Annotated in this window: 60 protein-coding genes (2 of these 60 cut by a window edge); 6 read left to right on the top strand and 54 right to left on the bottom strand. The window is 47.6% G+C overall.

The features are described 5' to 3' along the window. Positions 1 to 593: the 3' portion of a transcriptional repressor LexA gene (gene lexA, locus DXD12_RS02750; protein ID WP_022359416.1), read on the top strand. It extends 25 nt beyond the left edge of the window; the window shows 593 of its 618 coding nt (coding positions 26–618); its start codon lies beyond the left edge, outside the window; the stop codon is at positions 591 to 593. Positions 594 to 779: 186 nt separating this feature from the next. Here lexA and fliB read toward each other — a convergent pair whose 3' ends face one another. From fliB to DXD12_RS02585, 32 genes are all read right to left on the bottom strand, one after another. Next, on the bottom strand, positions 780 to 1,934 hold the full coding sequence (fliB, locus tag DXD12_RS02745) for a flagellin lysine-N-methylase (protein WP_118637290.1): 1,155 nt from the start codon (positions 1,932 to 1,934) through the stop codon (positions 780 to 782). Then, positions 1,922 to 2,617: a TMEM165/GDT1 family protein gene (locus DXD12_RS02740; RefSeq protein ID WP_117795407.1), complete on the bottom strand. Its 696-nt coding sequence runs from the start codon at positions 2,615 to 2,617 to the stop codon at positions 1,922 to 1,924. Before DXD12_RS02740 ends, fliB begins: the two co-directional genes overlap by 13 nt. Before the next feature lie 314 nt (positions 2,618 to 2,931). Continuing rightward, a complete protein-coding gene (locus tag DXD12_RS02735; protein WP_118522476.1) occupies positions 2,932 to 4,206 on the bottom strand; it encodes an amidohydrolase in 1,275 nt (424 codons plus the stop codon). Positions 4,207 to 4,209: 3 nt separating this feature from the next. Continuing rightward, positions 4,210 to 5,169 carry an ABC transporter permease gene (locus tag DXD12_RS02730; RefSeq protein WP_106999892.1) on the bottom strand — a complete coding sequence of 320 codons (960 nt, stop codon included), beginning with the start codon at positions 5,167 to 5,169 and terminating at the stop codon, positions 4,210 to 4,212. Continuing rightward, entirely contained in the window at positions 5,169 to 6,317 is a 1,149-nt protein-coding gene (locus DXD12_RS02725; protein WP_118637288.1) for an ABC transporter permease, read from the bottom strand. Before DXD12_RS02725 ends, DXD12_RS02730 begins: the two co-directional genes overlap by 1 nt. After that, the gene (locus DXD12_RS02720) at positions 6,304 to 7,845 is read right to left on the bottom strand and encodes an ABC transporter ATP-binding protein (protein ID WP_117795413.1); all 1,542 of its coding nucleotides are present in this window, start codon (positions 7,843 to 7,845) and stop codon (positions 6,304 to 6,306) included. Before DXD12_RS02720 ends, DXD12_RS02725 begins: the two co-directional genes overlap by 14 nt. Before the next feature lie 32 nt (positions 7,846 to 7,877). After that, a complete protein-coding gene (locus tag DXD12_RS02715) occupies positions 7,878 to 9,050 on the bottom strand; it encodes a BMP family ABC transporter substrate-binding protein (RefSeq protein ID WP_118637286.1) in 1,173 nt (390 codons plus the stop codon). 13 nt (positions 9,051 to 9,063) lie between these two features. After that, positions 9,064 to 10,137 carry an S-methyl-5-thioribose-1-phosphate isomerase gene (mtnA, locus tag DXD12_RS02710; protein WP_233430147.1) on the bottom strand — a complete coding sequence of 358 codons (1,074 nt, stop codon included), beginning with the start codon at positions 10,135 to 10,137 and terminating at the stop codon, positions 9,064 to 9,066. A gap of 31 nt (positions 10,138 to 10,168) precedes the next feature. After that, positions 10,169 to 11,002 carry a purine-nucleoside phosphorylase gene (locus tag DXD12_RS02705; protein WP_106999896.1) on the bottom strand — a complete coding sequence of 278 codons (834 nt, stop codon included), beginning with the start codon at positions 11,000 to 11,002 and terminating at the stop codon, positions 10,169 to 10,171. 1 nt (position 11,003) lies between these two features. Further along, positions 11,004 to 11,615: a class II aldolase/adducin family protein gene (locus tag DXD12_RS02700; RefSeq protein WP_118637284.1), complete on the bottom strand. Its 612-nt coding sequence runs from the start codon at positions 11,613 to 11,615 to the stop codon at positions 11,004 to 11,006. Positions 11,616 to 11,619: 4 nt separating this feature from the next. Further along, positions 11,620 to 12,432 (bottom strand): DeoR/GlpR family DNA-binding transcription regulator, encoded by an 813-nt coding sequence (locus tag DXD12_RS02695; RefSeq protein ID WP_118637282.1) that lies wholly within the window; start codon positions 12,430 to 12,432, stop codon positions 11,620 to 11,622. A 1-nt stretch (position 12,433) separates the two neighbouring features. After that, entirely contained in the window at positions 12,434 to 13,747 is a 1,314-nt protein-coding gene (locus DXD12_RS02690) for a hypothetical protein (RefSeq protein ID WP_117795417.1), read from the bottom strand. Between the two features lie 381 nt (positions 13,748 to 14,128). Continuing rightward, positions 14,129 to 14,380 carry a hypothetical protein gene (locus DXD12_RS02685; RefSeq protein WP_118472353.1) on the bottom strand — a complete coding sequence of 84 codons (252 nt, stop codon included), beginning with the start codon at positions 14,378 to 14,380 and terminating at the stop codon, positions 14,129 to 14,131. A 531-nt stretch (positions 14,381 to 14,911) separates the two neighbouring features. Next, entirely contained in the window at positions 14,912 to 15,427 is a 516-nt protein-coding gene (locus tag DXD12_RS02680) for a hypothetical protein (RefSeq protein ID WP_106999899.1), read from the bottom strand. Between the two features lie 47 nt (positions 15,428 to 15,474). Further along, positions 15,475 to 16,128: a hypothetical protein gene (locus DXD12_RS02675; protein WP_118293498.1), complete on the bottom strand. Its 654-nt coding sequence runs from the start codon at positions 16,126 to 16,128 to the stop codon at positions 15,475 to 15,477. Positions 16,129 to 16,149: 21 nt separating this feature from the next. Beyond that, complete coding sequence (locus tag DXD12_RS02670; protein WP_106999901.1) at positions 16,150 to 16,467, bottom strand: helix-turn-helix transcriptional regulator; 318 nt, start codon at positions 16,465 to 16,467, stop codon at positions 16,150 to 16,152. A gap of 449 nt (positions 16,468 to 16,916) precedes the next feature. Next, entirely contained in the window at positions 16,917 to 17,285 is a 369-nt protein-coding gene (gene rsfS / locus DXD12_RS02660) for a ribosome silencing factor (protein WP_106999903.1), read from the bottom strand. A 27-nt stretch (positions 17,286 to 17,312) separates the two neighbouring features. Next, complete coding sequence (gene yqeK / locus DXD12_RS02655; protein WP_022359429.1) at positions 17,313 to 17,894, bottom strand: bis(5'-nucleosyl)-tetraphosphatase (symmetrical) YqeK; 582 nt, start codon at positions 17,892 to 17,894, stop codon at positions 17,313 to 17,315. Next, complete coding sequence (nadD, locus tag DXD12_RS02650) at positions 17,894 to 18,520, bottom strand: nicotinate-nucleotide adenylyltransferase (RefSeq protein WP_117795776.1); 627 nt, start codon at positions 18,518 to 18,520, stop codon at positions 17,894 to 17,896. The genes yqeK and nadD overlap by 1 nt, the downstream gene beginning before the upstream one ends. Positions 18,521 to 18,570: 50 nt before the next feature. Then, positions 18,571 to 18,867, bottom strand: coding sequence for a ribosome assembly RNA-binding protein YhbY (yhbY, locus tag DXD12_RS02645; protein WP_022359431.1), 297 nt, complete (start codon positions 18,865 to 18,867; stop codon positions 18,571 to 18,573). 215 nt (positions 18,868 to 19,082) lie between these two features. Further along, positions 19,083 to 20,375, bottom strand: coding sequence for a GTPase ObgE (gene obgE / locus DXD12_RS02640; protein ID WP_106999904.1), 1,293 nt, complete (start codon positions 20,373 to 20,375; stop codon positions 19,083 to 19,085). Positions 20,376 to 20,434: 59 nt separating this feature from the next. After that, a complete protein-coding gene (gene rpmA, locus DXD12_RS02635; protein ID WP_022359433.1) occupies positions 20,435 to 20,725 on the bottom strand; it encodes a 50S ribosomal protein L27 in 291 nt (96 codons plus the stop codon). 3 nt (positions 20,726 to 20,728) lie between these two features. Next, positions 20,729 to 21,058 carry a ribosomal-processing cysteine protease Prp gene (locus DXD12_RS02630; protein ID WP_022359434.1) on the bottom strand — a complete coding sequence of 110 codons (330 nt, stop codon included), beginning with the start codon at positions 21,056 to 21,058 and terminating at the stop codon, positions 20,729 to 20,731. Between the two features lie 5 nt (positions 21,059 to 21,063). Next, a complete protein-coding gene (gene rplU, locus DXD12_RS02625) occupies positions 21,064 to 21,372 on the bottom strand; it encodes a 50S ribosomal protein L21 (protein ID WP_106999905.1) in 309 nt (102 codons plus the stop codon). Positions 21,373 to 21,684: 312 nt separating this feature from the next. Further along, positions 21,685 to 22,995 carry a peptidase T gene (pepT, locus tag DXD12_RS02620; RefSeq protein ID WP_106999906.1) on the bottom strand — a complete coding sequence of 437 codons (1,311 nt, stop codon included), beginning with the start codon at positions 22,993 to 22,995 and terminating at the stop codon, positions 21,685 to 21,687. After that, positions 22,992 to 23,537 (bottom strand): Holliday junction resolvase RecU, encoded by a 546-nt coding sequence (locus DXD12_RS02615; protein ID WP_022358599.1) that lies wholly within the window; start codon positions 23,535 to 23,537, stop codon positions 22,992 to 22,994. Before DXD12_RS02615 ends, pepT begins: the two co-directional genes overlap by 4 nt. A gap of 48 nt (positions 23,538 to 23,585) precedes the next feature. Continuing rightward, on the bottom strand, positions 23,586 to 24,584 hold the full coding sequence (locus DXD12_RS02610) for an RluA family pseudouridine synthase (protein WP_118637278.1): 999 nt from the start codon (positions 24,582 to 24,584) through the stop codon (positions 23,586 to 23,588). 18 nt (positions 24,585 to 24,602) lie between these two features. Continuing rightward, positions 24,603 to 25,172 (bottom strand): O-linked GlcNAc transferase-like protein, encoded by a 570-nt coding sequence (locus tag DXD12_RS02605; protein WP_118472363.1) that lies wholly within the window; start codon positions 25,170 to 25,172, stop codon positions 24,603 to 24,605. Positions 25,173 to 25,230: 58 nt separating this feature from the next. Then, complete coding sequence (locus DXD12_RS02600) at positions 25,231 to 25,995, bottom strand: SDR family NAD(P)-dependent oxidoreductase (protein WP_118637276.1); 765 nt, start codon at positions 25,993 to 25,995, stop codon at positions 25,231 to 25,233. A gap of 67 nt (positions 25,996 to 26,062) precedes the next feature. Beyond that, positions 26,063 to 28,105, bottom strand: a complete 2,043-nt coding sequence (locus DXD12_RS02595; RefSeq protein WP_118637274.1) for a YgiQ family radical SAM protein — start codon at positions 28,103 to 28,105, stop codon at positions 26,063 to 26,065. A gap of 1 nt (position 28,106) precedes the next feature. After that, the gene (locus tag DXD12_RS15825) at positions 28,107 to 29,576 is read right to left on the bottom strand and encodes a pseudouridine synthase (RefSeq protein ID WP_347561356.1); all 1,470 of its coding nucleotides are present in this window, start codon (positions 29,574 to 29,576) and stop codon (positions 28,107 to 28,109) included. Next, positions 29,576 to 31,102: an RsmB/NOP family class I SAM-dependent RNA methyltransferase gene (locus DXD12_RS02585; protein ID WP_118637270.1), complete on the bottom strand. Its 1,527-nt coding sequence runs from the start codon at positions 31,100 to 31,102 to the stop codon at positions 29,576 to 29,578. The genes DXD12_RS15825 and DXD12_RS02585 overlap by 1 nt, the downstream gene beginning before the upstream one ends. A 198-nt stretch (positions 31,103 to 31,300) precedes the next feature. Between DXD12_RS02585 and DXD12_RS02580 the strand changes: the two genes are divergently transcribed. Next, positions 31,301 to 32,305 (top strand): nucleoside recognition protein, encoded by a 1,005-nt coding sequence (locus DXD12_RS02580; RefSeq protein WP_243105333.1) that lies wholly within the window; start codon positions 31,301 to 31,303, stop codon positions 32,303 to 32,305. Here the strand turns inward: DXD12_RS02580 and DXD12_RS02575 are convergent. Genes DXD12_RS02575 through rsmD form a run of 3 tightly spaced genes read right to left on the bottom strand, consistent with a single transcriptional unit; the run spans position 32,271 to position 33,978 of the window. Further along, positions 32,271 to 32,888, bottom strand: a complete 618-nt coding sequence (locus tag DXD12_RS02575) for a hypothetical protein (protein ID WP_022358776.1) — start codon at positions 32,886 to 32,888, stop codon at positions 32,271 to 32,273. The genes DXD12_RS02580 and DXD12_RS02575 overlap by 35 nt on opposite strands. An 11-nt stretch (positions 32,889 to 32,899) precedes the next feature. Continuing rightward, positions 32,900 to 33,403, bottom strand: coding sequence for a pantetheine-phosphate adenylyltransferase (gene coaD / locus DXD12_RS02570; RefSeq protein WP_022358775.1), 504 nt, complete (start codon positions 33,401 to 33,403; stop codon positions 32,900 to 32,902). Positions 33,404 to 33,423: 20 nt separating this feature from the next. Further along, positions 33,424 to 33,978 (bottom strand): 16S rRNA (guanine(966)-N(2))-methyltransferase RsmD, encoded by a 555-nt coding sequence (gene rsmD, locus DXD12_RS02565; RefSeq protein ID WP_022358774.1) that lies wholly within the window; start codon positions 33,976 to 33,978, stop codon positions 33,424 to 33,426. 314 nt (positions 33,979 to 34,292) lie between these two features. On the opposite strand from rsmD, the gene DXD12_RS02560 reads away from it, so the two are divergent. Then, positions 34,293 to 34,502, top strand: coding sequence for an alpha/beta-type small acid-soluble spore protein (locus DXD12_RS02560; protein WP_022358773.1), 210 nt, complete (start codon positions 34,293 to 34,295; stop codon positions 34,500 to 34,502). A 155-nt stretch (positions 34,503 to 34,657) separates the two neighbouring features. On the opposite strand, the gene pgeF is transcribed toward DXD12_RS02560, so the two are convergent. From pgeF to DXD12_RS02495, 13 genes are all read right to left on the bottom strand, one after another. After that, positions 34,658 to 35,548, bottom strand: coding sequence for a peptidoglycan editing factor PgeF (pgeF, locus tag DXD12_RS02555; RefSeq protein ID WP_118637268.1), 891 nt, complete (start codon positions 35,546 to 35,548; stop codon positions 34,658 to 34,660). Between the two features lie 70 nt (positions 35,549 to 35,618). Then, complete coding sequence (locus tag DXD12_RS02550) at positions 35,619 to 36,005, bottom strand: YraN family protein (protein ID WP_118637266.1); 387 nt, start codon at positions 36,003 to 36,005, stop codon at positions 35,619 to 35,621. A 15-nt stretch (positions 36,006 to 36,020) separates the two neighbouring features. Further along, positions 36,021 to 36,692, bottom strand: a complete 672-nt coding sequence (locus tag DXD12_RS02545; RefSeq protein WP_118637264.1) for a ribonuclease HII — start codon at positions 36,690 to 36,692, stop codon at positions 36,021 to 36,023. 6 nt (positions 36,693 to 36,698) lie between these two features. Next, a complete protein-coding gene (gene ylqF / locus DXD12_RS02540) occupies positions 36,699 to 37,574 on the bottom strand; it encodes a ribosome biogenesis GTPase YlqF (protein ID WP_022358769.1) in 876 nt (291 codons plus the stop codon). Between the two features lie 24 nt (positions 37,575 to 37,598). Continuing rightward, positions 37,599 to 38,144, bottom strand: coding sequence for a signal peptidase I (gene lepB, locus DXD12_RS02535; RefSeq protein WP_106999916.1), 546 nt, complete (start codon positions 38,142 to 38,144; stop codon positions 37,599 to 37,601). A 235-nt stretch (positions 38,145 to 38,379) separates the two neighbouring features. Next, positions 38,380 to 38,727 carry a 50S ribosomal protein L19 gene (gene rplS / locus DXD12_RS02530; RefSeq protein ID WP_022360232.1) on the bottom strand — a complete coding sequence of 116 codons (348 nt, stop codon included), beginning with the start codon at positions 38,725 to 38,727 and terminating at the stop codon, positions 38,380 to 38,382. 154 nt (positions 38,728 to 38,881) lie between these two features. Beyond that, positions 38,882 to 39,640, bottom strand: coding sequence for a tRNA (guanosine(37)-N1)-methyltransferase TrmD (trmD, locus tag DXD12_RS02525; protein ID WP_106999917.1), 759 nt, complete (start codon positions 39,638 to 39,640; stop codon positions 38,882 to 38,884). A 65-nt stretch (positions 39,641 to 39,705) separates the two neighbouring features. Beyond that, the gene (gene rimM, locus DXD12_RS02520) at positions 39,706 to 40,218 is read right to left on the bottom strand and encodes a ribosome maturation factor RimM (RefSeq protein ID WP_106999918.1); all 513 of its coding nucleotides are present in this window, start codon (positions 40,216 to 40,218) and stop codon (positions 39,706 to 39,708) included. Between the two features lie 141 nt (positions 40,219 to 40,359). Next, positions 40,360 to 40,587: a KH domain-containing protein gene (locus tag DXD12_RS02515; RefSeq protein ID WP_022360235.1), complete on the bottom strand. Its 228-nt coding sequence runs from the start codon at positions 40,585 to 40,587 to the stop codon at positions 40,360 to 40,362. A 32-nt stretch (positions 40,588 to 40,619) separates the two neighbouring features. Next, a complete protein-coding gene (gene rpsP / locus DXD12_RS02510; protein WP_106999919.1) occupies positions 40,620 to 40,859 on the bottom strand; it encodes a 30S ribosomal protein S16 in 240 nt (79 codons plus the stop codon). Positions 40,860 to 40,940: 81 nt separating this feature from the next. Next, complete coding sequence (ffh, locus tag DXD12_RS02505) at positions 40,941 to 42,308, bottom strand: signal recognition particle protein (RefSeq protein WP_118637262.1); 1,368 nt, start codon at positions 42,306 to 42,308, stop codon at positions 40,941 to 40,943. A 15-nt stretch (positions 42,309 to 42,323) separates the two neighbouring features. Further along, positions 42,324 to 42,665, bottom strand: a complete 342-nt coding sequence (gene ylxM / locus DXD12_RS02500; RefSeq protein WP_106999921.1) for a YlxM family DNA-binding protein — start codon at positions 42,663 to 42,665, stop codon at positions 42,324 to 42,326. A gap of 121 nt (positions 42,666 to 42,786) precedes the next feature. Continuing rightward, positions 42,787 to 44,151 (bottom strand): MATE family efflux transporter, encoded by a 1,365-nt coding sequence (locus DXD12_RS02495; protein WP_118637260.1) that lies wholly within the window; start codon positions 44,149 to 44,151, stop codon positions 42,787 to 42,789. Positions 44,152 to 44,369: 218 nt separating this feature from the next. Here DXD12_RS02495 and DXD12_RS02490 point away from each other — a divergent pair, with 218 nt between their 5' ends. Beyond that, positions 44,370 to 45,449, top strand: coding sequence for a Xaa-Pro peptidase family protein (locus DXD12_RS02490; protein ID WP_118637258.1), 1,080 nt, complete (start codon positions 44,370 to 44,372; stop codon positions 45,447 to 45,449). Between the two features lie 170 nt (positions 45,450 to 45,619). Here the strand turns inward: DXD12_RS02490 and gatB are convergent, their stop codons facing one another. The 4 genes from gatB to aspS all read right to left on the bottom strand — a co-directional run bounded on the left by gatB (position 45,620) and on the right by aspS (position 50,275). Then, positions 45,620 to 47,056 (bottom strand): Asp-tRNA(Asn)/Glu-tRNA(Gln) amidotransferase subunit GatB, encoded by a 1,437-nt coding sequence (gatB, locus tag DXD12_RS02485; RefSeq protein ID WP_118637256.1) that lies wholly within the window; start codon positions 47,054 to 47,056, stop codon positions 45,620 to 45,622. A 1-nt stretch (position 47,057) separates the two neighbouring features. Beyond that, a complete protein-coding gene (gatA, locus tag DXD12_RS02480; RefSeq protein WP_118637254.1) occupies positions 47,058 to 48,533 on the bottom strand; it encodes an Asp-tRNA(Asn)/Glu-tRNA(Gln) amidotransferase subunit GatA in 1,476 nt (491 codons plus the stop codon). 41 nt (positions 48,534 to 48,574) lie between these two features. Then, on the bottom strand, positions 48,575 to 48,868 hold the full coding sequence (gatC, locus tag DXD12_RS02475; protein ID WP_106999925.1) for an Asp-tRNA(Asn)/Glu-tRNA(Gln) amidotransferase subunit GatC: 294 nt from the start codon (positions 48,866 to 48,868) through the stop codon (positions 48,575 to 48,577). 75 nt (positions 48,869 to 48,943) lie between these two features. After that, the gene (aspS, locus tag DXD12_RS02470; protein ID WP_022360244.1) at positions 48,944 to 50,275 is read right to left on the bottom strand and encodes an aspartate--tRNA(Asn) ligase; all 1,332 of its coding nucleotides are present in this window, start codon (positions 50,273 to 50,275) and stop codon (positions 48,944 to 48,946) included. A gap of 909 nt (positions 50,276 to 51,184) precedes the next feature. Here aspS and DXD12_RS02465 point away from each other — a divergent pair. Next, entirely contained in the window at positions 51,185 to 53,284 is a 2,100-nt protein-coding gene (locus DXD12_RS02465; RefSeq protein WP_118637252.1) for a glutamine synthetase III, read from the top strand. A gap of 174 nt (positions 53,285 to 53,458) precedes the next feature. Then, positions 53,459 to 54,883: an amidophosphoribosyltransferase gene (gene purF / locus DXD12_RS02460; protein WP_118637250.1), complete on the top strand. Its 1,425-nt coding sequence runs from the start codon at positions 53,459 to 53,461 to the stop codon at positions 54,881 to 54,883. Between the two features lie 244 nt (positions 54,884 to 55,127). Here purF and codY read toward each other — a convergent pair whose 3' ends face one another. Together codY and topA are read right to left on the bottom strand one after the other, a co-directional pair. Then, positions 55,128 to 55,925, bottom strand: coding sequence for a GTP-sensing pleiotropic transcriptional regulator CodY (gene codY, locus DXD12_RS02455; RefSeq protein WP_022360247.1), 798 nt, complete (start codon positions 55,923 to 55,925; stop codon positions 55,128 to 55,130). A 143-nt stretch (positions 55,926 to 56,068) separates the two neighbouring features. Next, positions 56,069 to 57,671, bottom strand: the 3' portion of a protein-coding gene (gene topA / locus DXD12_RS02450) for a type I DNA topoisomerase (RefSeq protein WP_106999929.1). The gene runs 467 nt beyond the window's last position; only the last 1,603 of its 2,070 coding nucleotides appear in the window; its start codon lies beyond the right edge, outside the window; its stop codon occupies positions 56,069 to 56,071.

Here is a 57,671-nt window from a genome sequence, read left to right as displayed (position 1 = left end):
AACAGAAAGAGATATTGGAATTTATTAAAGCATGCATTTTAAAGAAAGGTTATCCGCCGACGGTACGTGAAATTTGTGAAAAGGTACAGCTTAAATCTACCTCTTCTGTCCACTCTCATCTGGAACAGCTTGAGAAGAACGGATATATTCACCGGGATCCGACGAAACCGAGAGCCATCGAGATCGTTGATGACACCTTTAACCTGTCCCGCCGTGAACTGGTGAATGTACCCCTTATCGGTACTGTAGCAGCCGGTGCGCCGATTCTGGCTGATGAGAATGTGGAGAACTATTTCCCGATTCCGGCAGAACTGCTTCCGAACAGCGAAACTTTTATGCTGAAGGTCCGCGGCAATAGTATGATCGATGTGGGCATCTATGACGGAGATCGTGTTATCGTGGAACAGACCAGTGTCGCAGAGAATGGCGAGATCGTGGTTGCACTCATCGATGATTCAGCTACTGTTAAGCGTTTCTTCAAGGAGAACGGTCACTATCGTCTCCAGCCAGAGAATGCAACCATGGATCCGATTATTGTGGATAAAGTACAGATTCTTGGCAAAGTAATCGGTCTGTTGCGCCTTATGCGGTAACCTCTTGGTTTACTGACGCTTACCTTTTGCTTATTATCATGAAAATGACAGAAGCATTATGTGGCAAAATTTAACTCAAAAGCTCTATGCTATTCGTTGACGTCCGGAGATACGGTACGCTCAATTTTATAGAATAGAGCTTTTTTGTTCGTATGATTCATTTTTGCAATATGCTTCTTTCAGTGATTAAACTGGTGCATACCGATCAAAAAGCCAGTCTTCCAGTGCATTTAAGTTATCATCGGAATGTTCTACTTCCCGGGCATATCTCCAGGAGATTTCTTCCACATCCTTCATGGAAAGTTTCTTTCCATTTTCCAGCCATCGGACCATCAGAAATTCCTGTATCCAGCGAACAGAGAACAATGCCAGTTCCATCTTGGAACAGACCATATCGTCGTAGACAGCCCCGCAAAAATAGGTATAGACAAAAAACATTAAAAGCTGCTCGCCCAGATTTTCCCATTCTTCTTTGTGACTTCCTAAGCTTCCATATGCCTTATGAAATTCTTCGCAAATTTTATGATAGGTTTCCTCACTTCCCTGATACAGCCACTTTTCAGCACCATCCAGCACATCATCCCATTCCGGACGCAGGCGTTCCAGACCGCGTAGTACCTGCAATTCTTCTATCTGGCGTGCCCACCGATGGAGAGATGCTGCATCAATGCCTTTTTCAGCAAGACTTTCTGATACAAATTCCTGAAGTTTTTTTCTCTGATGATGAGCTTCACAGTTTCGCAGAAGTTCATCAATTTCATATTCCTTCTGCTCTTCCACCCGGATCTGATATTGTTCTGTTAGCTGTTCGGATGCCGACATTCGGAGTGTCAGAGGAAGGGATCGATCCTGTAAAATCGAAAACAGAACATCTCTTGTATCTTCCAACTGGGAAAACATCATAAAATCGAATTCTTCAAAATCGTCCTCCAAATCGTCCTCTTCTTCCAGAAAACGGACCGGTTCTTTACAGGAAAGAATGATTCTAGCCGCCTCCGGACAGGACAGGGAAAGAGATAATTCCCGAAGTCCCTCGTATTCTTCCGTATGTCTCGGGTACATCCGGCAGGTATCACAAAGAGAATCTGGTCCCAGTGCTTTATAAAGATCGCAGAGATTTTCTTCATTTAAAAATGCACAGCGCCGATTGTTCTGGTAAAAACATTCTTCATCCCAGTCAATAGAATTGCGTAATCGCGTTCCGAACTCGCTCTTTTCATTTCCATATCGCTCCAGAGAGGCTTCATCAATCACGATCTGCCATCCGGCACAGCAGCTATCTGGACAATCTCCTGCTGTACAGACAAATTTATCATAATAATGTGGTTTTAAATATCGCATTTATTTTCCTTCTTTCTTTTTATATAGATCCAGGCACATAAGGCCGTAAAAATAACAGCCGCAGCAATCCATACCGACCATACCGGAATCGGACAGACTCTTGCGTTCATCATGTTCAGTCCCTGATGAAGTGTGAAAGCACCAAATATGGAAAAAATAACAAATGCCAGTGTATTCAGCAGCCCATCGGGAGTTTTGCTCTTTAAAAGATATCCAACCAGCATTCCGAGAATATCCGCTGCAAAAAGTCCCAGAGAGCATCCAATCCATACAACAAAGGCTGATTTCATGCCTTCATTGGCTCCGAACGTGATGGCTGTAAGCTGAGTCTTATCTCCCAGTTCTGCCACAAAAAATGTACAAAAAACAGCTAAGGGTGCGAACTGAATCTTTGATTTACCGCCCTCCTCCTCTTCTTCTTCATCATCACCGGCAAGAGTCGATGCGGCGAAATACAGAAATGCAAGTGCTGCAATCATCTTAATAAGCCAGTCAGGAATAAATTCACTGACAAGTCCGCCCGCCAGAACCGCAAGACCATTCAGAACAAGAATCGCCGCCGCAGTTCCTAGTATAATATCTCTCAACTTATATTTTGAAGTCAGAGCAATCAGCATAAGCTGGGTTTTATCGCCCATCTCTGCGATAAATTCTGTAAAAAACACTTTAAAAAACAGCATCATTTTTCATTTCCTCCTAGATGTAATGCATGTTCCTTCACCGCTCACTGTCGATTATGATGTCCTCCCTTTTTTGCATCAATGCACAAAAGAAAAACTCATGTATATCAACTGACAGCTATGCATGATACAAAAACTGTCGTCCATCGATATACATGAGTCTCATTATTTAAGATTTGCCAGATTATACAGTTGCTATAATCAGAATGTTGACAAACCACACTTTCGCGCTAACTACTCCCTCATGGAATATTGAATTTACTTGATAAATAGTATCAAATAAAGAATGTGTTGTCAACGGAATTTAACGCTTTTACCTACGATTGTTTCATTCGGGTTATGATCTCATTTGCCCTTTTGTAAACTTCCTTTGGCTCCACCCCAATGAAGAATTTCTGGTCTTCATAGAGGATCTTGCCGTTGATCATGGTCATCTTCACATTCTGTTTGCTTCCGCTGTATACCAGGTTTTTCATCGGGTTGTTGATAGGTTGCATATTCGGCTGGTTCAGATCGATCATAATCAGATCCGCCTTTTTGCCTTCTGCAAGGCAGTCGCAGTCTGTCAGTCCCATTGCTTTTGCACCGCCGGTTACTGCCATTTTCAGAACTTCTTCTGCTGGTACTGCAGATGCATCCCGATCATGAAGTTTTCCCAGTCCCGTCACTAAAAACATTTCCCGGAACATATCCAGGCAGTTGTTGCTGGCTGGTCCATCTGTGCCGATGGCCATATTGACTCCGTGTTTCAAAAATGCCGTAGTGTTGGCGATGCCGCTTGCAAGTTTTGTGTTGGATCCAGGATTGGTTACCGCTGTCAGTCCTTTCCTGCGGAAGAGTTCTATTTCCTCATCGGTAAACCAAATGCAATGATATCCACCGCCCCCATGTTCAAATAAGCCCAGGGAATCCAGATAAGCTGCAGGTGTAGTTCCATGGCGCTGTACACACTCTGCCACTTCCCGTTCTGTTTCTGACATATGAGCAAATACAGGAGCCTTGTAGCGCTGTGACAGCTCGGCAATCTTTTTTAAGAGTTCTTCGGAACAAGTGTATTCTGCATGAAATCCCAGACAATACCTGATCAGCTCATCATATTGGTTGTAGGTATTAAAATCTGCCTCCACTTCCTCCAATGAAGAGGAAAAATCATTGATTCCGCTGACGAGTACACTCCGGAATCCACATTCTACCGATGCTTTAGCCATCATTTCTGTATTCAGATACATATCAAAGCAGGAGGTAATTCCGCTGGTCAGGTATTCCATGATTCCCAGTTTGGAGAGCCAGTAGATATCATCCGGCTGTAATTTTGCTTCCATCGGGAAGATCTGCTTTGTCAGCCAGTCCTGCAGCGGCATATCATCCGCATAGGATCGAAGAAACGTCATGGCTGTGTGCGTATGTGCATTTTTAAAGCCCGGCATGATGAGATTTTTTTCTGCATCGATCTCACGGTCCCACACATTGCCGCATTCCTTATGAGGACCTACATATGTAATAGTGTTCCCTTCGACCCATACCTCTCCGTGGATGATATCCATATTTCCATTCATCGGAAGAATCTGGGCATTATAAAAACGAATATTCATGTTCTACCTCTTTCCTTTGTCGTAAATCTCTCCAAGTGCACGAGGAGCACGATTGTATTTTGAGAAGAAAATCAAAAGCAGCATTGTAACGATATAAGGCAGCGTCATGGCAAGATCCGAGTAACTGCTGGGCATCTGCATCTTCTGGACAAGATAATAGCCTCCGGATCGGGCAAAACCAAATAGCAGGCAGGATCCAAGTGTAGGAAGGATCTTCCAGTTTCCGAATATCATGGCTGCAATCGCCAGATATCCGTATCCCACATAGATGTTGGAAGAAAAGTTCGCTGAAATGGAATAAGCAAAGCTGATTCCAGCCAGACCGGACAGAGCACCGGATACAAGGACTGCAATCAGACGGATCCGGGTAACATTCTCTCCTGCTGCGTCTACTGCGTGAGGATTATCTCCACAGGCACGAAGATTCATGCCATAACGCGTTTTATACAGCACATACCAGGCAACAACTGCGATCAGAAGGATCAGGATCTCAAATGGATAGACATCTTTAAATGCGGCTCCAATTACTGGGATGCCGGAGAGCAGCGGAATTGTAAACCGTGCAGACACACCCAGAACAAATTTTTCCGAAGCTGCACCGAACACAAGGCGGTTTAAAAGTTTTGTAAAAAATGCAGTCAGTGACATAGCCAGGATATTGATCACGACTCCGCCAATGATCTGATTTGCCTTCAGACGGATACATAACAGTCCATATAAGAGCGAATACAGCATTCCACCTGCCATGGCACATACAATTGCGAGATAATAAGGAACCTGGGAATTGCTTCCAAAATAGCCTGCAGCCAGAACGGCTACAAAGGCGCCTATAAATGCCCCCATTCCCTGCAATCCCTCCAAAGCCAGATTCGTCACACCGCTCTTTTCGCTGTAGATCCCTCCGATTGCCATTACGAACAGCGGGATCGCAAAGGATAAACCATCAATCAGGATTCGTTCCATCAGCTGATCCCCCTTTCTGTCTCTTCATTTAACTCTTGTTTCATTCGATTCACTTTGTAACGGATATATACACCGCAGGCGGAAAACAGCAGGATCAATCCGGTGATAACGGATGCGATCTCTGATTCCAGACCGGATGCTGAATTCATGTAGGTACTGCCCTTGCTGATCACTGTGATCAGAAGAGATGAAAATATGATGCCGATGGGATGGTTTCCTGCAAGAAGTGCCACTGCGATGGCATCAAAACCGGTGCTTGGAAGGACGCGGGGCTGAATCGAACCAAAATACCCCAGGTAGTACGTCACTCCTGCCAGGCCTCCTAATGCACCGGAGAACATCATCGCCATGATCATGCTTTTGCCAACATTGACACCTGCATACATGGCCGCTTTTCTTCCAAGTCCCACGCATTTGAGTTCATAGCCAAATACGGTGCGATCTAACACGAACTTCACCAGGACTGCAGTCAGAACTGCAAGAAGGATTCCTAAGGGAATATCCATTTTCAAGTTTCCGACGGGTGTGTCCATCAGAGTCAGGCGGGATGCTTTCGAGACGGCCTGGGACTGCCTGGAAACCGGATTGATATAGTACGTGTTGATGAAAAAGCTGATCACATACTGGGCCGTATAGTTTATCATGATCGAAGATACGACTTCATTGATATTAAATTTGTATTTTAACCAGCCAATAAGTGTACCGATGAGTGCACCAACGACTGCTCCGACAATCAGTACGCATGGCTTAGCCACCGCTGCCGGAAGGGAACTATATCCGATCACCAGAGTTGTGATAAAACCAGAGGTAAGCATCTGACCGGAGACACCGATATTAAAGAGTCCGGCATACATACCGACTGCTACTGCCAGAGACGCAAAAAGCATCGGAGTCCAGGCATTCATATAACTGGTGAAGTCGGTCAGCATATTCTTATATCCGGCATAACTCGGTTTCGGGAGGAATCCAGCCCCCTGAAGAAGGTTACCATAGGCCGACAGAGGATTCTTGCCAAGCGAAAGAATGATCACAGCTCCAGCCAGAAGGCTTAAGAAAATGGCCGACATGGGAATGGTGATACCCTGGTATTTTTCATTTCCCAGGAGTCTGACAAGCATCTTTTTCAATCTGTGTTTAATTTTCAGCATTTTGGTGCACCCCCATCATAAATTCTCCCACTTCATTTGATGTAAGCGTTTTTGCAGCTGCTATTTTCTGGATTTCTCCATTATATATTACTCCGATGGTATCTGCACAATTCATGATCTCATCCAGCTCTAACGAAATCAGCAGGATTGCCTTTCCTGCATCTCTCTGTCGGATAATCTGCTTATGGATATTTTCGATGGCTCCGATATCCAGACCTCTGGTTGGCTGCACAAAGATCATCAGAGGAGACTGAAGTTCAATCTCTCTTCCGATGATGGCCTTCTGCTGATTACCGCCGCTCATGGAGCGGACAATGGTCTTGTTTCCCTGACTGCTCCGGATGTCATACCGGTCAATCAGTTCATTTCCGTACTGGGAAAATTCTGCTTTATCCAGTACACCTTTATGGGAAAATGGTTCTCGGAAGTAGTTTTTCAGTCCCAGATTTTCCTCCAGGGTAAAATCCATGACCAGGCCGCAGCTCTGCCGATCCTCCGGAATATAAGAGATTCCTTCCAGGGTTCGTTTGCGGATGGAGTAATTGGTGATATCGACTCCATTCAGAAGAATACTACCTGAAGCTGCCTTCTCAACTCCTGCAATCGCATCTGCAATCTCAATTTGACCATTGCCGGATACTCCGGCAATGGCAAATACTTCTCCGCCGTGGACAGAAAAGGATACATTTTTTACTACTTCAAAATGATCCTGATTTTTTACAGTGAGATTCTTTACCTCTAACACAGTCTCCCGGTAATGAGGCTCTGATTTCTCTACTTCAAAAGAAACTTCCCGTCCAACCATCAAATTGGCCATCTGCTTTGTAGAGGTCGTGGCGACATCTAGAACATCGATGAGCTTTCCTCTGTTTAAAATCGCACATCTATCTGCAATTTTTTTGATTTCCTCCAGCTTATGGGTGATCAGGATGATGGTTTTTCCATCATCTCTGAGGTTGCGGATGATCGTCAGCAGGGATTCAATCTCCTGAGGCGTCAGCACTGCTGTCGGCTCATCAAAGATCAGAATTTCAGCTTCCCGGTACAGCATTTTCAGGATCTCGACACGCTGCTGTGTCGATACACTTGTATTTTCGATCACATCGATCGGATTGACTTCCAGACCGTACTTCTTAGAAAGCGCCTCGATCTCCTGATCTGCTTTTTTTAAATCAACATAGGGAAGGATTCCAAACAGTTTGTCTTTCTTCTTTAAACCCAGAATAATGTTTTCTGTAATCGTGTAATTCTGTACCAGCTTAAAATGCTGATGGACCATACCAATATTGAGTTTTGTTGCGTAGCTTGGAGAATGAATCTGTTCTTTCTTACCCCGGATGAAGATCTCACCTTCATCCGGTTCATACATACCAAATATCATGCTCATCAAAGTTGATTTTCCGGCACCGTTTTCGCCAAGCAGTGCGAAGATCTCACCTTTTTTAATTTGAAGCGTCACATCATCGTTTGCTACGATACCTGGAAAACGTTTTGTGATGTGCTTCATTTCAATGATATATTCCGACATTTAAGCCTCCTCATTTTCTGGTACAGAACGTATTATTTCAATCCTGGGAAATCTTCCGGCTCAATTCCGTTAAAGTTTGCTGCCGGAACGATAGTTCCATCTTTTACAAGTTCATATGCTTCGTCCATCTTCTTCACGGTATCCTCAGACATGCTTTGACGTCCTTCCTCTGTTACATAACCAACAGAATCAGAATCTGCACCTAACAGAGCGTTTGCTCCCTGGAAACCTCCGTCTGCGATAGCATTTAATTGTTTCTCTACGTTCATGCTCATAACTTTCAGTACAGAAGTCAGAGTAATGTTATCAGAACCGTTAGCACCATCATCATACTGGTCTACGTCACAGCCTACTACTTTTACATTGCCAGCTTCTTTAGCAGCAGTAAATACACCGTTTCCAGAACCGCCTGCAGCTACAAACAGAATATCACAGCCCACATCGATGAGAGCTTTTCCAACAACTTTACCGGTTGCTTCATCTGCAAAGCTTCCAACATAGTTTCCACCTACATTTTTATTGGTAACGTCAACGCCTGCGTAAGATGGGATCTCTACGATCTCAACACCGGTATCATATTTCTCATTTGCGTAATTGACACCACTCTCAAAACCGTACTGATAGTTTACATTGCTTGGGTATGCAATACCGGTTACTACAGCTACCTTTTTGCTTTCAGACTCCAGTGCAGCTGCCATTCCCGCGAAGAAACCTCCTTCCTGCTCCTTGAAAGTCATTGCATAAATATTATCACATTCGATGTCATTACCCTCAGAATCGGTCGGATTCGTATCTACAAGGATAAAATCTACATCTGGGTTATCGGTTGCGATGGTTCCGATTCCGGAGAATTGGAAGCCCGGGCATACGATCACATTGTAGTCTGCAACGATATCAGCAACTGCCTGAATAACTGCAGCCGGATCACCGGTTTCCTCGCGAACCGGAGTTACGGTTGCTCCCGGATGAGACTCGATAAATTTCAGGATACCGTTGTAGTTATCCTGGTTAAAGGAGCCGTCATCTACACCGGATGGACTGGTCACGATGGCGATCTTTAAATCTCCATCAGCGTTCTCAGCAGAAGCTGCTGCTGTTTCAGCCGTATTTTCCTTTGTCTCGGCTGTATTATTGTTTCCACCGCATCCTGTCATTAACGCTGCGGATACTGCTACACCTGCTACAATACCAAATAATTTTTTCATCAATCTTTTCCTCCTATTTTTTGTTTTTGCCAAACATATTTGCAAGACTCTCCGTATACGGTGGTCTGCAGATTCCTTTTTCCGTTACAATTCCGGCGATCAGCGTGTGATCGGTTACATCAAATGCCGGATTATAACATTTGACACCCTCCGGTGCCATCGGTTTTTCATAAAATTTGCTTTTGATCTCTTCCGGACTTCGAAGTTCGATCTGGATATCATCGCCAGTTGCACAGTCAAGATCGATGGTTGAACTCGGTCCTAATACATAGAACGGAATTCCGTAATGTTTTGCAAGGATTGCAACACCACTGGTTCCAATCTTATTGGCCGCATCACCGTTGGCAGCGATACGATCACAGCCTACGAAGCAGGCCTGGATCCAGCCGTTTTTCATTACAATGCTGGCCATGTTATCACAAATCAATGTTACATCGATTCCTGCCTGATCTAACTCATATGAGGTAAGTCTTGCTCCCTGAAGAAGCGGCCTTGTCTCATCTGCAAATACATGGAAATTCATGCCCTGCTCTTTTCCAAGGAAGAGAGGTCCTAAGGCAGTTCCATAGCGGGAGGTGGCTAAGGGTCCGGCATTGCAATGTGTCAGAATTCCGTCTCCGTCCTTAATAAGGCTTAAACCATATTCAGAAATCGCTCTGCACATCTGGCTGTCCTCTTCCTGAATATCCATGCACTCTTTCTTCAGATATCCAAGAATCTCTGGTACAGAAGCATCGCTGTGGCTTGTCACTACCTGCTCCATGCGGTTTAATGCCCAGCTCAGGTTCACTGCCGTTGGACGGGAAGAGTTCAGATAATCCTTATACTCTCTGAATTTCTTTAAAAACTCATCGTAATCCCCGGTTTCAATCGTTCCGGCCAGAACATACATTCCAAATGCCGCACAAATTCCGATTGCCGGTGCTCCCCGGACTTTCAATTCAAAAATGGCATCATACAGATCCTTCGCCGTTCCAAGGGTCAGGTATTCGGTAACCGTTGGAAGCTTAGTCTGATCAATGATGGTCACAGCTTTGCCGTCTTCATGCAAGTACACATTTTTGATTGCTTCTGACTGATTGTCCACTTTATCATCTCCTTTGTTTTTTATTCATCACTCAGATCATTTTACCGATTCGAACTATGGATTCCGTAATCAGCTGTTTAAATAACGGTGCAACACGGTCAGCTGTTTCCTTCACTTCCTCCGCACTCAAAGGCTGATCAGTCATTCCGCATCCCAGATTGGAAATGCAGGAAATACCGCAGACCTTCATGCCCATATGATTGGCAGCTATGGCCTCGCATGCGGTGCTCATTCCTACTGCATCTCCTCCAAGTATCCGGCACATTTTTACTTCATGGGGAGTTTCAAAATTCGGACCGGACAGCTGGATATAGGTTCCCTCCTGAAGCGGAATCTGAAGGTCTGCAGCAGCACCCCGGATGATCTCACAAAGGTCCTTACGGTAAATCTCAGACATATCGCTGAAACGCTCTCCCAGCATCTCCTCATTGGGTCCGATGAGAGGAGACGGTACAAAATTACTGATCTGGTCGGTGATCATCATAAAATCACCGGCTTTGTAATCATAATTCACACTGCCGGAAGCATTGGTCAGAAACAAGACCCGGGCCCCCATCATCTTCATGAGACGGGTGGGAAGAACTACATCCTCCATGGAATATCCTTCATAGTAGTGGACACGTCCCTGCATGATTACGACCGGGACATCTCCTACGTATCCAAAGACAAATCTGCCCTTATGTCCGCTGACTGTGGACACAGGAAAACCCTCAATATCATGATAATCCAAAACAGCTTCTACCCGAATGGTATCTGCATAATCACCGAGTCCGGATCCCAGCACCAGTGCCACCTCCGGCTTAAAATTAATTTTGTCTTTAAAGCACTGATAGCATTTTAATAATCGTTCATACGCCTTTGTCATATCAGACCTCCTCGTATTCTTTGATCACAACCGGATGTCCTGAACAGAGTGCAAGATGATAGATCTTTGCAGCATCCTCCACATAAACACTGTTTGTATATGCTTCCGGTAATGTTCCGCCGATAGCCACGACACCGTGATTGGCCATCAGACAGGCATTTTTCCGTTCCAGGATTGGAACTGCATTCAGACCAACCTCTGCACTTCCCTGCTGTGCATAAGGACTTACCTCCAGTTTCCCTTTTAAGAAAGGAATCATTTCAATCAGTACAACTGGAATTTCCTGATGGTTTACCGCAAAACTGCTTGCATAAGGAGAATGTGTATGCACCACCGCATTAGCATGGGACAGGTGACGGTAAATCTCAGCATGCATTTTCCACTCGGAAGATGGCTTGTGTCTTCCTTCGACCAGATTGCCATCCAGATTAATCACTACGATATCCTCTTCCGCCATCAAACTGTAATCATAGGAGCTGGGAGTAATTACGATCCACTGCTTCTCACGAAAGTAAGCACTGATATTGCCGCTTGTTCCGGCCATCAGCTTTTCATCATAGGCCTTTTTCGCTGTCATCAGCACATTTTGTTTCAGTTCCTTCAAATCTGTCATAATCTTATCGCTCATCTCCTTTGGTTTTTGATTTTCTTTCCGCTTTCCCTTCCAGGACAGAGATCTGATGTGCCTGGAACCATTCCCATAGGTCCGGATTGGTTTTTCGGATGGAATGATCCACAACCACCTGACTGAGCTGCTCCAACTCTCCGATCACATACACCTCGTTGCGTCCGATCTTCGTATTGTCCACCACCAGGATCTTATGTTTCGCCTGCTTTAATACCTGACGACGGATATCTGCTTCTTCACGGGTGGAATCTGTAATACCTGCCTCCAGACTGCAGCCGGCACTGCTGACAAATGCATAATTGATAAAGCAGGTTTTCATCTGTTCCAGTACGGTCTGTCCTTCAAACGCTTCCCGATCGCGATTCAGCTCACCGCCAAATAAAATAAGACGAATCTGCGGATTCGCATCAATCTCCTTTGCCACTGCCAGAGAATTGGTCATGACGGTCAGCTTGCCGGGAAAATCCGCTAATTGCTTTGCAATATGAAGAGCCGTGGTACTGCAATCCAGAAAAATGGAACTCTTTTCGTGGATCCATTGCATGCAGAGAGATGCAAGAAGCTTTTTCTCTTCCTGCATCACCTTGCTGCGAACCGAGATGGGAGTTTCATTGCCAAAACCTTCGTTTAAGTAGGCACCTCCGTGAACACGGTTTAATTTCTCCTGTTTTTCCAGTTTTTCCAGATCCTTTCGAACCGTTTCTTCCGTAACTCCCATTTCACGGCTCAGATCCGTCACCATGACTACTTTATTCTTCTCCAGCATGGACAAGATGTATTCTGCACGTTCGATTGCATGCATATTATTGATAGTCCTCACCTTCCAGGTAATTATAGAAAGCGGTATTGCAGAAGCGTTCAACCGGTACAACTTCCAGGCCGTCGGAGATTTCCGTCAGTTTTTCAACAACCTCATCTTTATCTTCCGGTAAGGTAAATGGATGAATGGAATACGTATCGTTCGTGATTACGCAATCATAGATCTGATGATAATCAGTCTCCGGCATATCTGTTCTGGTTGAAGAATAAAGCGGCTGCCACCAGGATGCATAGATCAGGCCCTTTGCTTCTTCATTTCCTTCATTTTTCTTTGCGTACGTCTTGATTACTTCGTCAAAACGATTCATATCCTCAAGATTGTCGAACTCAAGCTCAAGGTCATATTCTACTGCATATACCAGTGCAAGATCTTCATATTCTTTTACTTCGTAGGTTGGAGTAGCCTCCGGGATCGGACCCCACTCCGGCAGATACTGGTAAATACTAATCTTCGGCTCAAGCTGAACCTTTGCTGTGATATTCTCGCTGTTCAGGAGCCCCATCAGCTGATGTACATGTTTGATATCAGAATGACCGTACTGTAAGGTCAGTTCCGGTAAAAAGCGGGCACTGTATGCAGCAGATTTTAATCCATATCCGGTGGTTACCTTGTTCTGTACAGCTTCTTTTCCGATCTCTGCCAGTTTGCTGTCATCAAATAAGATAAAGGAATTCCATGCCTGGTCCAGTTTCGCGTAAATGTCTGGATCATTTGACATGCCAAGGTAGTTTCTTGCGTCTCCATTTGCATTGGCAATTGCCATCAGAAGACTGATTTCATCCTCAGCTGTAAAGGCATCTTCTGCAACGACTTTTTTCGCAGTTTCGGAAGTGATGAGGCTGGTATCCAGAGCAGCAGCAACGTATCTGGCATATTCATTCGTCTCATCCATCTTTACCCCATATTGTTCAAGACGATCTTTAATCTTATCTTCCGGATAGCTAAGAGCAAGCTCTTCATAATCAGCAGCAGCCACAGCAGCTTTCACAGCAGAAAACCAGGTCATGTCCCCCTCGACAGCCGGTGCCTCATCTCCTGCTACCTTTTTCAGGTCAGCGGAAAAAGCAGCACTGTCCGGATCTTCTTTGATCTGTACATCGAAAAACTCTGCCAGGTATTCTGCCTCATGGGCATCAGCCTCTTTGGTTTCTTCCTGAGCTGCTTCTGTCTCCTGAGCAGCAGAAGTCTCAGCCGGTTTGGTCTCTGCGCCGGTCGGTGCTGCATCCTTTGCACCACAGCCCCCTACCATCGCGGTTGCGGCCATAGCAGCCATCATTACTGCAAGTTTTTTTCTCATCTCTTCTTCTCCTCTTATATGTATTTATTAGTTTTGCTACTAACTAGCAGCTGATTTATTTACATACATTATAAGCACCTTTTATAGGAAAAGCAAGTACTAATCTTTCTTTTTCTTTGTTTTTCTGTTTTTTGTTTTGTTTTTTCACCATAGGATGAGGTTTTCTATGTCACAAAAAGATCCCCCGAAAAATCGAAGGGATCTTTCTAGGAGAGCTGAATTGGAATCCGAGCTTCCAGTTTGCAAGTTTAAGTTCTGATTTAGCTAATCACTTGCAAAAGTAAATTCTGGCAAATCAAAATATCATGATTTTTATGGACGTTAGTTTTGCAAAGTTCTTCAAAACTGGAATTTACTATTAGAAACAAGTTGTTTTATGCTTCATATGCTGATATACCCTTGAATAATGTACTGTTTCACTTCAAATACGTGACCGTAGCAACAACACTTAAGCTTTCGCATAACAACAATTCCCGGCTCGCCCAGAAGTAACTCCAAGGATGATTTTCCCTCACTGGCTGCCACATATGCATCCATCTTCGCCTGTTCCTCATCCGTCAGCTGAATATGCCACCAATTATGTTCCTCATGGCATTTGGGACACGGCTGGTTGATTTTGTAAAGTCTTCCCATAGTCTGATCTCCTTTCGATTTTTTCTGCCCAACTATATCATCATCGAATTCGAATTTCCAATTAGCGGTTTCTGCGGATAACGTTTTGAGTCAAATTTTCGCTCAGACGTTCCTGCCTGAAATCATAAAGCGCTTTATCATAATTCCGGTTTTGGAATTCTTGTGACCCAATCCATTCCGTGTTTGTAACCCACTTCAGTACACTATTTTTGAAATTTCCAAAATGGAGCGATTTTAAAAAGTAAGTTTTGAGTTAGGTTTTGAACTCTTTCAGACCGAAATCCTTCTTACCATGAAAAATGGCTACGGAATTGCTTCCGCAGCCGTTGTGCCTGAAAACCGTACCTTGGCACCGTGATCCCTCACAGGTTTTTTACAGGGTGATTTGAAAATCTGCATGATATGCTTTTCCAAAGCCGTCTCCATGAACCGAAACACATAACCCGATAACAAATAACCGATAAGCGATGACAATGAACCGTAACCACTCGTAATTTTTTGTTAGAAGTATGCCCTGTACGGAAATTCTACTTAGATATCCACCTCAAACAGCACCGTCTGATTATAACGATCCAGTGCAATCTGCATTTCCATGATCGTATTGGAGATGCGGTCATATTCCTGCCGGATCAGTTCCGGATCGTAGTTGATATACTTATACTCCGGTGCCGAACCAGAAGAACCGAAGGAGTTGCCATAGACTCGCGTTTTTGGAAGTCTCTTGCGCATATCGTCAAGCACCGTCTTTCTCTTGTTGAGCTGCGCCATCCGGATTAGGATGCCGTCAATGCTCATTTCCTGAGCGCCGACCTGCACTTTTGCGGTGGCATTGGTCAGATTCAATGTGTGCTTGATAGTAAGGATCTTCCTGTCAATCTCATCAATCGTATTCGCAACAGTCATGTAATCATATTCCGGAACGACTGGTTCCTCGTTGACCGCAGCCACGTAAGTACTGGATGTCGATTCCTTGTTTACCCAGAATGCCTTGTCTTCTTCTAGGCTTCTCAGCATCTTATTTGCATAAGCCGATGTAATTTTCTGCATGATTTTCGCCTCCCACAATGTTCTTATCAATATAAATAAAAATGATCTCAGTCCCACAGATCCCAGAGATATCTGGTAAAAAGCTTCATTCCTTCTTTCATACACCGATCTCGGTATGCTGCCAGTTCCTTCTCCGCTGCAAACCATTGGTCCAATATTTCCTTGTATTCCGGCACATCGGACATGGTATGCACACAGTAATAACCTTTATCTTTTTCCTGCTCTTTTTCTTCTTCGGTTTTCAGCTTTTCACCAAACATCCCGTATTTCCGGGTGAAAGCTTCTCTTGCCTGATCATATGCTTCTTCATATGGATTTTTCCGGTGACAGGTTTCCTCGTTTGCCTCCCGAAATAGAAATTCCATATGTTCTAGGATCCGGTTCCATTTCCGCACATTCTCTTCTTCGGTTCCTGTGAAAGATCCCGGATATCCATGACCGTTGATACGTAGATCGTTGAGCATGTTGGGGATGATAACAAGAAACCACTGGTCAATCGCCCAAGCATCACGGTAGCAGTATCCGTAACGCAATCTCTGACAGATGCAGATGATATCTTCTTTCCAACGTTTTATCCATCCCAAGGGGGAAACGTGAATCGGTCCGTAAGTAAGAAAAACAAGACATTCCGGTTTGCGCATCTTACTTTTCCGTTTCTTTCGCAGAATATCATTTAACATAAATTTATGTTCCGATTCCATGTTTCACCGTCCTCTCCGCTATCATTTGTTTCTGATCCGATTGTAAATCATACGGCAACGGATGTCATTCAACCATCGGTTTAAAATTCCCCATAAACGAGGAATATCCCCGTCAATGACGAGGATATCTTCAATCGTAGTATGCAATAATCTACTTAAAATAATGAAGTTGTCGATGCTGGGTAACGATTTACCGGACAGCCATTTGTAAATGGCCTGCGGATTTTCAAACCCGAAAGCTCCCTGGATTTCCCGAATCGTATACCCTTGTTCCAAAAGCAGTCTTCTTATGCGTTCCCCTGTCTCTTCCGGCTGGATTGACAAATACATTGGTTCCATACTTTGCACCTCCATGATTCAGGACCGTGTTTCTTGATAACGTAAATATTCTACCACGGAAAGGACAGACCCACCAGTACCAATCATACTATAGCAGTAGGGAATGTATGGTTTTTCCTACCACTATTATATGATCTTTTAAAAAAATATCAATATATATACTTATTGCTTTGATACAACACTTCTCAATAAACAAATTGCGTTCGTTGCAATTAGCGTATTCCAACCTTGTAACTCGTTTTATTTCACTATTTTTGAAATTTACAAAATGGAGCGCTTTTAAAAAGTAAGTTTTGAGTTGAAAGGAAAACACTTTATCAGCCTTGTTCGCGATAGATGGGAAAACACAGATTTCAGGTTTTTCTCTCTTATTCGCGATAAAAGGGAAAAACCATTTGCAGGTTTTTCCCTTTCTGTTCGTGATATAAAAGGAATGAAACAAAAATCTATTACAATTCCTCCACATTCTCAACTACTTTTCCATCTCTCCAGATGCGCTCCAGATCATAAAACAGTCTGTCATCGCGGGAGAAAATGTGTACGATCAGATCGCCGTAATCCATCAGGATCCATCCGGCAGTCTGATAGCCCTCGATCTGACGGCACTCATGACCGGCTTTGCCGAGTTCTTCCTCTACATTATCTGCCATTGCCTTTACCTGGCTGGCGTTGCTTCCGTCTGCGATGACAAAGTAATCAGCCAGTACAGATACTCCATGAATATCAATGACGCGAATATCTTCGCCTTTTTTATCTTCCAGCGCCTTTACGGCAAGTTTGGTCAGCTCTTTTGCTTCCACGGGGATTATCCTCCTCATTATTTTATTTAAATCCTGTTAATGTGTCTATTGATGAACATGACGTTCATGATAGTATTCCCAGGTCTGTTCGGTTGTATCATCCTCTGCCGTGCCCGTTTCCTTTAAATAATTGCGGGTGCTGTCCAGAATCTGATACAGCGCTTCGTCCAGATCTTCAAATGCAAGACGGCGGAGCTTCGGCAGATTTGGCGCCTTATCACGGCGCGGTTCGATGTAATCGGCTACGTACAGGATCTTGTCTAACAGGGACATCGCCGGTTTTCCGGTCGTATGGCAGGCGATTGCAGATAAGACCTCTGGATCGGTAATACCATACTTGTGTTCTGCCATCCATGCGCCTAATTTTGCATGAATCACAGCCGGAGCCCGCAGTTCACCTTCAGTCAGTTCAATGCCATGCTCCTGGCATTTGCAGATGATAGTCGCATCATCATAGCGCTTTGCACAGTCATGGAGAAGTCCAGCCATCTCCGCCTGATCCAGATTGGCACTGTAACGCATTGCCAGAGCCATACATGTGTATGAAACACCCAGCGTATGTTCATAGCGCATCGGGTTCAATTTCTTTTTCAAATGCTTTCGTATCTCTGTAATTCTTTCGTCCATTACACATTTACCTCCTGATACAAGCCGTGCTGTTCGATATATTGACAGACTTCCTTCGGCACCAGGGAACGAACGTCTGCTGCGTGTCCTGCTCGGAAAGCCGCGCGGATCTCCGCCGAAGCAACATCCATTTCACGGCAGTGAAGACGCAGAATATGCGCCTGATATTTCTGGTTTAAATAGGAAATCTGCTCATCCAGCGAACGATCCGCCTCCTCATGCTCTCTTGCTGCCGCCAAAAATGTGACGGCTGGAAGAACATATTCGGGATGATACCATTTTTCAATGTCCATAATTGAGTCTGCGCCCGCGATAAAGAAAAATTCAACATCCGGATATTCTTCTTTCAATAAGCGAAGCGTGTCTGCTGTGTAGGTATTTCCGCCGGTTCTGCGAAGTTCAAAATCAGACAGCTTAAAATAAGGATACGGCGCGATCGCAGCTGCAGTCATTGCCAAACGGTCCTTTGCCGCTGTGATCGTATGATCCTTTTTATGCGGCGGGATCCTGGAGGGCATATACCAGATGCAGTCAAGATCATATTCTTCATACGCCTGTCTTCCCAACATGATATGTCCATTATGGATCGGGTCAAATGTTCCCCCCATAATACCGATCTTTTTCATCGTCATCCGTATCCTTTCTGTCAGAGATTCATTCGCAGAATGCAGCTCCTTTATTTTGGCAGAACGATCTTACGTTTCTTCTCGTCCTTTGCCTCTTTATAAAGAACAATTTTCTTGCCGATTACCTGTACTACCTGTGCGTGGGTACGCTCAGCCAGAACGGCTGCCAGCTCATTGCCGTCATCGACGCAGTTCTTCAGAATATTCAGTTTAATTAACTCGCGGGCCTCCAGCGCCTCTGCCACAGCAGCGGTCAATTCCGGTGTCAGGCTGGATTTGCCGATCTGGAAGATCGGATCCATGGTCATCGCGAGACCTTTTAAATAAGCTCTCTGTTTGCTTGTCATAAAATCTATCTCCTGTTAAAATTCAAACTCAGATCCAGTGTGGATTTCTGAGTTTGAAATATTGTAAATGTGTAACTATTCAGTAGGTCTGCGCATTTACTGCGCTGACCGTACGAAAACATGGACCAGCAGGCAAAAATCCCATTGCCGTAGGCAATTTTTAATGGATTTTTGCGCGTGACTGTGAAGGTACTGAACAGTTACGTAAATGTCAATTATTTATAGTAATCAAATTCAAGACCATACATACGAACTGTATCGCCCTCTTCGATGCCAGCTTCTTCCAGCTCAGCCAGAATACCGCTGTCCTTTAAGAATTTCTGGAAGAACTGGAAGCCCTTCTCAGAATCAAGGTTTGTGTAACCGAGCATCTTCTCGATCTTCGGTCCTTCTACCACATAAATACCATCTTCATTGCGTTCCACGGTATACGGAAGATTCTCGCCCTGATACTGGTATTCAAATTCTTTTTCGAAAATAACTGGCTTGCGGTCAACCGTTTTCAGCAGATCATTTACATGGTAAAGGAGCTCTTTTACACCCTGCCCGGTAACTGCAGAAATGGCAAATACCTGGATGCCTTCCGGCTCAAATTCGCGTTTTAAGCGCTCTACCGGGTCTTCCCAGTCCTCTTCGCCAGTATTGTAAATCGAATCTACCTTGTTGGCAGCAATCACCTGCGGACGCTCTAAAAGCGACGGATTATATGCTTTTAACTCCGCATTGATGGTGCGGATATCCTCAACCGGATCACGCCCCTCGACGGATGCCGCATCCACAACATGCACGAGAACCTTGGTTCTCTCGATATGGCGCAGGAAATCATGTCCCAGACCGATTCCTTGGGAAGCACCCTCGATGAGTCCCGGAATATCTGCCATGACAAAGCCTTGTCCATCCTGTAGATCAACCACACCAAGATGCGGGTTCAGCGTCGTGAAATGGTAATTGGCGATCTTCGGACGCGCATTGGAAACGCGTGAAAGCAAGGTCGATTTACCGACGTTCGGGAAACCAACCAGACCAACATCGGCAATTACCTTTAATTCCAGCTGTACCCAGAGTTCCTGTGCCGGCTGTCCCGGCTGTGCATACTTCGGAACCTGCATCGTCGAGGTCGCAAAGTGCATATTTCCAAGACCGCCCTTGCCGCCTTTTAAAATCACTTCTCGGCGGTTCTCGCCGGACATATCCGCGATTACCTTACCGGATTCAAAATCCTTGATAACGGTTCCTTCCGGAACCTTGACAATCAGATCCTCGCCGTCTGCTCCGTGACAGCGGCGCTTTCCGCCCTGCTCTCCGTCGCCAGCCACATATTTGCGGACATGACGGAAATCGGTCAGGGTATTCAGTCCGTCGTCCACTTCAAAAATGACATCGCCGCCGCGACCGCCATCGCCGCCGTCCGGACCGCCAGCAGCTACGAAAAGTTCCCGGCGGAAGCTGACATGACCGTCGCCGCCTTTTCCGGATCTGATATAAATTTTTGCACTGTCGGCAAACATAAATACCTCCTTCTGATCTGAAAAAAGCTCCATACAATCCGTATGGAGCTTCTTTATAATTATTCGTTAATTGTTCTCGGGTAAACAGAAACCTGCTTTTTGTCTCTGCCCTTTCTTTCAAACTTTACGACGCCGTCAACCATAGCGAATAATGTATCATCTCCACCGCGTCCTACGTTCACACCTGGATGAATCTTGGTTCCGCGCTGTCTGTAAAGAATGTTGCCAGCTAATACGAACTGTCCGTCTGCTCTCTTCGCACCAAGTCTCTTGGACTCAGAATCACGACCGTTCTTTGTGGAACCAACACCTTTTTTATGAGCGAATAACTGAAGGTTCATTTTAAACATGCGTTACACCTCCCTGAATCGAATTTTAATGTATTTATCTCCATAACTCTCCGCGATATCGGTAAGTCCAAGTATCAGCGAATCCATCAGGAGTTTTGATTCCGCACTTACAGTACCGGTAAAATGAAAAATAAACTGACCTGTCTTTTCATCCACACTGCCCTTAAAACCGTCATCGGTAAATTTCTCCACCGAATTAGCCATATTGACAGTCAGAACGGATACAGCCGCACAGACAATATCTTTGCCGTACTCATCATATCCAGCATGTCCCTTTACTTCCACTCCCGTGGTACATCCCTTGGAATCGGAGTATACGTCTACTTGAATCATTTCAATTAAGCGTTGATCTTTTCGATCTTAACTTCTGTAAAGAGCTGTCTGTGACCATTTTTCTTATGGTAGCCAGTTTTTCTCTTATACTTGTAAACGATAACTTTTTTGCCTTTGCCTTCTTTAACAACTGTTGCGGATACAGTAGCACCCTCTACAGTCGGGCATCCGATCTTCATCTCACCGTTGTTAACAGCCAGAACCTGATCGAAAGTAACAGCTTCACCTGCAGCAGCACCGAGTCTCTCAACTTTGATTACATCGCCCTCGGCAACCTTATACTGCTTACCACCTGTTGCAATAATCGCGTACATCTGATGGCACCTCCTATTATCATTACTCGCCAGCTATGGCGGCTTGCGCACTTTTAGCCTCGCTGTGCGGCACACTTAGATATTCTAGCATCGGAATATGGATCTGTCAATGGTTTTTTCTTGAATTTGGGAGAAAATTTCAAACCAGTGTTACGGATAAAGCTGCTTTTTCCAAGTCCTCATAAGTACCACCAAACTGTTCAACCCTTTTGCCTCTGTAAAATAAGCAGAAAAAAAGCTGGAAGTCCTGATCAACTTCATTTTTCAGTATTTACCAGAAAGAATGGTGAGGATCTCCTTTTACTATTTATTTCACTCAGCCAGAGCTGCAAACTGCTTTCCAATCTCCACCAGTATCTCCGCCGTCTTCTGAAGCGAATCCACCGGAATAAATTCATATTTTCCATGATAGTTATACCCGCCGGTGCAGAGGTTCGGGCACGGAAGCCCCATGTAGGAGAGGCGGGCGCCGTCGGTGCCGCCGCGGATCGGAACGACCTCCGGCTCGATGCCGCAGGCTGTCATCGCCTCTTTGGCGGTATCGATCAGGTACATGCACGGCTCAATTTTTTCTTTCATGTTGTAGTAGCTGTCCGTTACTTCGGCGATCACGGTGCCCTTACCGTATTTGCGGTTCAGGAAATCGGCGGCTTCGGCGAAAAATTTCTTTTTCTGTTCAAATTTTTCATGGTCGTGATCGCGGATGATATAATTTAACTGCGCCTCTTCTACATTTCCGCTCATTTCATCCAGGTGATAGAATCCCTCATAACCTTCTGTGTACATCGGATTTTCAAAGACCGGCAGCAGGCTCTGAAATTCCATGCCGATGAGAATGGCATTTTTCATCTTGAGCTTCGCATCTCCCGGATGGATGCTGGCTCCCTGAATCCGGACTTTGCCGGAAGCGGCATTGAAATTTTCATATTCGATCTCGCCGATCGGACCGCCGTCTACCGTATAAGCAACCGCTGCACCGAAGTCTTTCACATCGAAACGATCCGCGCCGCGTCCGATCTCCTCGTCCGGCGTAAATCCAATGCAGATCTCGCCGTGCGGGATCTCCGGGTGGCTCAGGAAATATTCTGCCATCGTCATGATCTCCGCCACGCCTGCCTTGTCGTCGGCGCCCAGAAGCGTGGTTCCGTCAGTTACGATCAGATCCTGACCTTTTAAGTCGGCTAAAAACGGAAATTCTGAAACTTTCATGACAATTTGTTTTTCTGCATTTAATACGATATCTTTGCCGTCATATGCCTGGACGATGCGCGGCTTTACGTTTGTTCCGGTTAAGGACGGCGCGGTGTCTATGTGGGAAATGAAGCCAAGTGCCGGGATGGTAGCTTTCTGCCCAACGTCGGATGCACCGTGAGCAGACGCAGTGCTAAAAGAAGCTTCCGCTTCTTGCGGTGCAGAGGTACTGTCAGTATTATCCGGAATGCGTGCAAACAAGTATCCGTACTTGCTCATCCGCACATCGGATGCACCCATTTCTTCCAGCTCGCGTTTCAGCTCATTGGCTAACAGAAGCTGTTTTTTTGTGCTCGGGCAGGTGTCATATGCCTCGTCTGACTGCGTATCATATGATACATATTTCAAAAAACGTTCTACGGCTGTTGTCATGAAAAATCATCCTCTCTTTCTCCTAAATCCCGGCTCAGCGGTTCCAGATAATGGACTAATATATCCCGGTGGCTTTTGATGCGCCACGTTTTATCCATTTCCTCATATGTAAAACTCTTTCGTCCGCCCTGCTGCATCCGCTCCCAGTATGCGTCCAGATGGAAAAATGGCAGGTAGTAAAGTTCATCCCTCTGTGAAAAATATATAATTAAGAAAGCAATCCCGCCCTGCTCTTCAAATTCCCGCATAAATGCGACCTGATGCGGATGGACGTTCTGCAGTGGAAATGTATCTGCCGCGCATTCTTTCGCATCAAAGCAGACCGGGACGCCCTGAATCGCGCCGATGTAATCGACGGTACTCTTCTGATCGAAATACGCCAGCGTGATATGGCGGCTGGTTTTATCGATCGAGACGGGTGTAATCGGCGTCGGGATTTTCTGGATCAATGCCAGCTTTTTCTCACGGTAAAGATCGTTTGTGTGGTTTATCATATCCTCCAGGGTTGAACCACGAAGTCCCCGGCTGTTCCAAGTCCCCATGTTATTGCTCCTCCACTTATTTTTTTGATTTTTCGCACAATTTAAAATTTACAGGCGATGATTGGCTGGGCGTTTTGGAGCTGATTTCATCATCTCTTCCATCCGTTTCATCTCCGCCGGCATAGGCGCGGTAAATTCTTTGCCCGCCAGATATGAAAGCGGCTCGGAGATCGTTTCCGGCATTACCAGCCGCCACGCATGAAGCATCTGCGAACGGACGCCGAAGCGTTTCTTCACTTCCTCATTGACCCGGGGATCGCCGTACTTTGGATCCCCGGCGATCGGGTGTCCGATGGAAGCCAAGTGGGCGCGGATCTGGTGGGATCGTCCGGTGATCAGATGAACCTCCAGAAGGGTATATCCATTTCCAGATACCAGCGGTCTGTATGCAGTCCGGATCGGTAGACTTCCAGGGGTCTCCTCTTTTCGGATCGACACCTGATTCGTTTTTTCATTTTTCGTCAGCCATCCCTCGATGCGGGCTTCGCCTTTTACGATTCCCCGCACGACGCAGACATAATATTTTCCCAGACTCCGATCCTTGATGACTTCGGACATGATCTGCAGTCCCGGCAGGGAACGTCCAGCTGCCACGATGCCGCTTGTGTTGCGGTCGAGGCGGTTGCAGACGGACGGCCGGAAGCACGCCAGGTCCTCTTTCTTTAATTTGCCGGAATCCAGCAGATAGTCGATCAGGTATTCGACCAGCGATTCATCCGTCTCTTTCGCTTTCTGGGACAGCATTCCAGATGGCTTATTGATCAGTAAAATATGTTCGTCCTCGTAGACGATATCGAGCTTTTTCTTTTGAACCTTCTGAATCTTCACTTCCGAAAATTTCTCGATCGTCTCCTCTGCCAGAAACAGCTTGATCTCATCGCCCTCGGTCAGATGTTCGGAACCGTCGCATTTTTTTCCGTTCAGGGTAATATTTTTCTTCCGCATCATTTTATAAATGAAGCTTTTTCCCGCCAGATTCAGATATTTTGCCAGCAGCTTGTCCAGGCGCTGCCCCGCCTCATTTTTAGATACTGTCAGCATCCGCATGGCTGCCGCCTCCCTTTTTTACATTGATAATCCTTTTATTACGCGCACACCGTACTCTACAGTTCCATCGTCCTCATACTCTGACGCCGGTTTCAGGCTGTGAATCCGCTTGTCAAAGGTGCTGCGTGAGGTCACGATTTTCAGGTTCGGATCCAGTTTGTTAGCCTTTAACAGTTCATTTAAACCTGCCTCCGCGCGCTTTACATTCAGCTTTGGATTAATGCAGTACACATAGATGCCGGTCGGGTGAACGACGGTCACATCGGACGGAATCACATCTTCCGGCGTCGTCAGGACCAGATCATAGAGAACTTCAAATTTTTCCTCATACGGCATATATGCCTCGTGAAACGCCTGCTCCGGCGTATGGTATTTGAAAATGGCAATCAGCGGGGAAGCAAGATTCGCCGCCGGAAGGACCGTGACGATCGCCATGACCGTCAGAATTTTTTTGATGGAATCATTGTCTGTAAAAGATCGCCCAACCAGCTGTGCGATGATAAATAATGCCAGAAGTGCGATGATAAAAAGCTGTTTCCGCTTGAAATGATTGCGGTAGCCGTAATCGCCTTTTTTTATTTTTTTCACGTTGTAAAAATCCTTTCTATCATGATTTCTATTGAATGATACTAACTTTTTGTCTGGTTTAATGGTTTAGCACCTGCATCGCGCGCAGAATCCATTCATGCGGCACTACCTTGCAGAGCACAAAGAATGCCCTCATCCATACGCCGTAAACCGACACGCTTTTTCCCGCCATGCAGTCGCGGATGGCAAGTTTTACAACTTTGTTCGGATCTGCCATCACCAGGCGCTTATAGAGTGGAATTTCTCCGGTTGTCTCGGCAATGTCGAAAAACTCGGTTTTGACCGGTCCGGGGCAGACCGCCGTCACACCGATTCTGCGCGGACGGAGTTCTTCCCGCAGGGCGCGGGTGTAGCTTAAAACAAATGCCTTGGTTGCTGCATAGATGGCAAATCCTGGCTGCGGCAGAAAGGACGCTGCCGACGCGAACTGGAGAAGCCGACTGTTTTCGCTCATATAGGGAAGCACCATATGCGTGACCGCGCACAGCGCCCCGCAGTTGAGTTCTACCATTCCCGTTTCATCGTCAAGCGGCAGGTTCCCGACTGTTCCGATTTTACCAAAGCCGGAAGCATTTACCAGGATCTTTACGTTGGGCTTGCGCGCCGCCAGCTCGTTTTCCAGCGTCTCGCGCTGGGATGCATCCGTCAAATCGATGGAAAAACAACGCGCCGGGATCGGCAGCGTCCGTTCCAGCTCCTGCATCCGGTCCATCCGGCGGGCAATCAGCCAGACTTCCTGGAGTCCCGAAAAGCGATCCGCCAGCTGTCTGGCTGCCTCGCGCCCCATGCCGGAAGAGGCACCTGTAATTATCGCAATTTTCATGAGAAATTCCTCCCGTCTCAAGTATGTACTCTCGGAGTCGTTCCTGCATTCCGAGAGTACATGAGTTTTATTTCTTCTTGTGCACGTTCCGGATGGCTTTTTTCTTTCCGCTGCCACTGCTCTTTCCAACACCAGCGCTGCCAAATCCCCCCGCATTTCGTCCATTTCCATTTATGCCGGTCTGTTTGTGCCCGGTCATACCGCCCACAGCCGGTCTTTTGGCGTCTTTTGCACGATTGGCAGCAGCCGGTTTTGCCGTCTGGCTGCCATGATGCGCCCCTTTATATCCGCCAGCCGCGAAATCGCGTCCTTTGATCTGCCGCGGACGGATCAGGCATTTCTTATCAAAACCGATCAGATCCGTTCTGCCTGCCAGACGGAGTGCTTCCAGCACCAGATCATAGTTTTTCGGATTGCGGTACTGGATCAACGCACGCTGCATCGCTTTCTCATGCGGGTTGGTCGGCACGTACACCTTTTCCATCGTGCGCGGATCATATCCCGTGTAATACATACACGTAGACAGTGTGGATGGCGTCGGATAGAAATCCTGCACCTGCTCCGGCATGTAGCCGAGGTCGCGCAGATATTCTGCCAGTTCGATCGCCTCCTTGAGCGTGGAACCTGGATGGGAGGACATCAGGTACGGAACGAGGTACTGCTTCATTCCCAGCGAGTCATTCATCGCTGCATATTCCTTCATGAACTGGCGGTAAACCTTATTCTCCGGTTTTCCCATCCGTTTTAATACATTATCCGATATATGTTCCGGCGCTACCTTGAGCTGTCCGCTGACATGGTACTGACAAAGCTCCCGCAAGAATGCCCGGTTTTTCTCCGCCAGCAGATAATCGAAACGGATGCCCGAACGGATGAAAACTTTTTTTACCTTCGGAATCGCCCGCAGCTTCTTTAACAGGGAAATATAGTCGCTGTGATCGGCATTCATGTTTTTGCACGGCTGCGGGAACAGGCACTGTTTGTGCGGACAGGCACCGTAGGTCATCTGTTTTTCGCATGCCGGGTGCCGGAAGTTTGCGGTCGGACCGCCGACATCGTGGATGTACCCCTTGAAATCCGGTTCCTGGGTCAAAAGTTCTGCTTCCTGAATAATTGATTCATGGCTGCGGGTCTGCACGATGCGTCCCTGATGGAAGGTCAGCGCACAGAAGCTGCATCCGCCGAAGCATCCGCGGTTGCTGATCAGGCTGAATTTTACTTCCGTGATCGCTGGAATACCACCCGCTGCATCGTAACACGGATGCCAGGTTCTCATGTATGGAAGTGCGTAGACATCGTCCATCTCTTCCTGCGTCAACGGCTTCGCCGCCGGATTCTGGACCACATAGAGGCGGTCGCTGTACGGCTCAACGAGACGTTTTCCTGAAAATGGATCCGTATTGCTGTACTGGGTGTAAAAACTTTCCGCATACGTCTTTTTATCAGAGGAAACCTCGCGGTAAGACGGCAGACGGATTTCATCGTAAACGGAATTCAGATTGTCTGCCTTATAAACGGTTCCTTCAATGAAGGTAATATCCTTCGCCTCGATGCCGCTGGCCAGTGCATCCGCGATCTCCACGATCGAGCGCTCACCCATTCCGTAGGAAATCAGATCTGCCTGGGAATCCAGCAGAATGGACCGTTTCGTTTTTCCGGACCAGTAATCATAATGTGCCAGACGCCGCAGGCTGGCTTCGATACCGCCGAGAATGATCGGCTTTTTCGACCAGGTGCGGATCAGGTTAGAATAGACTATCGTCGCATAATCCGGACGTTTTCCCATCTCGCCGCCCGGTGTGTAGGAATCCTTTGCGCGGCGCTTTTTGGAAACAGAGTAATGGTTCACCATCGAATCCATATTTCCGGCGCTCACAAGCCATCCGAGACGCGGCTCACCCAGAATCCGGATGGATTCCTGATTCTTCCAGTCCGGCTGGGCGATGATGCCTACTTTATAGCCGTGCGCTTCGAGCATACGGCTGATGATCGCGTGGCCGAATGACGGGTGATCGACATACGCATCCCCGCACACGTAGACAAAATCGCAGCTCTCCCAGCCGCGCTTGTCCATATCCGCCCTGCAGATCGGTAAAAAATCATGTATCATTTTATCTTGCCCCCTGTATCAGTTCCCGGTAGTCCCGGATATAAAAATCAGCTAATTCTTTCTTTTCTTCGGTCATGGAAAGTGAAAATACGTCCTCGACCGCGCCAACGCGCATACCAGCCCGTTTTCCAGCCAGAATCCCCGCCGGGACATCCTCAAATACCAGACATTTTTCCGGCTGTACGCCCAGATCCGCCGCCACCTTCAGATAGATATCCGGCGCCGGTTTTCCTGCCGCCACCTCACAGGCAGTTGCCACCACACCGAAATAGGAACGGATATCCAGAGAATCCAGCACGGCTGCTACCATATCCTGTGCATTGCTCGTTGCAATTCCCATGCGGATTCCTTTTTTCTTTAAAAATGAAAGAAATTCCGCAACACCTGATTTCAGCGGTACCTCATGGCGGTATTTATCGATCGACATTTCAATCCAGATCGCCTTGATCTCATCCAGGGTCATCGGCAGCTGGAAGCGATCTTTAAAATAGATTGCTGTCTCGGAAAAGCTCATGCCCTCGATCACCTTCTCAAGATCTTCCGGACAGTCATAGCCGTAACGCTTTAAAAATTCCACATCGATCGCTTTCCACATCCACATGGAATCGACCAGGGTGCCGTCGAGATCGAAGAGGACGGCGTCTACTGTGTTCCAGTTGATTTCAGGAGGTGTGTTATTTTGGGTGTCTGACAAATTTTCGTCATTCGATACACAATTTTGTGAGGTTAGCATTCTTTCTTTTAACGCTCTAATTTCATCTTCCGTCAGCGCCCGGTACTCTCCCGTCGCCAGTGCCTCATCCAGGGCAAGCGGTCCCATCGAAAGGCGTTTCAGGTAAATGACTTCGCCGCCCTCTGCCTCAAACATCCGCTTTACCTGATGAAATTTTCCTTCATGGATGGTCAGGCGCGCCTCGCAGAGGTCTTCTCCTGCGTCGTTCCATTTTTTCTCGATCACAAGCTCTGCCGGCCGTACCGATGTGCCATCCTTCAGCGTCAGTCCTGCCTGAAAGCGCGCTTCGATTCCTTCTTTCAGTGTTCCCTTTACGCGTGCAAAATAGACCTTATCCACGTGTTTTTTCGGTGCCAGAAGCTCATGCGCCAGCGCACCGTCGTTTGTGATGAGAAGCAGTCCTTCCGTATCAATATCGAGGCGTCCGACCGGGAAGAGGTCTTTTCGCTTTGCTTCATCAATAAGGTCAATGACAGTCTGATAGCGCCCGTCTTCCGTTGCGGAAACGACGCCCTGCGGTTTATTTAACATATAATATTCCGTGTCTGCCCAGCCAACCGGCTGTCCATCCAGTGTAACCCGGGTTTCGTCCGGGAATATTTTCCGGTCAGACTCGCGGCAGACGGTTCCATCGACCAGAACCCGCCCTTTGCGGATCATCTCTTTTACCTGACTGCGCGTTCCCTGCTTCATCTCTGCCAGGAAACGGTCTAAACGTATACTTTTACCCTGTCTCATCACTGCCACCTCCATCCGGGATTGTATTTATTTTTAAGCTGACCGCCCCGTTTCTGCGCCCAGCCAAGCGGAAATCCATCCACACAGATTAGTACAAGACCATCTGCTGCCTCTTCCTCTGCGGCTGTCAATGTCTCGCCCTTTAAATAGCGGATCGTGCGCTCATCCGAGGCATTAAAATTTAAGTAATTTACAAATTCCTGCATCCGCAGGTTCATTGCCAGCGCCTGGGATGGTTCAAACCGCCCTTTTTTCAGTTCTCCGAGCAGAAGTCCGGTACGCAGACAGCGGAGCGGCTTAAAATAACGTGTATTGTCGCCTGCCAGCGCTGCCGGGAGGTAATAGATGCGCTCGCCGTCACGGTAGAATTGCTCCGGATTCCAGGTTCTTACCGGAAGCTGGCGCAGAAGATCGAACAGGGGGGAAAAGTCCTCGGCTGTCTGGTTTTGCATCCCGTTTTTTCCTTTTCTAAATGTTTTCCCTTCCGTTTTTCCAGAAGCCATCTGTCTGGACTTACCATCTTGCGCCACACGGCACAACCGCGCTTCTATTTTCTCTACCGAAAGTGGAGCGCTCAATGCTTTCGCACCAGCATTTTCCAAATCCCTGACATTTGCGTCTGGTTTCTCCGTCCGCTTCTCCAACAGCGCAACAAAATGTCCTTCGCCCTCCAGACGGTGCGGAAACAATCTCAGACAGCCCTCAATGCCACGGCTTCCCTCAAAGCCATATTCCGGTTTCTGCGGCACGACCGCCATCTGCGGATATTTCTCCAGAATATACTCGATCGTTCCCTCGTCCTCGTCCCTGTCAAAGGTACAGGTCGAATAAACCAGTTTCCCGCCCGGCGCAAGCATCTGCACGGCACAGTCGAGAATCTGGCGCTGCAGCGGCGCATAATAATCGGGACCTTTTTCGTTCCAGCTCTTTACCATCGACGGATCGCGGCGGAACATACCTTCGCCGGAGCACGGCGCATCGACCAGAATCTTATCAAAAAACTCCGGCAGGATGCCAGCCATTTTTTCCGGTGCCTCGCTCGTTACACAGATATTTCCCGCTCCGAACATTTCCAGATTTTTAAGAAGCGCTTTTGCGCGCGAATTGCTGATATCATTGGAAAACAGGACACCTGTACCGGCTAATTTCGCCGCCAGCTCCGTACTTTTACCGCCCGGTGCCGCGCACAAATCCAGAACCCGGTCGCCCGGCTTGATCGGCAGCCATGCCGCCGGTGCCATCGCACTCGGTTCCTGCAAATAGTAGAGTCCCGCGTAGTACCACGGATGCCTGGATGGGCGTTCGCCCTGATAATAAAAACCGTTCTTCGTCCACGGCACTGGTTTCAAATTCCAGTCCGCCGTCTGTGCCATCTCTAAAAACTGTTCCGGTGTCAGCCTGCCCGTGTTGACGCGCAGCCCTGAACGCGGCTCTTCCTCATACGAAGCCAGATACTCCGGGTATTCCTCCCCCAGAAATTGTTTCATTTTTTCAAGAAATTCTTCCGGCAGTTCTCGGTAATCCAATCGTTTTCCTCCTGTTTTTGTCTATTGCTCTGTATATCCATTTATAATCGTGATTCTAAAGACTTTTTCTTCGCGCTCATTCGTTCTTTCTTTGTTCGGTATGCCGGTTTTCAGGCTTCCAAAAGGAATGAGCCATTTTCTGTCTACATATATATAATCTATCTTTATATTACTTTTTAATGATAGAAAGGCGCTCCCATGCCATATATAAAAAAAATAGTATCCGCCCTGTTCCCAGCACTTATCCTGGCGCTTCTGCTCTCGCATCCGCGTCTCTCTGCGGATGGGGCACAGAAAGGACTTCTTTTATGGTTCAATACGGTCTTTCCGACGTTATTTCCCTTTATGCTCTTCTCAAAGCTTTTAGCTGAACACGGCGGCGTCCGGCTGCTTCTAGCGCCATTTCATCCGGTTTTGGAACATCTTGGGATGTCTGTCTACAGCGGCTATGCCCTGCTTGCCGGGCTGCTCTGCGGTTACCCGATGGGAATGAAAACTGCCGCCGATTTTAACCGGAAATCGCTGCTTTCGGCACATGAAAAACGGCTTCTGACCGCCATCAGTGCTTCGCCAAGCCCCATGTTTATCGCCGGATACGCTGCACCTAGGCTGAACCCGGCAGTTCCGTCAAACTATCTGGTTCTGGCACTATATACGCCGCTTTTATTGGTTGGAAGTCTCCTATGCATTTATAATAAAGTAACTTCTTTTAGCCTTCAAAACCGATTTTTTTCGAAAGAAACCGGCTCTGTCAAGCCCGCCCGCACAAAATCCACATCCGTCTCCGTTCCCGTTCCCGCTTCCTTCGACACCATCCTGATGGACTGCATCGAACTGCAGGTCCGCATCGGCGGTTTGATCATGCTGTATTCGATCCTCGCTGCCTTTGCCGACGCCTTCTGTTCCGGCACGCTGCGTCTGTTTCTGATCGGGACGGCTGAAATGACAACCGGCATCGATGCGATCGCCCGTTCTGATGCCATATTCAGTATCCCGGTTCAATCCGGTGCGATAGCGGCGTGTGCCGCGTTTGGCGGGTTATCCGGGGTCGCCCAGACAAATTCAGTCATACGGGACAGCCGAAAAGACAGAGAAAAAAATGCCGGACTTTCCATCCGGCATTATGTACTGTGGAAACTGGTTCACGCCAGTCTCTCGTTCGTTCTCTTTATTCTGCTGCTTCGCCGGATGCCGCCTGTGTAGCGGCCGCTGCTGCCTCGGCGCCTGTGTTCTCCTCCGGCTCGGTCACGACACTGCCAGCCAGCTCATTGCGGTTGGAAGATACGACATCGTAGCTGGACTGCATCGAACTCATGTAAGACTCGAAACGGCTCTGCGCGCCCTCCATCGAATGCTTGATGATGGTCTGCAGGCTGCGGAGCATGTCGTCCGTGTACTGAACGGAACCCTGGCGGATATTGTTTGCCTCTGTGACAGCGTTGTCCACGATCTGCTGTGCCTGTGCATTTGCCTGCTCAATAATGCTGTTTGCTTCTGCATATGCACGCTGCATGATCTCATGCTCATTAACCAGCTCATTGGTCTGGGCGGTCGCCTCGGCTACCATCGCATCTGCCTGGGAACGTGCCTCCTGCAGAATCGCATCTTGGTTGCTGATGATCTTCTGATATTTCTTGATCTCCTCCGGAATGCGAAGACGCAGTTCCACGAGCAGTTCTTCAATCTCTTCTTTATTTACTAAAATCTTCGTGTTGGACAGCGGCTGAAACTTGCAGCTGTCGATATAATCTTCAATTTCTGTGATGATCTGTTCAATTCTGCTCATAGCTTTTCTCCTTACTTACATTCCCTGTCTTCCTGAAGCGCCTGGTATTTCTCCTGTACTTGTTTTGCAATGACCGGATCGAGAAATTCGGAAATGTCTCCGCCGTACATCGCAACCTCTTTTGCCATACTGGAACTTAAATACGCGTATTTAAGGTTCGTTGTCAGAAACAGGGTATCTATTTCGGGTGCAATCACCCGGTTCATCTGCGCGAGCTGCAGCTCATATTCGAAATCCGTGATCGCACGCAGACCACGCACGATGACCTTTGCGTGATTCTGGCGCATGAAATCGACCAGAAGTCCGTCAAACGACTGCACCTCCACGTTAGGAATGTCTTTTGTCACTTCCTCTAACATCTTAACACGTTCTTCGACAGAAAACAACGGAGATTTTGCGTTATTACACAAAACTCCCACGATGACCTGATCAAAAATTTCGGAGGATCGCTTTATAATATCAAAATGTCCGAGCGTCACCGGATCAAAGCTGCCCGGATAAATGGCTGTTTTCATCTTTTTTTCTCCTTTGGTATTCAAGCTTTTCGGATAAACAGATGTTTATTCGTCTTATATATCTTCTCTTTTTCGAGATGGTATCCCAGTTCTGAAAGGTAGCTGCACCCGGTCTCTTTCGATGCCTCTGTGATGATCATCGTATGTTCATCTGCCAGGGACGAATGCGCCAGATAAGTAAGCACTTCTTTCTCCCAGAGATGGTTGTACGGAGGATCCATAAAAATGAAATCAAACGCACTCTTCCGGTTTTCTATCCGTTTCAATGCATCCGAAATATCACAGTTTAACAGCGTCGCCTTATCAGCTAGGCGGGCCGCTTTCAGATTGTCACGGATGCAGTCCGCCGCTTTCGGATTCTTCTCCACAAAAACAGCTTCTTTTGCCCCGCGGCTTAAAGCTTCGATCCCGATCGCCCCGCTTCCGCTGAATAAATCGAGAAATGTGCATCCATAGATATCATTCTGAATCATATTAAAAAGAGTTTCTTTGATACGGTCCGTCGTCGGTCTCGTATCCATTCCCTCGATCGTCTTTAAAGTAAGCCTTCTGGCACTTCCTGCTATTACCCGCATGGATTTTTCTCCATCTTACTAGAAATATTAATGTATTTTGAACTGCAACCGTAAAATTCACCAAACAGTTTGCGTATTTTTTAACACTACATCTGTTCTATTATAGTATGAGTTTTACTGATATACAAGCATAAAATCGGATCAATACTAACTTTTTTCCCTACATTGTGGGAGTTTTGCCCCAAAATGTCAATTCGCACAAAACCTTCTAGTGTATTTCACTTTTAAGATCCGCATACTGAGAATGTAACAAAAAGAGACACCCGGACAAACGAAAGTTTGAAGGGGCACACGCAAAAAAGGAGGCGTCTGTTATGTCTAGTTCCAACAACACTAACAAAACCAATGTACCGGAAGCCAAGGAAGCGATGAACCGCTTTAAGATGGAGGTTGCCAATGAGATTGGCGTTCCGTTAAGCGAGGGCTACAATGGTAACCTGACCTCCGCACAGGCTGGTTCCGTCGGCGGCTATATGGTCAAAAAGATGATTGAGGAACAGGAAAAAAAGATGGCTGGTAAATAAGACATCGTAGGGCTCTTCTGAATCTTAGCTGAAACGGCGGAAAAAACGGCAGCAGCATGATTGACAAAACCGGACTTGAACGACCGATTTTCAATCATGCTGCTGTTCTTTTCTGCAAAACATTCATTCACTTGTTTGACAGACAGATTACATACTTACTTTAGCGATAAAAATGCCGCCAGATTCCCCCTCTTATCTCCCATCACGCGGTGTGAATATAAAAGATCCGGATTGCATTTCGTACATACATTCGTCACAGCCAGATGCTCCGGTAAAATTCCGGCATCCAGGAGCACCAGGCGGTTCGCGCCCCAGAGGTCAAGCTGGTACTTGCCATTCCCCTTATTCATGAGAATCGATTTCCCATTCCAGGAATAACAGGATGTTGAATCATCCTGACTGATTTCTGCTCCAAATTCTTCTTTAAATGCGTCTGCCACATCCTCACTGACCTCATAACAGTCCCGGCAGATGCTCGGTCCGATGCAGACGCGCAGATCCTCCGGCTTCGTGCCGAACGCCTCTCCCATCGCCTCGATCGTTTTCTGTCCCATCCGGTGAACGGTTCCCTTCCAGCCGGAATGCGACAGTCCGATCGCACGATGCACCGGATCTACAAAATATAATGGTACACAGTCCGCAAAAAATGTAACCAGCGTCAGCCCCGGCACGTTTGTGATAAGTCCGTCGATGTTTTCATAATCGCGCTCCCGCCAGATTCCTTTTCCAGCGTCCGCTTCCGTAACAAGACGGATATTCGTCGTGTGTGTCTGATGGCTGAGCACCATCTTTGACACATCCGTTCCCAGAATCCGCGCCATTTTCCGGTAATTTTCAAGCACATCGTCCCGGTTGTCGCCGCGCGTCAGCGAAAAGTTCATCGTACTGAAATATCCCTTGCTCGCTCCGCCAAGCCGGGTAGAAAATGCGTGGCGCACCATCCTGGTCTGCTCTAAGAGCGGAAAGGTAAAATAAGCCACTCCGTTTGACTCATGAAGGGTAATTGGTGCCGGATGAACTGTTTTTTGTATATAGGTAAGCGCCATGATTGTCACATCCTTTTTCTGTCTCTTGCTCAAATCTCGTTGTGCAGTTTTTGAATTCTCTCATTTGTAATTATCCGCACCAGAACGCGTCCCGAATTAATCTCACGTTACTGCCAAGCACCGCCACCACATCAAACCGACACGGCGTGTCCTCGGAAATATGATAACGCGTCATATAATACCGGGCGGTACGAAGAATCCTCGCCTGCTTGTGGGCATCCACTGCCTCCGCCGGATCGCCTTCGTGTTCATCGCGGCGGTATTTGACCTCGATAAAAACCAGATAGTCTCTATCTCTTGCGATAATATCAATCTCACCCTGGCGACAGCGGAAATTCCGGCAGAGAATCTGATAGCCGTGCCGGGTGAGATATTCACACGCCAGGGTTTCATATTCAGTTCCGATGGCACGGCGGTTGAATGAATTTCCATGAAGATGAAAGTTTCTTTCTCCCATTCAGCTCCTTTTCTGTTATTTCATCCCCTGCATCGCGGCTTCCTCGCCCAGCAGCTTCTTCAAAAAGGTTCTCCGGTGGATCGGGCATGGACCATAGGTTAAAATTGCCTCGTTATGCATCTTGGTTCCGTATCCTTTATGCTTCGCAAACCCGTATTCCGGATAGATTTTATCGTACTCCATCATCATATGATCCCTCGTCACTTTTGCCAGGATACTGGCTGCCGCGATCGAGACACTTTTTGCATCGCCCTTGATAATCTTAATCTGCTTTTCCTCCGAAATCCCCGGAATGATGACCGCGTCATTTAAAAAGATATTCGGCTCCTGCGGAAGCTGTGCGACTGCCTGACGCATTGCTTCATAGGTCGCCTGCAAAATATTGATGGAATCGATCACCTCCGGGCTTACAATTCCAATTCCGTAGGCAGCTGCCTTTTCTTTGATTTCCAGAAATAATTCTTCCCGGCATTTTTCCGACAATTTTTTGGAATCGTTCAGCCGCAGAATCGTACAGTCTTTCGGAAGTACCGCGACCGCCGCCACCACCGGACCGGCTAATGGACCTCTGCCCGCCTCATCAATGCCGCAGACGATCCCTGCACTTTCGTACTGATGTTCATAGGCGCGCATTCCTTCGAGACGCGCCAGTTCTGCTTCCAGTTTTTCTCCTGTTAGTTTTCTCATGTTTTCCTATACCTCCGGCACTTCCAGCGTCACGCGCCCCAGTTTGCCGCTGCGGAAGTCATCTAATAGGAAGCCAGCCGCTTTTTTCGTATCCAGCTCGCTGCCCTTTAAAAGACAGGAACGTGCCCTTGCGATTTCACGCAGAATTTCCCAGGCTTTTTTTGTATCTTCGCCGTCCCCAGCCGTATTCTCAACCAGCGTCACACCATACCGCTCTTCCAGGCGCTTTCCGTAACGTCCGGACATATTTTTGATCAGCTCGGCTGCCAGCTCTTCCTTATCCAGAATCTCATCGTTGATCGAGCCGATAAATGCAAGGCACAGTCCCACATTCGGATCTTCAAATTTCGGCCAGAGGATTCCCGGCGTATCGAGAAGTTCCAGTGTCTTATTTAAGCGGATCCACTGGTTTCCCTTGGTAACACCCGGTTTATTTCCAGTCTTGGCGCAGGCTTTTCCGGCAAAGGAATTGATAAAGGTCGATTTTCCGACATTCGGAATGCCGACTACCATCGTCCGCACCGGGCGGTTTTTGATACCGCGGCGGCGGTCACGCTCAATTTTCTCCTTGCATGCCTCCTGCACCAGCGGCTGGATCTGCTTCATTCCCATGCCGCTGCGCGCGTTGATGCGGAGTGCATGGATGCCCTGCTCCTTAAACCATGCGATCCAGCGCTCTGTACAGCCGTCGTCCGCCAGATCCGCCTTATTTAAAAGGACAATCCGTCCCTTTCCCTTCGCAAGCTCATCAATATCCGGGTTGCGGCTGCCGAGCGGCACGCGCGCATCCACCAGCTCAATCACCAGATCGATCAGCTTGATATCTTCCTTCATGGCTCTTTTTGCCTTTGTCATATGTCCAGGGTACCATTGTATCTGCATGAAATTTTCTTCCTTTCTTAGAACCTATCTCGACGAAATCAACCCAAACCGGCTAACCGGCTGGATCCGCAGCCAGACCTTTCCTTTGATCTGCCGGAACTTCACATTTCCCACATTGGAAAAGCGGCTGTCCTCACTGCCGGAGCGGTTGTCACCCAGCAGAAAATATTCGTTTTTATCCAGACTAATCGGATATTCCGCCAGTCCAGCCAGAGCCGCCTTACCCAAGTCGTTCGGGGCGTCTAATTTTTCATTATTAATGTAAATATAACCGTCCTTGATCTGCACCGTCTCACCTGGCAGTCCAATGACGCGTTTTATATTGTAATTTCCCGTTTCTTTTTCAAATACGATAATGTCATAGCGCTTTGGGCGCATCACGCGGTAACTCAGGCGGTTCATCAGAACCTTTTCGTTCTGCGACAACACCGGTTCCATTGATTGACCGCTCACCCGTATCTGTGTCCCCATCGCAAACACGGCGAACCACGCGATCGAAATTACCACCGCGATATCCACGATCCATCCAACCACCAGACGGATGCGGTTTTTATCCTCTTTCAGCTCCATATGTCACTCCCTCTCTATCCGTTCCCCATGAATCATCGCTCATGTCGCAAGCGACCGCGCTCGGCGCGAGAATGTGCCAGGGCACATTCCTTTTTATAATAGGGAATCACAAGGAATTTCCTATTACACGAAAAAAAGCTGCTGCACAGCTCCTCCCGCCGCGCCGGACACACATAACCGCATATCCGGATGCACAGCGGGCTGATCTGTACAGCAGCCCCATCCGCTTCAGAAATTATTTTACTAACTCTTTTACCTTCGCTGCCTTGCCGATTCTGGATCTCAGGTAGTTCAGTTTTGCTCTTCTTACTTTACCTCTTCTTACTACTTCAACGTTCTCTACAGACGGAGAATGTAACGGCCAGGTCTTCTCTACACCAACACCGTTGGAGCTTTTTCTAACAGTGAAAGTCTCGCGAACGCCGCCGTTCTGTCTTTTAATAACAGTTCCCTCGAAAACCTGAATTCTCTCGCGGTTTCCCTCTTTGATCTTAGCAGATACACGTACTGTATCGCCTACGTTGAAACTCGGAACGGTTTCCTTTAACTGAGCTGCTTCAATGTTCTTAATAATCTCGTTCATCTTTGTGAACCTCCTTTAAAATCTTTGATGTTCTTAATACGATCTTTTATCCCGTAAAAACGTGCTTTCTGTAACAGCGGAACATCTCTTTATTTCACAGAATATGATTTTATCATAGAAATCCTTGATTTGCAAGGACTTTCTGCTCTCTTTTTTAGAGTTTTTTTGTTTCTTTTTCCTCTTTCTGACGAATCAGCTCTTCCAGATATTTCTTCTCTTTCTTATCCAGAACCGCATCCTTTAAAAGGTCCGGGCGGCGTTCCAGCGTCCGTTCGATCGATTTCTGACGGCGCCAGGTCTCGATATTTTTGTGATGCCCGGTCAGAAGTACGTCCGGGACCGCCTTATCCATAAATACAACCGGGCGGGTGTACTGTGGATATTCCAGCAGATTGTCGTGAAATGACTCAAATTCCGCGGATACGTCATTATTTAACACACCAGGCACCAGACGGGAAATGCAGTCGATCATAACCATCGCCGGAAGCTCACCGCCCGTCAGGACATAATCGCCGATCGAGAGATAGTCGGTCACAACCAGCTCTAACGCGCGCTCATCGATCCCCTCATAATGCCCGCAGAGGAACACCAGATCCTCTTCTTTCGCCAGTTCTTCTGCGATTTTCTGGTTGAAAACCTGCCCCTGCGGAGTCAGATAGATCACGCGCGGACGTTTTCCGGTGCGCGCCGCCAGGGCTTCATATGCATCGTAAATCGGTTCCGGCTGCATCACCATACCGGCGCCGCCGCCATAGGGCGCATCGTCTACATGGTGGTGTTTGTCCTTCGAGTAATCGCGGATATTGATCGCCTCGACCGAGATCAGCCCTTTGTCAATCGCACGCCCCGTAATACTTGTGTTCAGTCCCCCCATTACCATCTCCGGAAACAGGGTCAGAATATGAAAATTCATCCGTTTCTCCTATATTTATACAGCACTTTCACAACGGTACTTTCATTTTAGGATTTTCATTCCATTTACAGATCCAGCAGACCGTCCATGATATGAACCGTTACAGTGCCAGCCTCCAGATCCACATTCAGGATGCATTCCTTGATGGATGGGAAAAGGTATTCTTTGCCCTCAGGTCCTTCGATCACGTACACGTCGTTAGCCGCTGTCTGAAGGATATCTTTCACCGTACCGAACTCCTCGCCCTCGTCCGTCAGCACTTTCAGACCAATCAGATCGGCAATGAAATTCTCATCTGGATTCAGTTTCACCGCCTGATCGCGGGTGATCAGAATATCCTTATTACGAAACGGCTCGCAGTCCTCAATCCGATTCATCTCTTTAAATTTAAGAATGACCATATTTTTGAAAAAACGCACCTGTTCCACGGTCACCGGCATTTTTTCTTTTCCAGTGTCGATATACGCTTTTTTTAATTTTTTAAAACGATTCACATCATCGGTGGTAGGAAATACTTTCACATCTCCGCGCAGGCCATGCGGGGATGTAATTACACCAACTCTCAGATAATCAACCATTCTATAATCCTCCTGTATGAAATAGAACGTGCCTTGCATTCCCGCGCCGGGGTGCGGTTGCGTTGGCATCCTCTTGAATTTCCTGTGATATAAAAAAGCCGGACACCCTTTCAGGCAGCCGGCTTTTCAGCTTCGTCTGTATTACTGAATCTCTACAATAACTTTCTTGTCTTCCTTGGATGAAGCCGCCTTGACAACCGAGCGAATCGCTTTCGCGATACGACCCTGTTTTCCAATTACCTTACCCATATCGGCCGGTGCAACGGAAAGCTCGATTACAGTCTCGTCGTCTTTGACCGATTCTGTAACCACTACCTCGTCCGGGTTCTCAACCAGTGCTTTCGCGATAACTTCTACTAATTCTTTCATACCTTTGCACCTCACAGGTCAGTATGCTTGATTTACTGGATACCAGCGATCTTTAAGAGTTTACCAACAGTCTCTGTCGGCTGAGCGCCTGTTGCTAACCATTTCTTAGCAGCTTCCTCATCGAATTTCAGAGTGCTCGGCTCTGTGTTCGGATCGTAGATACCGATCTCCTCGATGAATCTGCCATCTCTCGGGGATCTGGAATCTGCAACAACGATTCTATAGAAAGGAGCTTTCTTCTGACCCATTCTTCTTAATCTCATCTTTACCATTTTAAATTACCTCCTGAAATTTTCCTTATTTCCTTGAATTATAAAATATAGCTAATGCACACTGCATCTACTAACACTTGTTTAAAACGGCAGCTTCATCTTGCCAAGCATACCGCCGAGTCCGCCAAGACCCTTGCGTTTTCCGCCGCCTGCCATGCCCGGAAGCTGTTTCATCAGCTTTTTCATATCTCCGAACTGTTTTACCAGGCGGTTGACTTCTGCGATATCCACGCCTGCGCCCTGTGCGATTCGTTTCTTGCGGGACGGATTCATCAGATCCGGGTTGCGCCGCTCTTCGGCTGTCATCGAGAGGATGATCGCCTCTACGCGCCCCATCGTCTTCTCATTTTCATCTAAATCCAGACCCTTAAGCTGTCCCATGCCCGGCATCATGCTCATGATGCTAGCCATGCCGCCCATCTTCTTGATCTGGTTCATCTGATCGAGGAAGTCGTTGTAATCAAATTCTGCCTTCTTAATCTTGCGGCCGAGTTCTTTTGCCTTCTCCTCGTCGATCACAGCAGATGCTTTGTCGATAATGGAAAGAACATCGCCCATGCCCAAGATCCGGGAAGCCATACGGTCCGGGTAAAACTGTTCCAAATCGGAAAGTTTCTCGCCCATACCGACATAGAGAATCGGTTTTCCGGTTACCGCCTTGATAGAAAGAGCCGCACCGCCTCGCGTATCGCCATCCATCTTTGTCAGAACCACACCGTCAATGCCGATTTTGTCGTTAAACATGCTCGCTACATTGACTGCATCCTGACCAGTCATGGCATCTACAACGAGAAGTGTCTGATAAACATCCACATTCTCTTTGATCTCAACCAGCTCATCCATCATCGCTTCATCGATGTGGAGACGACCGGCTGTATCGATGATAACCACATTGTTGCCATTTTTCGCCGCGTGCTCAAGCGCTGCCTTTGCGATATTGACCGGTTTGTGGTTCGTTCCCATCGCAAATACGGGAACACCCTGTTTTTCACCATTTTTCTGCAGCTGTTCGATTGCCGCCGGTCGGTAGACATCACATGCTGCCAGCAATGGATTTTTTCCCTTTGCCTTGAGCTTTCCGGCAATCTTTGCCGTCGTGGTCGTCTTACCAGCACCCTGGAGACCTGCCATCATGATGACGGTAATCTCATTGCCCGGTTTTAACGCAATCTCTGTCATTTCGGAGCCCATCAGCTTGACCAGCTCGTCGTTGACAATCTTTATTACCATCTGTCCTGGATTCAGACCATTTAAAACATCGGTTCCAATCGCCCGCTCCTGTACAGAATTGATAAACTGTTTTACTACCTTGAAGCTTACATCCGCTTCCAGAAGGGCCATCTTGACTTCTTTGAGTCCGGCTTTTACGTCGCTCTCGCTGAGTCGTCCCTTGCCTGTCAGGTTTTTAAACACATTCTGCAGTTTGTCTGCCAAGCTTTCAAATGCCATCAAAAACCTCCTGCATTATAAATCCAATATCTCGTTTGAGATTCGCCCGATTGCCTCAATCAGCGCCTGATTCTGTGTCTGGCTGAATTCTTCCGTCAACCGATGAATCTCAGTTACTTTTTCCTTGGTTTTCTGGAATTTGGCAATCAGTCCAAGCTTTTCCTCATAACCAAGAAGTGTACGGTCACAGCGCCGGATCAGATCATGCACACCCTGACGGGTAATGCCCTGTTCGTCTGCAATCTCGCTGAGGGACAGATCGTTAAATACCACATCCTTATATACACTTTGCTGATGCTTTGTCAGGAGTTCTCCGTAGAAATCATACAAAAGACCCTGTTCAACAATTTTTTCCATTCCTCATCACCTGTGTTATCATACACGATAATCTAATTGGTGTCAAGTATTTTTTCTTTACACCAATCAGATTATCAATCGAATTATTTTTTAATGACGTTCTGTTTATGTTTTTCAAATTCTATCCCCGCACCGGATGGCCATCTTCCTTCGGCATCTTCTTCGCCGCCCGCCAGAAGCAGATCATATGTGCCGTCGCAGTGACCGCCCAGGAGATTGGGTACGACAGATACAGGATCGCCAGCGACCGCTGCGCTGCAAATATGGTAAAGATCCAAATCACTCGCAGTCCGCAGGCGCCGGTCAGAGAGACTAGCGTCGGCAGGATCGAATACCCAAGTCCGCGGATGCTTCCGACCATCGTATCCATCACGCCGCACAGGAAATACGTCGTACAGATGATCGACATCCGGAGCAGTCCATAGGAAATAACGTCGGCGTCTTCTGAATATATCTGCAACAGCCACGGACCGCCGAGGTATGCTGCAAATCCAAGCACCAGTCCTACTGTCACAACGACACCCTGGCAGGTGGCAAGAATCTTTTTGATCCGCGTGTATTTCTCTGCTCCGATATTCTGGCTCGTAAAGCTTAAATTGGTCTGGTACAGCGCATTCATCGAGGTATACACAAATCCCTCGATATTCTGCGATGCCGTGTTGCCTGCCATCGCGATCGAACCGAAGGAATTGACGGACGACTGAATCAGTACGTTGGAGATCGCAAAAATCGCACCCTGGATACCAGCCGGAAGACCTACCTTTATAATAAAAAGAAGTTTTCTCCGGTTGACTCCCAGCCTGGAAAGCGACAGCTTCATCGCGCCCTCTGAATGCATCAGGCAGCGGATAACCAGAAATGCGGAAATACACTGGGAAATCACGGTTGCCAGCGCGACACCCGCTACGTCCATCTGGAGCTGGGTAACAAAGAATATGTTCAGTGCTGCATTGATAACTCCTGCCACGGTCAGGAAATACAGCGGACGTTTCGTATCACCGATCGCGCGCAGGATCGCACTTCCAAAGTTATACACCATCGTTGCCGGCATACCGGCAAAATAAATCCGCATGTAGATCGTCGATTTATCGATGACATCGTCCGGCGTCCCCATCAGTTCCAGCCAGAAACGTGAGGTAAACAAACCCAAAAAGACTAGAAACAGCCCGCTCATCAGGCTGACCGTGATCGCCGTATGGATTGTCTCGCTCATGTCGCGGTCATTCTTCGCGCCATAATAGCGTGCCACCAGGACGTTCGCACCGATCGATAGACCGATAAAGACGTTAATGAGAAGATTAATAAGGGAACTGGTCGAGCCGACTGCAGCCAGAGACTGGCTGCCTGCAAAACGCCCCACCACGATCACATCTGCCGCATTGAAAAGAAGCTGAAGCACACCGGAAAGCATCAGCGGAATGGAGTATGTAAGTACCTTTCCGAGAATCGGACCATTGCACATATCCATTTCATAGGATTTCGCCATGTTTTTCATCCTTTCGTATCTTAAAAATAAAAGTCCTTTCATGTTTCGAAGGCTGGTCAGTTGATACTATTCTACCCCCTTTCCATGCGCTTTTCAAGCGTTCTTTTAATCGTTGACTTTTTCCCGGCGCGTTTTATAATAAGGGTAGATAATTTACGGCGTAAACTGTCTGGCATCTTCACAGTTACAGCCACTTTACTTATAAGGAGGACATCATGATGAACACACAGCGACTTGAGAACGTTTTGAAGAAAATGGAAACAGAGGGACTCGAGCAGATGATTATTTCCGATCCATATGCGATCTATTATCTGACGGGTCGTTTTATTGATCCGGGTGAACGTCTGCTGGCGCTTTACATTAACCAGTCCGGCAAAAATAAGATCTTTATCAATAACCTCTTTACCGTTCCGGAAGATCTGGGCGTAGAGAAATTCCGCTTCTCGGATACAGACGATTACCTGACTCCTCTGTGCGACTGTGTTGAGGCAGGCAAACCGCTCGGTATTGATAAAACATTTGCTGCCCGTTTCCTGATTCCGGTCATCGATCATTCGGGCGCTTCCTCCTACAAGGTCAGCTCCATCTGCATCGATGAGGTCCGTGCGTGCAAGGATGACGAAGAACGTGAAAAAATGCGTGCGGTTTCCGCAATCAATGATAAGGCGATGGCACAGTTCCGAGGTCTGATCCATGAGGGCGTGACTGAGGAAGAGATCGCTTCCAAGATGTTAGATATTTATAAGAGTCTCGGTGCAGACGGATATTCCTTTGAACCACTGGTTGGCTTCGGTGCAAACTGCGCGCTTGGACACCACGGTCCGGACAACACGGTTCTGAAAGAGGGCGACACCGTCCTGTTTGATGTTGGATGCAGGAAGGATGGCTATTGTGCCGATATGACACGTACTTTCTTCTATAAAAAAGTACCGTCTGAGAAGCACCGCGCTATTTATGAGACCGTCCGCCGCGCAAATACTGCCGCAGAAGCAATTCTGAAACCGGGCGTTCCGCTCTGCGAAGTCGATAAAGCTGCCCGCCAGATCATCGAGGATGCCGGATATGGTCCGAACTTTACCCATCGGCTGGGACATTTCATCGGTCTGGAAGTACATGAGTACGGCGATGTTTCTTCTGCGAACACCAAGGTCGCTGAGGTTGGCAATATCTTCTCCATCGAACCAGGTATTTATGTAGAAGGCGAAGTTGGCGTGAGAATCGAGGATCTGGTGCTGATTACTGAGGATGGATGCGAGATTCTGAACTCCTTCAGCAAGGAGCTGGATATTGTAGAGTAATCACATCGCATCATTTATAACACGATTATAAAAAAGAAACTGTTACAGATGGTATTTCTGGTAATTCCGATTACAAATCACGAATCATCCAGAAAGCCAGCATCTGTAGACAGTTTCTTTTTAGTTTTCTTTAAAAGCTAATTATAATTTTCATTTATAAAAAGGCGTTTTTACGCGTTCAGCTTCTCCGTCATCATTTCATTCACTTTACCCGGATTTGCCTTGCCCTTCATCGCTTTCATCACCTGACCGACCAGGAAACCAAGTACCTTTGTCTTTCCGCTCTTGTACTCTTCCACCGTCTTCGGGTTTGCGGCGAGCACATCGGAAACTGCCTGTTCCAGAGCACTGTCGTCATTGACCATGCCAAGTCCGTGTGCATCGACATAGGCGGACGGATCGACATCTTGCTCAAAAATAGCTGTAAATACTTCTTTGGCCGTGTTGTTATTGATCGTTCCGGCATCGACCAGATCGATGAGCTGTGCCAGATGTATCGGGGAAAACCACAGGCTTTCAGCGTCCTCTCCTTTTTCCTTGAGCAGGCGGCTTGCCTTGCCGATCAGCCAGTTTGCCACCTTCTTCGGTTTCTGGCAGAGGGTGGTGGTCTTTTCAAACATATCCGCCATTTTCTTAGACTCAGTCAGGATGCGGCTGTCATATTCAGACAGACCATATTCGCTCTGGTAACGTGCCATTTTTTCTGGCTGCAATTCCGGCAGGGCGGCGCGGACAGATTCCAGCCACTCATCGTTGATGCAGACCGGCGGAAGATCCGGATCCGGGAAATAACGGTAATCTTTCGCATCCTCTTTGGAACGCATCGCATAGGAGTATTCCTTGTTGTCATCCCAGCGTCTCGTCTCCTGGATGACCTTCCTGCCCTCTTCCAGCAGCTCAATCTGGCGGGCGCGCTCGCCGTCGATCGCACGGGCAATCGCTTTGAAAGAGTTCAAGTTCTTCATCTCGGTTCTCGTACCAAATGTCTCACTTCCCACCTCACGGACCGATAAGTTGACATCGGCACGCATCGAACCTTCCTGTAACTTACAATCGGATGCGCCCAGATACTGTACCAGCAGGCGCAGGCGTTCGAGGTAGGCAATAACCTCATCAGCACTCCGCATATCCGGCTCAGAAACGATCTCGATCAACGGCACGCCGCTTCGGTTGTAATCAACCAGCGAGCAGTCTTCCCACTCGTCGTGGATCAGCTTTCCGGCATCTTCCTCCATGTGAATTTCATGAATACGAATTTTCTTTTCACCGGCAGGCGTATCGATCGGGATATAACCGTCGTGGCAGATCGGGAGATACAGCTGGGAAATCTGGTAGTTCTGCGGGTTGTCCGGGTAAAAATAGTTTTTCCGGTCAAATTTACAGAACTGGTTGATACCACAGTTTGCCGCCAGACCGACAGACATCGCATATTCAACGACCTTCTTATTTAAAACCGGCAGAGAACCCGGCATACCGGTACAAACCGGGCAGGTATGAGTATTTGGTTTTGCTCCAAATTCGGTGGAGCAGCCGCAGAAAATCTTGGTTTTCGTCGCCAGCTCTACGTGTACCTCCAAGCCGATGACTGTCTCATATTCTTTCTTCATCTTATCTGCCCTCCTTGTCTGTCATAACCGGAAGCTTCCATGCACCTCTCGCCTTTTCGTATGCAGATGCCGCGCCAAATAGCTTTTTTTCCTGGAAGCAGTCTGCGATCATCTGAAGCCCGATCGGAAGTCCCTTCGAATCCAGCCCGCACGGAACTGAAATGCCCGGAAGACCTGCCAGGTTGACCGAAACAGTATAAATATCGCCCAGATACATCTTCATCGGATCGGAAAGGCTGTCGCCCAGCAGCGGTGCCGTGGACGGCGCTGCCGGTCCCAGAATGACATCGTATTTCTCAAACGCCTTGTCAAATGCCTGTTTAATCAATGCTTTTGTGCGGAGTGCTTTCAGATAATATGCATCGTAGTAGCCGGAACTCAAAACGAACGAACCGAGCATGATACGGCGTTTTACCTCTGGTCCAAAGCCCTCGGAACGGCTCTTTTTATACATTTCATGTAAATCTTCATATTCCGGTGTGCGGTAACCGTACTTCACACCGTCAAACCGGGACAGGTTGGAGCTTGCCTCCGCCGATGCAATGACGTAATATGCTGGGATCGCATACTCAACCATGCCTAAATCAAAAAACTCCACTTCTGCCCCGCGTTCTTTTAACGCATCAGCTGCCGCCAGAACAGCTTTTTTTACATCTTCATCGAGTCCTTCGCCCAGATAATCGGACGGGATTCCGATCTTCATCCCTTTTACCTCTCCGGTCAGGGCAGCGGTAAAATTGTACGCCTCCCGCTTGACAGAGGTGCTGTCCTTTTTATCATAGGAAGCGATCGTCTCCAGAATTGCCGCGCAGTCTGCGGTATCTTTCGCAATCGGTCCAATCTGATCCAGCGAGGAACCATAGGCGATCAGACCATACCGGGAAACCGTTCCATAGGTCGGTTTGATGCCGGTCACGCCGCAGAAGGAACTTGGCTGGCGGATGGAACCGCCCGTATCTGAACCAAGAGCAAAAAAGGTCTCTCCCGCTGCGACAGCCGCACACGAGCCACCGGAAGATCCGCCCGGTACATGCTCTGTATTCCACGGGTTTTTCGTCGGTCCAAACCAGGATGTCTCGGTCGTACTTCCCATCGCAAATTCATCCATATTTGTCTTGCCAAGCAGGATCGCACCGGCTTTTTTGAGGTTCAGCGCTGCCTCCGCTGAGTACGGAGGTACAAATCCCCTTAAAATTTTGGAACTGCACATTGTCTCAATTCCCTCTGTACAAATATTATCCTTGATCGCCATCGGAACGCCCGCCAGCGGTCCGGTCAGGATGCCATCGTCAATCTGTTTCTGGATCTCATCCGCCTGTGCCAGTGCTGCCTCCTCGGTCAGCGTTACATAAGCATGAACTGTATCTTCATATTTATGAATCCGTTCCAGAGATGCCTGTACCGCCTCCCGGACGGAGATTTGTTTTTCTTTAATTTCTTTTCCCAGCTCCAGCGCTGTTAATTCTGAAATTCCCATCCTGATTTCCTCCATATTGCTGCCTGTATCTCTACTTCTTTTTACTCCACTGTCCTCGGCACCTTGTACTGTTTTTCTTTCTGCTCCGGTGCATTCGAAAGCATCGCATCTGATTCATCTCCATTTTCCACGACATCTTCGCGGAACACATTGTGAATGTCAAAGACATGCGACATCGGTTCTACCTCCGAAGTATCAAGCTGATTCAGCATATCGATATACTCAAGCATCCGGCTCATGTCGCTTTTCGCTGCCTCTTTTTCCTCTGGGGAAAGGGAAAGCTTTGCTAAAATACCAACATAATCAATCATTTCATCGTCTATTTTCACTGCCATAAGTTCTGTTCCTTCCTATTATAATATGTGTTATGGACAAGCTCTTTGTTTCATAGGAAATTGCGTCCTGTCACGTTACGGTACCAGACGGCTCATATCTCTCGGGAAGAGCGAAACCTCACGGACATTCTCCTCTTCAAGCAGCTGCATCGTCATACGTTCCAGACCGATACCGAGTCCGCCGTGAGGCGGCATACCGTGTTTGAAGGTGCTTAAATACTGTTCCATTCCCTCGGTATCCATACCGCGTTTTTCAATCTTCTCCATCAACTCGGTGTAGCTGTGGATACGCTGTCCGCCGGTTGTGACTTCCAGTCCACGGAATAAAAGGTCAAAGCTGAGTGTTACTTTCGGATCTGTCGGGTCATCCATCGCGTAGAATGGACGCTTCTTGGATGGATAATGGGTGACAAACACGAAATCGGCACCGTACTCTTCTTTAAAGTAGCGTCCAATCAGGTGTTCTTCCTCCGGCTCCAGATCGTATGGGTTTTTGATCTGGGTTCCATATTTTTCGGAGGCAAGGCGTTTCGCCTCGGTAAAGGTCACTGCCGGAATCTTCTCTACTTCCGGAAGTTTGACTTTAAGGATTTCCAGCTCCGTGGAATATTCCTTCTTTAAAATTTCCACCATATGCTGAAGAAATCCGGTTTCCATCGCCATGATATCGGTAAAATCATCGATATATCCCATCTCAAAATCCAGTCCGGTATATTCGTTTAAATGACGTTTCGTGTTATGCTTCTCCGCACGGAACACCGGACCAACCTCCATCACACGGTCAAACACGCCGACCATCATCTGTTTGTAAAACTGCGGACTCTGCGCTAACACCGCCGGGCGGTGAAAATAATCGAGTTTAAAGACGTTTGCTCCGCCCTCGGCTCCTTTTGCTCCGATCTTCGGGGAATGAATTTCCGTAAATCCTTCTCCATGCAGGTACTCCCGGAATGCCCGTGCGATTCCTTCCTGAATTCTGAAACGTGCGCGCTCCCGCAGGTTGCGGAGTGTCAGAGAACGCATATCCAGTTTGGCTTCCAGGGATGCGCTCATTTTCCATTTTGATACGGCAATCGGCATCGGTTCTTCCGGTTTCGAGAGGATCCGAACACTCTTTAAACGAAGTTCCATGCCTCTCGGCGCCCGCTCTTCTTTTCGGAGGACACCGGAAACTTCTACGAATGTTTCTTCTCTTAATTCAGCAAAATCCGCGTCGGTCACACCTTTTTCATAGACAGTCTGCAACACGCCGTCACGTTTCCGGAGAATCACAAATGCGATATCTCCCATGTTGCGGACACTCATGATCGCGCCGTTTACCTTTACTTCCCGTCCTTCCATACCGTCTGCAAACACGGCTGCCAGATCCAGCACTTCTTTTTCCTTTTTACCTGTCATAAATTCCATCGCTGTTTCCTCTCTTTCTCTGCTTTTTGATATGTCCGGGACGGGAATAATGAAAAAGAATGTGCCTTGGCACATTCTCGCGCCGAGCGCAGTCGCTTGCGACAAACTACATCTTCGCGCGAGTGCGCATCATTGGCACGTTAGTGCCTTTTTGTGTAATAGGGGATTCCAAGGAATTTCCTATTACACAAAAAGTCCCGGAATGACGTTCACTCACATCATTCCGGGACGGGATATTCCCGCGGTACCACCCGCATTTAAAAAGAAACGATTGTTTTTCTTTTTACTCTTTCGCTGCTTAACGCGCAGTCACGTGATGACCTACCTGCGGCGGCTGGCGGGGTGTCCAGTGTCGCTCTCAGTCATCCGGCTCCGGAGTGTTCCCTATTGTCCCGCTCCCTCCTGACACGGCTCTCAGCCGGTGACCGCGTCTTTCTGTCGGATTCTTCGAAACAGAGTCTCCATCTTTGCCTTTTAAAAAAGTGGGCACGAATACCATGATTATCATGGCATCCTTGCCCACCCCGTTGGATTCAATTTTTATGTTCAAACTATAAACTATTTTTCTGAGTTTGTAAAGAGGTTTTTTAATTTTTTTTCACGCAGTAATTCTGTATGGAATATGTCAGCTTCGCTGACCAGTATCACGCGCCAAGTCTCACAGATGTTCGACTTGAATAGAAGAAATCTTGTACAATATTCTCCCTTGAAACATTTTTTCAAAATTCGTGTGCAAATTGTATTGACATTCAGAATTTTTCGTGTATACTACTACACATAAAAGCAAGGGCGCTTCGAGATGATCGAGGTGCCCTTTTCTTTATGTAAAATGTGTCAGAGCACATTCATCTTACGTGGATTTAATCATCACAAAATCGCAGACATAAAACCTGAAAGGAGACATGAGTTATGAAAAAAAACATCCCTGAACTGTATGGAAGTCTTGTATTCAACGACAAAGTCATGAAAAGCAAATTGCCGCGAGATGTTTATAAGGCACTCCGCAAAACGATTGAAAATGGCAGCCATCTGGATCTCGACATTGCAAATGCAGTCGCAGTTGCAATGAAGGAATGGGCAGTTGAAAATGGCGCAACTCACTTCACACACTGGTTCCAGCCGATGACCGGCATCACCGCCGAGAAGCACGACAGCTTCATCAACCCGGTTGGTAATGGCGAAGTCATCATGGATTTCTCCGGCAAAGAGCTTGTAAAGGGTGAACCGGATGCATCCAGTTTCCCATCCGGCGGACTTCGTGCCACCTTTGAGGCAAGAGGTTATACAGCCTGGGATCCAACATCCCCGGCATTTATTAAAGATGATACACTCTGCATTCCGACCGCATTCTGTTCCTACAGCGGCGAGGCACTTGATACCAAAACACCTCTTTTGCGTTCGATGGAAACCATCAACCGCGAGGCGCTGCGTGTCCTGAAGCTCTTCGGAAATGAAGATGTGACCCGCGTTGTCTCCACCGTTGGTCCGGAACAGGAGTATTTCCTGGTTGATAAAGAGCTGTTTAATAAGAGAAGCGATTTGAAATTCTGCGGAAGAACTCTGTTTGGCGCACCGGCTCCGAAGGGTCAGGAAATGGATGACCACTATTTTGGCGCTCTCCGTCCGAGAGTTTCCGCTTTCATGAAAGAACTGGATGAAGAGCTCTGGAAGCTCGGTATTCCGGCAAAAACCAAACACAACGAGGTAGCTCCGGCGCAGCATGAACTTGCCACCATCTACACGACTACCAATGTGGCAGTTGACAACAACCAGCTCACCATGGAAATCATGAAACGTGTGGCAGAAAAACATGGCCTTGTGTGCCTGCTCCATGAGAAACCATTTGAGGGCATCAACGGAAGCGGCAAACACAACAACTGGTCTTTATCGACCAACACCGGCGAAAACCTTCTTGATCCGGATCGCGATCCGGCAAAGAACTTACAGTTCCTTCTCTTCCTGTTCGCAACGATCAAGGCAGTCGATGTCTACGGCGATCTGCTCCGCGTATCAGTTGCAACTGCTGGAAATGACCACCGTCTGGGCGGCAACGAGGCACCGCCAGCTATCGTGTCTATGTTTATCGGAGATGATCTGGAAGCAGTTCTCGATATTGTGGAAAAAGATCTCGAGTCTGAGGCAAAAGAAGTCCAGACCATGAAGCCGGGCGCAAAGGTTCTGCCGCACTTTATCAAAGATACAACCGATCGCAACCGTACTTCTCCGTTTGCCTTTACCGGCAATAAATTCGAGTTCCGTATGCCAGGTTCCGCTCTCTCTGTATCGGAACCGAACATTGTCATCAATACAGCCGTAGCTGAAGTTTTAGGCGAATTTGCAGACCGTCTGGAAGGTCTTTCAGGCAAAGCACTGGAAGCAGAAATCCATCTGCTCTTAAAGGAAGTGCTGCGTGATCACCGCCACATCGTATTCAACGGCAACGGTTACACCAGCGAATGGGTAGAAGAAGCTCACAAACGCGGACTCTTCGACCTGCCGAGCTGCGCAGAGGCATTTCCGCGCCTGATTGCTGAGAAAAACGTAGAACTGTTCCTGAAACACGGCATCTACACCAAGGAGGAACTCTTCTCCCGCTACGAAATCAAGGAAGAGAACTACATCAAGACCATCAACATCGAGGCAAAGACGATGCTTTCGATGATGAAGAAGATCTTCCTGCCGTCCGTCCTCTCCTACTGCAAGGAGCTGGCTGAAACCGCCGCAAAGACAAAGGCAATCCTGCCGGACGCACCGATCAGCGCCGAAAGCAAACTGCTTGAGAAGCTGTCCGGTCTCTACACCGAGATTTCCGAGAAAACCGAAGCACTGGCAGAGGCTGAAAAAGCGGCAGAATCCATGGAAGATAATATCGAGAAGGTTACATATTTCCACTATACGATTCTTGCCAAGATGGATGACTTGAGAAGCAGCGTCGATACTGCAGAAGCCCTGATTCCGGATTCCTTCCTGCCGTATCCGACTTACGATGAACTGCTGTTCTCCGTATAATCTGACATGTCAATAATATGGCTTGATTGAAAAATCGAGAAAAATGTGTTATGATTTGGCTGCAAAATATTGGTATATTGTCTTTTATACTGATATTTTGCAGTCAATTTTGGGTTCTTATCCCTGTTATTTTCTTATCATTCAGGTATCTTGAATACAAAGGAGGTTTATATCATGAGGGAGTCACTCACATACGAAACCGGACTTCGTGAGGAATGCGGCGTATTTGGAATGTTTGACCTGGAGGGCGGCGATGTTGCCAGAGATATGTACTACGGACTCAGCGCACTCCAGCACCGCGGTCAGGAGTCATGCGGCATCGCAGTCTGTGACACGAACGGTCCAAAGGGCGTTGTCAACTGCTACAAAGGGCTGGGACTTGTCAATGAGGTATTTCATGAGGAGACGTTAAAACGCCTCGGCGGCAATCTGGGAGTTGGTCATGTCCGCTACTCCACAACTGGTTCTTCTACCATCGAAAACACACAGCCACTGGTACTTAAGTATTTTAAGGGAACACTCTGTCTGGCGCACAACGGAAACCTGGTAAATGCGTTTGAGATGCGCCGCCAGCTTGAAGAAACCGGCGCAATCTTCCAGACGACGATGGATTCAGAGGTAATCGCGTTCCACATCGCCAGAGAACGTCTGGCTGCCCCGACCGCTGAAGAGGCAATCAAACGGACCGCGGCAAAAACACGTGGCGCTTATGCCCTGATTATCTCCAGCCCGCGCAAGCTGATCGGTGTTCGTGACCCATTTGGTCTGCGTCCTCTCTGCCTCGGCAAAAAGGGAAATGTCTGGATCATGGCATCGGAAAGCTGTGCCATCACCTCGGTCGGCGGCGAATTTATCCGTGATATCGAACCGGGTGAGATCGTGACCATCACCCGCGACGGCGTTTTTTCTGATAAAAGCCTGCAGCAGGAAAAACGGGCGCACTGCGTTTTCGAATACATCTATTTTGCCCGCCTCGACAGCCACATCGATGATGTGAGCGTCTATGAGGCAAGGCTGCGCGGCGGCGCTGCTCTCGCACGTTCCTTCCCTGCCGATGCCGACCTCGTCGCCGGTGTACCGGATTCCGGTCTGACTGCCGCGATGGGATATGCGAAGACATCCGGCATTCCATATGAGATTATTTTCCATAAAAATAGCTATGTCGGCAGAACCTTCATCAAACCGACCCAGGAAGAGCGCGAAAACAGCGTCCGTATCAAGCTTAATATTCTGGAACCGGCTGTCAGGGGAAAACGCATTGTCCTCGTCGATGACTCTATCGTGCGCGGTACGACGATGAAAAACCTGATCCGCATGCTCAAAAAAGCCGGGGCGAAGGAAGTCCATGTGCGCGTCAGCTCTCCGCCATTCCTCTTCCCCTGCTATTTCGGTACCGATGTCCCATCCAATAAACAGCTCATCGCCAGCAGCCATTCCGTCGAAGAAATCTGCCGGGAGATCGGTGCGGATTCGCTTGGATATATGCCGGTTGAAGATCTCGAGGAGATGGCAGGCGGACTGCCGCTCTGTACGGCATGCTTCACCGGAAACTATCCGATGGATGTGCCGGATGGGGAGATTAAGGATGCATTAGAATAAATATTGTGCAAATAAAAAAGAATGTGCCTTGGCACATTCTCGCGCCGAGCGCGGTCGCTTGCGACATGTTTCTGCTTCGCGCGAGTGCGCATCATTGGCACGTTAGTGCCTTTTTGTGTAATAGGGAATTCCAAGGAATTTCCTATTACATAAAAAAGGGCTCTCACCGAGTCCTTTTTTATCCCTCACACTTTTTCACGTTTTGTCAAAACTTTTGTTTTTGTTTAAAATGTCTTATATGTTTTTATACATTGGATGACGGACGGTTATTCTGCGCTTTTAACGCTTTCAACTCGTCAAATACAACATCATTCAGAACCTTAATGTAGGTTCCCTTCATACCGGACGAACGGGACTCAATAACGCCTGCACTCTCAAACTTGCGGAGTGCATTGACGATAACGGAACGGGTAATGCCGACTCTGTCTGCAATCTTGCTGGCTACCAGAATGCCCTCGTTGCCTTCCAGCTCATCGAAGATGTGGGTAATTGCTTCCAGTTCGGAGAAGGACAGGGTGCTGATCGCTGATTTAACGATCTGGATCTTTCTTGTCTCCTCTGCATTCTCCTCGTTGACAGAACGCATCATCTCAAGTCCGACAACAGTGGTTCCGTACTCACTCAGGATGATATCGTCGATGTCGTACTGTGCATCTGATTTGTAGATGAACAGAGTACCCAGTCTCTCACCGGATATATCAATAGGCGTGATGATCGCCTGATACTTCTTCACGTTCTCCTCGGCGAATCCCAATGTGGCAAGGTTGACATTTTCCTTCGTTGACAAAACGCTTAAAAGGCGTTCATTCAACATACGGTCAACAAAACCGCCGACCTGATCCTTGATCAACTCTTCGATCTCATCCACACCCTCATGAATCGCAACTCCGAGTACTTTACCTTTCTTGCTGATTACGAGAATATTGGATTCCAGTATGTCACTGAGGACTTCACAAATGTCATTGAACACAACCTTATGAGAATGGTTGTTGTGCAATAACTTATTAATTTTTCTAGTTTTGTCCAGTAATTGAACGCTCATTTTACCAGTTACCTCCTTTGCCTTTATCGTAAATTAGAATTCGATCCTAACCTGTAAGAATTGTAACACGATTTTCGTATAATGGCAAGAGTTTTTCTGTATTTTTCATTTTTTTTAATAATTAATATCTATTTCAAGAGTTTTTATGAGTTTTTTACAAAACCGCAGGCTTCGTTAGAACAAAGAAGCTTATTTCCCTTTTCGAGCATAATATGTCCACATTTCGGACACATTTCTTTTGACGGTTTCTGCCAGGTCATAAAATCGCAGTCCGGGTTATTTTCGCAGCCGTAATATCTTCTGCCCTTTTTCGATTTACGGATGACAATCTCACCACCGCATTTCGGGCACTTCACGCCGATCTTTTCCAGGTACGGCTTCGTGTTTTTACAGTCTGGGAATCCAGGGCAGGCAAGGAATTTGCCGTGCGGACCATACTTAATTACCATGTTGCGCCCGCACTGGTCACAGATCACATCCGTCACCTCGTCAGCAATCTTGACGCTCTCAAGCGTCTTCTCCGCTTCTTTAACCGCCTTGTCAAGATCCGGATAAAAGTTTTCGATAACGGTCTTCCAGCCGATCGTGCCGTCCCCGATGCTGTCGAGCAGGTACTCCATATTTGCCGTAAACTGCAAATCAACGATGGATGGGAACGCCTTCTTCATCATCCGGTTGACTACCTCGCCAAGCTCCGTCACATAGAGGTTCTTATTTTCCTTCGCTACATAGCGGCGCGCGATGATTGTCGTGATGGTCGGTGCATAGGTACTTGGCCGTCCGATGCCCTGCTCTTCCAGCGCCTTGACGAGCGACGCCTCTGTATAATGTGCCGGTGGCTGTGTAAAATGCTGTGCCGGTTCTAACTGGTTTAAATCCAGCTTCATGCCTGCTTCCAGCGACTCATTCAGAACGCCGTCGGTCTCTTTATCCTCGTCCTGTGAATAGACGGACATGAAGCCGTCAAATTTGATTTTGGACGCCGACAGGGTGAAAAGCTCCTCTCCGGCTGCTACCTTGACGGAGGTTGTCTCGTAAACCGCCGGGCGCATCCGGCTCGCCGTGAAGCGCTTCCAGATAAGCTGGTACAGACGGAACTGGTCTCTGGAAAGCTGTTCTTTTACCTGTACCGGCGTCAGTGTAATGTCGGTCGGACGGATCGCCTCGTGTGCGTCCTGGATCTTGGCATCTGATTTTGCCGCCGCCGGCGCCTCGGACACGTAACTTGCCCCAAACTGGTCGCCGATATAACTTCTCGCCGCCGCATCTGCCTCTGCCGCGATGCGGGTGGAATCGGTACGCAGGTAGGTAATCAGACCGATTGTGCCGCGTCCCTTGATATCCACGCCCTCATAGAGCTGCTGGGCAAGGCGCATCGTCTTCTGCGTTGAGAAATTCAGCGTCTTGGATGCCTCCTGCTGCAGCGTACTGGTCGTAAACGGGATCGGCGCCTTCTTCACGCGCTCGCCCAGCTTCACATCTCGCACTTCGTACTCACAGCCCTCCAGACGCTTCATAAGCGCCTCCACTTCCTCTTTGCTGTGAATTGCCTTCCTGCCGTCCTTATCGCCGTAATAATGGGCGGTCAGCTTCTTTCTGGAGCCATGTACGTGGAGCTGTGCATCCAGCGTCCAGTATTCTTCCGGTATAAACGCATTGATCTCTTCCTCACGGTCGCAGATCATACGCAGCGCGACCGACTGCACACGACCGGCGCTGAGTCCTCTCTTGACCTTCGCCCAGAGA

The sequence above is a fragment of the Clostridium sp. TF11-13AC genome, from assembly GCF_003481065.1.
Classification (GTDB): domain Bacteria; phylum Bacillota; class Clostridia; order Lachnospirales; family Lachnospiraceae; genus Otoolea; species Otoolea fessa.
This window is presented reverse-complemented; position numbering and strand designations above follow the sequence as displayed.

Coding starts and splice junctions, on each gene's coding strand:
- DXD12_RS02720 (WP_117795413.1), bottom strand. CDS start 7,845: ATGTCGGAATATATCATTGAAATGAAGCACATCACAAAACGTTTTCCA.
- coaD (WP_022358775.1), bottom strand. CDS start 33,403: ATGAAAACAGCCATTTATCCGGGCAGCTTTGATCCGGTGACGCTCGGA.
- DXD12_RS02670 (WP_106999901.1), bottom strand. CDS start 16,467: ATGGAACCAATGTATTTGTCAATCCAGCCGGAAGAGACAGGGGAACGC.
- DXD12_RS02690 (WP_117795417.1), bottom strand. CDS start 13,747: ATGAGAAAAAAACTTGCAGTAATGATGGCTGCTATGGCCGCAACCGCG.
- obgE (WP_106999904.1), bottom strand. CDS start 20,375: ATGTTTGCCGACAGTGCAAAAATTTATATCAGATCCGGAAAAGGCGGC.
- rpsP (WP_106999919.1), bottom strand. CDS start 40,859: ATGGTAAAGATGAGATTAAGAAGAATGGGTCAGAAGAAAGCTCCTTTC.
- DXD12_RS02705 (WP_106999896.1), bottom strand. CDS start 11,002: ATGACAAAGGCGTATGAACGATTATTAAAATGCTATCAGTGCTTTAAA.
- DXD12_RS02560 (WP_022358773.1), top strand. CDS start 34,293: ATGTCTAGTTCCAACAACACTAACAAAACCAATGTACCGGAAGCCAAG.
- nadD (WP_117795776.1), bottom strand. CDS start 18,520: ATGAAAAAGATCGGTATTATGGGGGGAACATTTGACCCGATCCATAAT.
- rplU (WP_106999905.1), bottom strand. CDS start 21,372: ATGTACGCGATTATTGCAACAGGTGGTAAGCAGTATAAGGTTGCCGAG.
- DXD12_RS02680 (WP_106999899.1), bottom strand. CDS start 15,427: ATGCAGAAAATTACATCGGCTTATGCAAATAAGATGCTGAGAAGCCTA.
- DXD12_RS02730 (WP_106999892.1), bottom strand. CDS start 5,169: ATGGAACGAATCCTGATTGATGGTTTATCCTTTGCGATCCCGCTGTTC.
- DXD12_RS02490 (WP_118637258.1), top strand. CDS start 44,370: ATGAACACACAGCGACTTGAGAACGTTTTGAAGAAAATGGAAACAGAG.
- aspS (WP_022360244.1), bottom strand. CDS start 50,275: ATGGAATTTATGACAGGTAAAAAGGAAAAAGAAGTGCTGGATCTGGCA.
- DXD12_RS02675 (WP_118293498.1), bottom strand. CDS start 16,128: ATGGAATCGGAACATAAATTTATGTTAAATGATATTCTGCGAAAGAAA.
- DXD12_RS02740 (WP_117795407.1), bottom strand. CDS start 2,617: ATGATGCTGTTTTTTAAAGTGTTTTTTACAGAATTTATCGCAGAGATG.
- DXD12_RS02700 (WP_118637284.1), bottom strand. CDS start 11,615: ATGACAGATTTGAAGGAACTGAAACAAAATGTGCTGATGACAGCGAAA.
- DXD12_RS02600 (WP_118637276.1), bottom strand. CDS start 25,995: ATGAAAATTGCGATAATTACAGGTGCCTCTTCCGGCATGGGGCGCGAG.
- DXD12_RS02715 (WP_118637286.1), bottom strand. CDS start 9,050: ATGAAAAAATTATTTGGTATTGTAGCAGGTGTAGCAGTATCCGCAGCG.
- rimM (WP_106999918.1), bottom strand. CDS start 40,218: ATGGTTGATTATCTGAGAGTTGGTGTAATTACATCCCCGCATGGCCTG.
- gatC (WP_106999925.1), bottom strand. CDS start 48,868: ATGGCAGTGAAAATAGACGATGAAATGATTGATTATGTTGGTATTTTA.
- DXD12_RS02550 (WP_118637266.1), bottom strand. CDS start 36,005: ATGGGAGAAAGAAACTTTCATCTTCATGGAAATTCATTCAACCGCCGT.
- purF (WP_118637250.1), top strand. CDS start 53,459: ATGAGGGAGTCACTCACATACGAAACCGGACTTCGTGAGGAATGCGGC.
- DXD12_RS02465 (WP_118637252.1), top strand. CDS start 51,185: ATGAAAAAAAACATCCCTGAACTGTATGGAAGTCTTGTATTCAACGAC.
- DXD12_RS02615 (WP_022358599.1), bottom strand. CDS start 23,537: ATGGGGACTTGGAACAGCCGGGGACTTCGTGGTTCAACCCTGGAGGAT.
- ylxM (WP_106999921.1), bottom strand. CDS start 42,665: ATGGAAAAAATTGTTGAACAGGGTCTTTTGTATGATTTCTACGGAGAA.
- rpmA (WP_022359433.1), bottom strand. CDS start 20,725: ATGTTTAAAATGAACCTTCAGTTATTCGCTCATAAAAAAGGTGTTGGT.
- rsfS (WP_106999903.1), bottom strand. CDS start 17,285: ATGAGGAGGATAATCCCCGTGGAAGCAAAAGAGCTGACCAAACTTGCC.
- DXD12_RS02580 (WP_243105333.1), top strand. CDS start 31,301: ATGCCATATATAAAAAAAATAGTATCCGCCCTGTTCCCAGCACTTATC.
- DXD12_RS02545 (WP_118637264.1), bottom strand. CDS start 36,692: ATGAGAAAACTAACAGGAGAAAAACTGGAAGCAGAACTGGCGCGTCTC.
- yhbY (WP_022359431.1), bottom strand. CDS start 18,867: ATGACAAGCAAACAGAGAGCTTATTTAAAAGGTCTCGCGATGACCATG.
- DXD12_RS02630 (WP_022359434.1), bottom strand. CDS start 21,058: ATGATTCAAGTAGACGTATACTCCGATTCCAAGGGATGTACCACGGGA.
- codY (WP_022360247.1), bottom strand. CDS start 55,925: ATGAGCGTTCAATTACTGGACAAAACTAGAAAAATTAATAAGTTATTG.
- DXD12_RS02495 (WP_118637260.1), bottom strand. CDS start 44,151: ATGGCGAAATCCTATGAAATGGATATGTGCAATGGTCCGATTCTCGGA.
- DXD12_RS02515 (WP_022360235.1), bottom strand. CDS start 40,587: ATGAAAGAATTAGTAGAAGTTATCGCGAAAGCACTGGTTGAGAACCCG.
- DXD12_RS02575 (WP_022358776.1), bottom strand. CDS start 32,888: ATGAGCAGAATTGAACAGATCATCACAGAAATTGAAGATTATATCGAC.
- DXD12_RS02695 (WP_118637282.1), bottom strand. CDS start 12,432: ATGCATGCAATCGAACGTGCAGAATACATCTTGTCCATGCTGGAGAAG.
- lepB (WP_106999916.1), bottom strand. CDS start 38,144: ATGGAGCTGAAAGAGGATAAAAACCGCATCCGTCTGGTGGTTGGATGG.
- pepT (WP_106999906.1), bottom strand. CDS start 22,995: ATGACAACAGCCGTAGAACGTTTTTTGAAATATGTATCATATGATACG.
- rplS (WP_022360232.1), bottom strand. CDS start 38,727: ATGAACGAGATTATTAAGAACATTGAAGCAGCTCAGTTAAAGGAAACC.
- gatA (WP_118637254.1), bottom strand. CDS start 48,533: ATGGGAATTTCAGAATTAACAGCGCTGGAGCTGGGAAAAGAAATTAAA.
- rsmD (WP_022358774.1), bottom strand. CDS start 33,978: ATGCGGGTAATAGCAGGAAGTGCCAGAAGGCTTACTTTAAAGACGATC.
- pgeF (WP_118637268.1), bottom strand. CDS start 35,548: ATGGCGCTTACCTATATACAAAAAACAGTTCATCCGGCACCAATTACC.
- fliB (WP_118637290.1), bottom strand. CDS start 1,934: ATGCGATATTTAAAACCACATTATTATGATAAATTTGTCTGTACAGCA.
- DXD12_RS02610 (WP_118637278.1), bottom strand. CDS start 24,584: ATGCGGATGCTGACAGTATCTAAAAATGAGGCGGGGCAGCGCCTGGAC.
- trmD (WP_106999917.1), bottom strand. CDS start 39,640: ATGAATTTTCATATTCTGACCCTGTTTCCGGAGATGGTAATGGGGGGA.
- ylqF (WP_022358769.1), bottom strand. CDS start 37,574: ATGCAGATACAATGGTACCCTGGACATATGACAAAGGCAAAAAGAGCC.
- DXD12_RS02685 (WP_118472353.1), bottom strand. CDS start 14,380: ATGGGAAGACTTTACAAAATCAACCAGCCGTGTCCCAAATGCCATGAG.
- yqeK (WP_022359429.1), bottom strand. CDS start 17,894: ATGGACGAAAGAATTACAGAGATACGAAAGCATTTGAAAAAGAAATTG.
- ffh (WP_118637262.1), bottom strand. CDS start 42,308: ATGGCATTTGAAAGCTTGGCAGACAAACTGCAGAATGTGTTTAAAAAC.
- DXD12_RS02725 (WP_118637288.1), bottom strand. CDS start 6,317: ATGCTGAAAATTAAACACAGATTGAAAAAGATGCTTGTCAGACTCCTG.
- DXD12_RS15825 (WP_347561356.1), bottom strand. CDS start 29,576: ATGAGACAGGGTAAAAGTATACGTTTAGACCGTTTCCTGGCAGAGATG.
- DXD12_RS02735 (WP_118522476.1), bottom strand. CDS start 4,206: ATGAATATTCGTTTTTATAATGCCCAGATTCTTCCGATGAATGGAAAT.
- DXD12_RS02595 (WP_118637274.1), bottom strand. CDS start 28,105: ATGATACATGATTTTTTACCGATCTGCAGGGCGGATATGGACAAGCGC.
- gatB (WP_118637256.1), bottom strand. CDS start 47,056: ATGAAGAAAGAATATGAGACAGTCATCGGCTTGGAGGTACACGTAGAG.